Source organism: Microbacterium sp. NPDC089987 (assembly GCF_044748505.1).
Lineage (GTDB): Bacteria > Actinomycetota > Actinomycetes > Actinomycetales > Microbacteriaceae > Microbacterium.
In genome coordinates this window covers 999,809-1,054,959 of the sequence record NZ_JBIVGE010000001.1, presented here as the reverse complement: position 1 = coordinate 1,054,959, position 55,151 = coordinate 999,809, and the positions used below count along the sequence as shown (strand labels likewise).

Genomic DNA, 55,151 nt, shown 5'->3' with positions numbered 1-55,151 from the left:
GGAGAACCGCTCCCTCCGAGATGTCGCCGATGCGCGGGTCGTCGTCGGAGCCGGATGCCATGCCGACAACGGTAGCCTGGAATCATGCTGCGCCGTCTCGCCCTGATCACCGGTGCGGCGGCGATGCTCGCCCTCACCGGCTGCTCGACCACCGTCGCCCTGACACCGGCCGCTGACGCGAACGACCCGGCATGCGCCGAGGTGACCGTGCGCCTCCCGCAGAGCGTGGCCGGGCAGGACCGCCGCTGGACCGATGCGCAGGCCACCGGGGCGTACGGGACGAACGGGAAGACGAGCGTCATCCTGACGTGCGGCGTCGCCGTTCCCGGGCCGACCGCGGATCTGCAGTGCGTGACCCTCGAGGGCATCGACTGGCTGGTCGATGAATCAGAGGCCCCCCGCATGCGCATGACCACCTATGGCCGCAGTCCTGCCGTGCAGGTCTTCGTCGACACCGAGGTCGTCAGCGCCAACGATGTACTCACCAGCCCGGGCATCGTGTCCGGCGTGCGGATGATCGATGCGGAGAGCGCCTGCACGGCCCCTGACGAGCTGACCGACTAGCCCTTCGGCAAGCTCAGGGACCCAGGGGGGCTCAGCGGCGCAGGCCCCCCTCGATCAGCTCGGTGATCAGCTCGCCGTAGCTCAGGCCCGACGCGATCCAGCACTTCGGGAACATCGAGATCGGAGTGAAACCGGGCATGGTGTTCAGCTCGTTCACGACGATCTCGCCATCGGCTGCGAGGAACACGTCCACCCGCGCGAGGCCCTTGCCGTCGACCGCCTCGAATGCGCGCACGCCGATCTGCTGCACGGCCGCGATCTCGGCATCCGACATCTCAGCCGGGCAGACGACGTCGACGCCCTCCCCGCCCAGGTACTTGCCCTCGAAGTCGTAGAAGCCGCGCGAGGTGAGCACGATCTCACCCGGCAACGATGCGCGCACTCCGTCGGCGGTCTCGAGGATCGCCACCTCGATCTCCCGGCCGACGATGCCCGTCTCGACGAGCACCTTCTCGTCCTCTGCGAAGGCCACCTCGAGAGCCGCGTCGAGCTCGCCGAGAGTCTCGACCTTCGACACGCCCACGCTGGAGCCGGCGCGTGCGGGCTTGACGAACAGCGGCAGGCCGAGCTCGGCGATCGCGGCGCGCAGCGGCGCCGAATCCTGCTGCCAGGCGCGCTGGCGAACCGTGACCCACGGCGAGACGGCGATGCCCTCGGATTCGAGTGCGACCTTCATGAAGTGCTTGTCCATGCACATTGCCGAGTCGAGCACTCCGCCGCCGGCGTACGGGATCTCGAGGATGTCGAAGAAGCCCTGAATCGTGCCGTCCTCACCGTGCGTGCCGTGCAGGATCGGCAGCACCACGTCGACGGCAGCGAGTTCGACGAGCGAGCCATCGGGCGCGACGACGCGCAGCACGCGGTCGCCACCGGCCTCCGGCCACCGGATCCGCGTGCCGTTGTCGCGCACCTCCGGCATGTTCGCCGCATCCAGCGCGAACTTCGCGGGGTCATCCTGCTCGAGCACGAACGCGCCCTCGCGGGTGATCCCGACGGGGATCACGTTGTAGCGATCGCGATCAATCGCCGCCAGCACCCCGCTCGCCGTTGCGGAGCTGATCGAGTGCTCGCTGGAACGCCCGCCGAAGAGCACCACCACCGTCTGCTTGTCCATGATTGGTCATCTCCTCCTGCGGAGTGTCGTCGTCGGTGGTCAGGTGCGGCGCGATGTCACGCGGGTCCATCCGCCCGTCGAGCACCATCTTCACCTGCTGCACGATGGGCATGTGCACTTCTGATTCGTGTGCGAGCTGGAGAATGGGAGCGACCGAGGCGAGGCCCTCCGCGGTCTGATTCATCTGCTTCACCACATCGTGGAAGCTGTACCCCTGCCCGAGCAGCCGCCCGGCGGTGTTGTTCCGGCTCAGCGGCGACTGGCACGTCGCGATCAGATCCCCGAGTCCCGCCAGACCCTGCAGCGTCTCGGGGCGGGCTCCGTTCGCCACTGCGAAGTCGGTCATCTCGACCAGACCGCGGGTGATGATCGACGCCTTGGTGTTCTCGCCGTACCCCACGCCGTCGACGATGCCGATGGCGACCGCGATGAGGTTCTTCAGCACGCCGCCGAACTCCGTGCCGATGACATCGGTGTTCACGAACGAGCGGAAGTAGCGGTTGCGGGCGGTGCGCGCCACGGCATCCGCTGTCTCCTGGCTGCGGGACGCGATCACGGCTGCGGTGGGCTGCTCTCGCGCGATCTCGAGCGCGAGGTTGGGTCCGGATGCCACGGCGATCCGGTCCGGATCGCATCCCAGCTCCTGCTCGATCACCTGACTCATCCGCAGACCCGACGAGCGCTCCACGCCCTTCATCAGGCTGATGATCGGGATGTCCTGGCCCGCGAGCAGCGGGCGCAGCGCCTTCAGATTCTCGCGCAGGGTCTGACTCGGCACCGACAGGTACACCTGCTGCGCGCCGTCGAGGGCGTGAGCGAGCTCGTGCGTCGCGTCGATGGTGCGGGGCAGGTTGATGCCGGGCAGGTACTTCGAGTTGCGCTTCGCCTCGGCGATCTCCTGCGCGAGCTCAGGCCGACGCGCCCACATGGTCACCTGGGCGCCGCCATCTGAGAGGATCTTGCCGAAGGTGGTGCCCCAGCTGCCGGCGCCGATCACGGCCGCACGAGTGCCGGAGGGCTGCGGTGTGCGCTTATGAATCAAGGCGGCCCGTCTCCTTCTGACCGTGGTCGCCCGGATTCCAGCGCTTCTCCGGGGCCTTCTCGTCGCGCAGCTCCTCGAGCAGGGCCGTGATGGCGGCCATCAGACGCTCGGTCGCGATGTTCAGCACACCCGGTTCGCCGGCGCGACCGCGCAGGTCGGACAGATCCACCGGATCGCCGATCAGCACGCGCACCGGCTTGCGCAGGGGCCAGAGGCTGAGCCCCTTCTGGTAGCGCCCCATGATCTGCTGGGTGCCCCACTGCGCCATCGGGATCAGCGGGATGTCGCCGGTGAGCGCGAGGCGCACGGCGCCCGACTTGCCGCGCATCGGCCACATCGCGGGATCGCGAGTCAGCGTCCCCTCGGGGTACACGATCACGCCGCGACCGTTCTCGACCAGTTCGCGCGACTGCGTGAGCGTCTGCTTCGCACCGGATGCCGATGATGCCCTGGCGACGGGGATCATCCCCGTCTTCCGCAGGACCCAGCCGAGGACGGGGGCGCGGAACAGGCTGTCCTTCGCCATGAACCGCGGCAGGCGCCCGGCGCGGTACACCGACATCGCCACGATCAGCGGGTCGAATTCGGAGTAGTGGTTCGGCGCCAGCACGAAGGCGCCCGTGCGGGGCAGCTTCTCGGCGCCGGAGACGGTGACCTTGGCCAGCAGCGACACAGGCGGGATCACGATCGCCGCGAGCGGCCAGAAGAGACTGGGGCGGCTGCGTTCTGAGGCGGCCATCAGCTCACCGGACGACGTCGAAGTCAGCGCCCAGCGCGCGGAGCTTGTCGAGGAACTTCTCGTACCCGCGGCTGAGGATGTCGACACCCGAGACCTGCGACTCGCCTTCCGCCGTCAGGGCGGCGATCACGTGGCTGTAGCCGCCGCGCAGGTCGGGAACCACGATGTCAGCCGCGTGCAGCGGCGTGGGGCCGGTGATGACGGCGGCCTGCTCGAGCTCCCGACGCGGCACGCGACGGGGTCCGTCCTGCAATCCGTGCGGGTGCACCTCGATGTCGGCGCCCATCTTCACCAGAGCCTGAGTGAAACCGAAGCGGTTCTCGTAGACGGTCTCGTGCACGATGGAGCGGCCAGGCGCCTGGGTCAGTGCCACGATCAGCGGCTGCTGCCAGTCGGTCATGAAGCCCGGGTGCACGTCGGTCTCGACGACGACGGGCTTGAGCTCGCCGTCGCGACGGAAGAGGATGCCGTCCTCCTGCACGTCGAACCAGCCGCCCGCTTTGCGGAAGACGTTGAGGAAGGTGAGCATCTCCTGCTGCTTGGCGCCGCCGACGAAGATCTCGCCGTCTGTGGCCAGCGCAGCGCACGCCCACGACGCGGCCTCGTTGCGGTCGAAGATGGCGCGGTGGTCGTAGCCTCTCAGGGTCTCGACGCCCTCGATGAGGATGACCCGGTTCGGCTCGTACGAGATGATGGCGCCCATCTTCTGCAGCACAGCGATGAGATCCATGATCTCGGGCTCGATGGCGGCGTTGCGCAGCTCGGTCACGCCCTTGGCGCGCACGGCCGTCAGCAGCACCTGCTCGGTGGCACCGACGCTCGGGTACGGCAGGTGGATGTTCGCGCCCTTGAGACCGTTGGGTGCGGAGAGACGGATGCCGCTCGGCTGCTTCTCGACGACTGCCCCGAACTTCCGCAGCGCGTCGAGGTGGAAGTCGATCGGCCGGTCGCCGATCCGGCATCCACCGAGGTCGGGGATGAACGCCTGACCGAGCCGGTGCAGCAGAGGCCCGCAGAACAGGATCGGGATGCGCGACGCGCCGGCGTGCGCGTCGATCTCCTCGTAGTGGGCCGATTCGACGTCGCTCGGGTCGAGGATCAGCGAACCGGGCTCGTCACCCTCGGTGACGGTCACGCCGTGCACCTCGAGCAGCGACCGGACGACGGCGACGTCGCTGAGGTCGGGGACATCGCGCAGCGTGCTCGCCGTCTCACCGAGCAGGGTCGCGACCATCGCCTTCGTGGCGAGGTTCTTGGCGCCCTTGACATCGACGCGTCCGCGCAGCGGTCTGCCGCCGCGGATCGCGAGGACAGATCCGGCGGGAGCCGGAACCCGGTCGTCTACAGCAACTCGCGGCGATGTCGTCATTCGGGCCTCATCTTCTTCGGGACATCGCGGCGTTCGCCGCGATGTCTGTGTATCTCACGGCGGATGCCGCAGGGCTTGTGGCCCCCGGCCCACGATGTCCCGCCCTATCGGACCGGAAGCGTACGTGGCCGCCACGACTCGCGACGGGCCTCGAACTGCGCGATCTTGTCTTCGTTGCGCAGAGTGAGCCCGATGTCATCGAGCCCTTCGAGGAGCCGCCATCTAGTGTAATCGTCGATCCCGATGGCGGCCTGGAAGACAGGCTCGGAGCCCGGCGTCTCGCCGGGCACGGTCACCGTGCGAGCCTCGAGATCGACCGTGACCGACCTACCCGGTCGCTCGTCGATCAGCTCCCAGATCCGCTCGATCTCGGCCTCCTCGACGGTCGCCGCCAGCAGGCCCTGCTTTCCGGAGTTGCCCCGGAAGATGTCGGCGAAGCGCGACGAGAGCACGACCGAGAATCCGAAGTCGCGCAGTGCCCAGACAGCGTGCTCGCGGCTCGATCCGGTACCGAAGTCGGGCCCGGCGACCAGCACGGATGCGCCCTGGTACGGGGCCTGGTTGAGCACGAACTCCGGATCCTGACGCCAGCCGTGGAACAGGGCATCCTCGAAGCCGGTCTTGGTGACCCGCTTCAGGAACACCGCGGGGATGATCTGGTCGGTGTCGACGTTCGAGCGCTTCAGCGGAGCGGCGATGCCGGTGTGGGTGGTGAACTTCTCCATCAGATGCTCGCTTCCAGGTCTGCGGGGCTCGACAGCGTGCCTCGGATCGCGGTGGCGGCTGCGACCAGAGGCGAGACCAGGTGCGTGCGACCGCCCTTGCCCTGACGTCCCTCGAAGTTGCGGTTCGATGTCGACGCGCATCGCTCACCGGGGGCGAGCTGATCGGGATTCATGCCGAGGCACATCGAGCATCCCGCGAATCGCCATTCGGCTCCGAACGCCTCGACGATCTTGTCGATGCCCTCGGCCTCGGCCTCGAGGCGCACCCGGGCGGATCCGGGAACGACCATGACGCGAACGCCGTCGGCCTTCTTCTTGCCGTCGATGATCGACGCGAAGGCGCGCAGGTCCTCGATGCGGCTGTTCGTGCACGACCCCATGAAGACGGCGTCGACCTGCACCTCCTTCAGCGGGGTGCCGGGAGTGAGATCCATGTACTCGAGCGCACGCTCTGCGGCTGCGCGCTCGTTGGCGTCGGCGATCGCGGCCGGGTCGGGCACGGACGACGACAGCGAGCTTCCCTGGCCGGGGTTGGTGCCCCAGGTGACGAAGGGCTCGAGCTGGTCGGCGTCGATGAACACCTCGGCGTCGAAGGTCGCACCCTCGTCGGTCGGCAGCGTGCGCCAGTAGGCGACCGCGTCGTCCCAGTCCTGCCCCTGCGGAGCATGCGGCTTGTCCTTCACGTACGCGAAGGTCGTCTCGTCGGGGGCGACCATGCCGGCGCGCGCGCCGGCCTCGATCGACATGTTGCAGATCGTCATGCGGCCCTCCATCGAGAGGGCGCGGATGGCGCTGCCGCGGTACTCGAGCACGTAGCCCTGTCCACCGCCGGTGCCGATCTTCGCGATCACGGCGAGGATGATGTCCTTCGCGGTGACCCCCGGCCGCAGCGTGCCCTCGACGTTGATCGCCATGGTCTTGAAGGGCTTCAGAGGCAGCGTCTGGGTCGCCATGACGTGCTCGACCTCGCTGGTCCCGATGCCGAACGCCATCGCGCCGAAAGCGCCGTGCGTGGAGGTGTGCGAGTCGCCGCAGACCACGGTGATGCCGGGCATGGTGAGCCCGAGCTGCGGGCCGACCACGTGCACGATGCCCTGCTCGGCATCGCCCAGCGAGTGCAGGCGCACGCCGAACTCGGCGGCGTTGCGACGCAGCGTCTCGATCTGCGTGCGGCTGGTGAGGTCGGCGATCGGCTTGTCGATGGCGAGGGTCGGGGTGTTGTGGTCCTCGGTCGCGATCGTCAGGTCGAGCCGGCGGAGCGGACGCCCCTCGGCGCGCAGCCCGTCGAATGCCTGCGGACTGGTGACCTCGTGCACGAGGTGCAGGTCGATGTAGATGAGATCCGGTTCGCCGTTCTCGCCCTTGACGACGAGGTGATCGTCCCAGACCTTCTCGGCCAGGGTGCGCGGCGCTGTGCTGCTGGTCATGCGGTGTGTTCCTTAGATGGCTCGAAGAGTCGGCCCATGATGGACTCCGCGACGAGGAAGGCCTTAGATCGAGGTCCCGTCGCGGCTGCTAAGAAGAAGAACCACCCGCCGCATGCCGGTCAGTTTACACGGCGTCGACGGGTGGCCCTTCGGTGTGTTTCGCACAGCGGAACCGGTCGTGCTCAGCTCTCGAGGGCGGCCTTCCTGTCGCGTCGCGAAGCCATCAGGCTGGCGATGGTGGCGACGGCCATCGAGGCGAAGATGACACCGAGCGACACCCAGTTGTTGATGTCGGGAGCCCACTCGATCGGCTGACCGCCGTTGATGAACGCCAGCTCGTTCTCGTGCATGGCGTGCAGGATCAGCTTGACGCCGATGAACGCGAGGATGAACGCCACCCCGTAGTGCAGGTAGCGCAGGCGGTCGAGCAGATCGCCGAGCAGGAAGTAGAGCTGACGCAGACCCATCAGCGCGAACAGGTTCGCTGTGAACACGATGAACGGGTTGGTCGTCACGCCGAAGATGGCGGGGATGGAGTCGACGGCGAACATCAGATCGGTGACGCCGAGCGAGACGAACACGATGAGCATCGGGGTGAAGATCTTCTTGCCGCTGACGACCGTGCGCAGCTTGGGCCCGTCGTACTCGTCGCTGATCGGGATGACCCTGCGGATCTGCCGGACGATGAAGTTCTCGGTCTTCGCGTCGTCCTCCTCCTTCTCAGGCATGGCCTGACGGATCGCCGTGAAGACGAGGAACGCTCCGAAGAGGTAGAAGATCGGGCTGAGATGCTCGACCGCAGCGCCGACGATGAGGATGAAGATCGCGCGCAGCACCAGCGCGATGATGATGCCGACCATCAGCGCCTCCTGCTGATAGCGACGCGGCACCGAGAACTGCGTCATGATCAGCACGAAGACGAAGAGGTTGTCGATCGAGAGGCTGTACTCCATCGCCCACCCGGTGAGGAAGTCGAGCGATGACTTCGTGTCGCCGAAGAAGGCGAGCGTGGCCGCGAAGATCAGCGCCAGAGTGACGTAGAACGCCACCCACAGGCTGGACTCCTTGGTCGAGGGGATATGCGGCCGCTTGAGGATCAGCAGCAGGTCCGCGATGAGGATCACGGTGAGCACGATGAGGGACGTGACTTCGAACCAGATGGGAATCAAAGGACTGGAGCCTTTCGGGGGTGCGGTGAGTACCGAAAGTCTCTCCCCGCATGTGTGACATGCGTCGCGCGGCCGGAGCAGCTTTGATGGTGCTCGTGATGACGATCCGCGCGATGTCGGGATACTCCCCCTCGCTGCATCGATCGTAGCGGATTCTGAGACGGTCTCCTGTTCCGGGACACCTGCATATGAGAGACACTCAGACAGGCGACGGCGAACGGAAGAGGGATGCCGAACAGCACGCAGGACCGCGAGTGGGCCGCTCGAGCCGCATCCGGGGATCAGGATGCGTTCCGGGCGATCTACCGCGCCCATGTGCGCGCGGTCTACTGGATCGCCCACGGGATCCTCGGCTCGCCCTCCGACGCCGAGGATGTGGTGCAGGAGACGTTCGTGGTCGCCTGGCGGAAGCTGCCCGGTCTCGAGCTGCTCGGCGATTCCCTGCTGCCGTGGCTCGCGACCATCTGCCGCTTCCAGTCGGCGAACCGCCTTCGTCGGCTGCGCCGCGACAGCGCGAACACCGCGGATGCCGTGGACGAGATGCTCCCGGGCACGGTGAGCGTCGAGGACCAGGTCATCGCGTCATCGCTCGCCGAGCGGATCACGGCAGAAGTGGAGCGCCTCGGCGACACCGACCGGGAGATCTTCCGGCTGTGCGCGGTGGAGGGGTACGCCTACGAGGCCGCTGCCGCACAGCTCGGGGTGAGCCACGCCGCTGTTCGCAATCGTCTCTCCCGGGTGCGTTCGCGACTTCGCGGCGCGGTGAAGGAAGTGAGAGACGCATGAGCGAGAAGAGCGGACTGCCTCCGCTGAGCGACGAGAGCATCGCGGAGATGGAGCGGACGATCTTCGATCGGATCGCCCACGATGCGCACGGGAGCACGCGCGCGGCGGCTGACGGACGTCGTCGTCGACGCGGGTGGGCCACAGCTCTCGGAGTGGCTGCCGCGTTCGCCGCCGGCGCGCTCATCGCGCCGCCGCTGCTGAACGGACTGGGATCGGCGATGCCGAGCAGCGCGGGCGACTCGGCGGCCGTTGCACCGGCGCGCGATGCCGCGAGCGAGGTCCAGCCTGCTCCCCAGGCCGAATCCGGAGGTGATGCTGACGGCAGCGACACGATCTCGTCGGGTGGGGCGGTCGCCCCGCGTGACGACAGCGGCGACAAGGGCGCAGACGTGCCGTTCGCGACTCTCGACGGCACCAGGGAGATCATCGTGACTGCCGAGATGACACTTCAGGTGAGCGACGCGAAGGACGCTGCCGATGAGATCGCGGCTCTGGCTGCCGAGCACGGCGGCTTCGTCGAGTCCGCTTCGCTCGGTCTCGACCCCGTTGGGGGCGAGCTGCTCCCCCCGCAGCCGCGAGAGCCGGGCACCGGATGGATCAGCATCCGGATCCCCGCCGCTGATCTCGATGAGGTGATGACGGCCGTGGGCGCGGATGCCGAGGTGCTGCGCTCGACGATCTCACGCGACGACGTCACCTCCACCGCCGTCGATCTGCGGGCTCGGATCGCCTCGGCGCGCACCTCGGTCGAGCGGCTGACGGAGCTCATGAGCAAGTCGGGATCGGTGGCCGACCTGATCGCCGCCGAATCGGCGCTCAGCGAGCGCCAGGCGCAGCTCGAGAGCTACGAGCAGCAGCTGAAGAGCCTGGACGAGCAGGTCGCCCTGTCGACGCTCTCCATTCAGCTGACCGAGCAGAGCACTGCTGCCGGGGCGGATCCCGCAGGTTTCAGCGACGGGCTGCTGGCCGGGTGGAACGGGCTGATCGCGAGCATGAACGGCCTCGTGGTCGTCATCGGCTTCCTGCTGCCGTGGCTCGGCATCGCCGCGCTCGTGCTGGTGGTCGTGTGGCTCATCCGCCGACGCCGGCGTCGCAGCGCAACGGCGGACTGAAGCCGGCATCCGGACGACACCCTTCCGCGCGCGCGCTCGCGTCCGGTAGCGTGCCGCCATGACAGTGAAGTCCTTCTCTCCCCGGTACGCGATCGTCACGGCATCCGATTCCGGGATCGGGGCCGCCACCGCTCTCGCGCTCGCTGATGCCGGCATGGATGTCGGCATCACCTGGCACAGCGACGAAGAGGGCGCCGAGCGGACGGCGTCCGGGGTGCGCGAGCGAGGTCGCACGGCGGTCGTCACGCGGTTCGACGCGACCGACCTCGGCAGCGTCGCGGGGGTGGTCGACGATCTCGCGGAACGGCTCGGCGGACTCGACGTCTTCGTGAACAACGCCGGCGCCAGCGTGCCTCGTCCGTTTCTCGAGGTGCCGCTGAGCGAGTGGCGCGACACGGTGGCGCTGAACCTCGATGGGGCCTTCGCCGGGATGCAGGCCGCGGCACGCCGCATGGTCGCCGCCGGCGCAGGTGGCCGGATCATCGCCGTGACCAGCGTGCACGCGCACCAGCCGCGAGTGGGCCTGGCCGCCTACATCGCAGCGAAGCACGGGCTGTCGGGTCTCATCAAGACCATGGCGCAGGAGCTCGGCGAGCACGGCATCACCGCCAACGCCGTGGCGCCGGGTGAGATCGCGACGGCTGCAAGCGGCCGCACGTCGGCCGACGCCGATCGCACCCACCGGCCAGGCGTGCCGCTCGGCCGGCCGGGGAAGGCCGAGGAAGTGGCGGCGGTGATCGCGTTTCTCGCCTCTGCAGAGGCGAGCTACGTGACCGGCGCGGACTGGAGCGTCGACGGCGGGATGCTGCAGATGGGCCCGCAGGCTGGATCGCATCTCACCGACGACTCCTGGCGTGAGGGCTGAACACCCGTCCGGACGCGAAGAAGGCCCTCCGGATTCCGGAGGGCCTTCTTCATGTCCGTGACCCCAGCGGGATTCGAACCCGCGTTACCGCCGTGAGAGGGCGGCGTACTAGGCCGCTATACGATGGGGCCGTCACTGCAACCGTTCAAGTATGCCATGACCGATCCCGGCGCACAAAATCAGCCCTGACCTACGCCTGCAGCTCGGCCGGGTGGCCGGCCGCCGGGTATGCAGAAGGCCCTCCGAGCGATCGGAGGGCCTTCTGTGTCGCTGTGACCCCAGCGGGATTCGAACCCGCGTTACCGCCGTGAGAGGGCGGCGTACTAGGCCGCTATACGATGGGGCCGTCCGGCCCTGAGGACCGATGTGGCAACCGTGCAATTCTGTCACGCCGGGCGCTACCACTCCAAATCGGCAGCGACGGCGCATACATCACGGGCGTGTCGCGTCGACGGGCTTGCCCGAACCGGATCGGGCGAGTTGACTGCGCTCATGCGCATCACGAAGTACGAGCACGCGGCACTGCGAATCGACGAGGGCGGCGAGACCCTCCTGATCGATCCAGGTTCGTTCACCATGCCGCTCGACGACCTCGGCGCAGTCGTGGCCGTCGTCATCACGCACGAGCACCCCGACCACTGGACGGCCGCGCACCTCGACCGCATCCTTCGCGCTGCGCCGGGCATCCCGATCTTCAGCACAGCAGGCGTGGCTGCTGCCGCGTCCGACTACGACATCACTGTCGTGGCGCCGGGCGACGCGGTGACGGTCGGCGCGTTCAGCCTGCGGTTCTTCGGCGGCGAGCACGCGGTCATCCACGAGAGCATGCCCGAGATCGAGAACCTCGGTGTGCTCGTGAACGATGAGCTGTACTACCCCGGCGATTCCTACGCGGTTCCGAACGGCGTCGACGTGAGCACCCTCGCTGCTCCGCTGGGCGCTCCCTGGCTGAAGATCGGCGAGGCGATGGACTTCGTGCTCGCCGTGGCCCCGCGGCGCTGCTTCGGCACGCACGACATGACGCTGTCTACGATCGGGCGCACCATGCATCGCCAACGTCTGCAGTGGGCGACAGAGCAGGGGGGCGGGAAGTTCTTCGAGCTCGACCCGGCCGAGAGCCTCGACGTCTGACGAGAGCCTCGACGTCTCACTCAGGGCCGGACCGCGCTCACAGCCCGGCTTGAGCCGCCCGCACCCGCAGATCGCGTGCGAGATCGTCGCGCGACTCGATCACCAGACGACGCAGCGCACCCGGAGCATCCGCGTTCTGCTCGAGCCACGCGTCCACGGCGTCGGTGCTCTCGGTCGCGGGGAACAGGCCCAGCACGAGTCGCTGTGCGAGCTCGATGCTGCGCTCCGTCCATACGCCGCGGATCCGCTCGAAGTACTGCGCGTCGAAACCGTCGATGAGGTCGCGACGCCCGCCGGCGCGGAAGCCCGAGATGGTCGCGTCGAGGTGGTCGTTGCTCAGACTGTGGTCGTTCCAGGCCGCCTCCCACGCTGCGGCGCGGGTCGAGGCATCCGGCCGGGATGCCAGGGCGCGGATCTCCGCGGTACGGCCGGCGGCCGTGTCATCGGCCGCGCGCGCTGCCGCGATCGCCTCGGCGTCCGCACGTCCCGTGGTGGCCAGCGCGGTGAGCAGCAGCCAGCGCAGGTCGGCATCCATCGGGAGCCCCTGCGGGGCGTCTCCGTCGAGGATCGCACGAACGTCGTCGGCGCGGGAGTCGTCGAACGACGACGCGGCGGCGAAGGCGCGTGCCCACGACAGCTGAGCATCGCTGCCGGGGTCGGCGCTCTGCAGCGCCGCCCAGGTCGAGTCGACCCAGGAACGGCGCTGCTCTGCGCGCTCGTCGTCGACGACGTAGTGCGCGATGGCGAACGCGGCATTCAGCAGCGTCGCGCTCAGCAGTCCGACGTTCGGTTCGGCGGGCGCGTGCGTGCGCACCATCTCGAGATACCGGGTCGCGGCCAGCTCGCCGTCCCTTGTCGCGTTCCACAGCGACGACCAGATGAGGCCGCGGGCCAGGTCATCCGACAGCGACGACAGCGAGGCGGCGACGGTGCTGAGCGAGCGCTCGTCGAGTCGCACCTTGGCGTAGGTGAGGTCGTCATCGTTGAGCAGGATGAGGTCGGCATCCGGGATCTCGACCTCGATGCGCTCCTGGTCGACGGTCAGCTCGATGCGCTCGCGGAGGGCGAGTGCGCCGTCGACGCGGTCGTACAGCCCGACCCGCAGTCGGTGCGGGCGCGGGGCCACGTCGCCGCTGTCCTGCACGATGACGCGTCGTCCCTCGGCATCCGTCTCGAGCCAGAGGGCCGAGACCCCGCTGGTCTCCAGCCACGACCGCGACCAGTCGCGCAGCGGCTGCCCGGAGGCCGCTTCGAGCTCGTCGAGCAGGTCGCCGAGGGTGGTGTTGCCGAACGCGTGCGCGGCGAAGTAGCGGCGCGCGCCCTCGAAGAACGCGTCCTCGCCGACGAATGCGACCAGCTGCTTGAGCACCGAGGCGCCCTTCGCGTACGTGATGCCGTCGAAGTTCAGCTTCGCGGCTTCGAGATCGGGGATGTCGGCGACGATCGGATGAGTGGTCGGCAGCTGGTCCTGCCGGTACGCCCAGGTCTTGCGACTGTTCGCGAATCGCGCCCAGGCATCGGTGAACCGGGTCGCGGCGGCGGAGGCATGCGTGCCCATGTAGTCGGCGAACGACTCCTTGAGCCACAGGTCATCCCACCAGCGCATCGTCACGAGATCCCCGAACCACATGTGGGCCATCTCGTGCAGGATCGTGTTGGCCCGCGCGCCGCGCTGCGCGTCAGTCGCGGCTCCCCTGCTGATGTACGCCTCGGTGAACGTCACGAGGCCAGGGTTCTCCATCGCGCCGAGGTTGTACTCGGGCACGAAGATCTGGTCGTACTTGCCCCACGGGTACGGGTACGCGAACGCGTCGGTGAAGAAGTCGAGACCCTGACGGGTGACCTCGAGGATCTCGTCGGCCTCCAGGTGCTCGGCGAGGGATGCGCGGCACAGCACGCCGAGATCGATTCGCTGGTCGTCGCGCGTCCATTCGCCGTCGATCCTGGCGTACGGTCCGGCGGCGACCGAGGTGATGAAGCTGGAGATGGGCAGGGTGGGGGCGAACTCCACCGTCTGCACGCCGATTCCGGGTGTCACGTGCGCGGGCGACTGATTCGAGAGCACGTGCCAGCCTGCGGGAGCGACAACGTGGAACGTGTACGCGGCCTTCAGATCGGGCTGCTCGAAGCACGCCATGACGCGGCGGGAGTCAGCTGGCTCGTACTGCGTGTACAGATACGTCTCCCCGTCGACGGGGTCGTGGAAGCGGTGCATGCCCTCACCCGAGCGGCTGTACGCTGCGACGCCCTCGACGCGGACCACATGCGAGCCGCCCAGGCCGTCGAGCAGGATGCGGGCGCCGTCCCAGCGGAGCTCGCGCTCGTCACCGTCGACGATGACGCGGTCGACGGACTCCCCGATGAAGTCCAGCCAGGTCTCGGCCTCGGCCGCGTCGAACGTCAGCGTCGTCGCGGTGGGAAAGCCGGTGCGGGCGCGCTCGGGGGCGCCGGCGAGGTCGAGTTCGACCCGCACCTCGCGCAGCGTGATCGACGCTGCGCGACGGGAGGTCTCATCGCGGGACAGATTGGCAGAGCTCATTCGTCCATCGTGTCACGTCGCGACTGCTCACGCAGTGGCCAGCGCCGCGAGCGCAACCCCCTTCCCGTGCGTGACGAGGAAAGCGAGCGTGGCTCACGCACGCCTACGCGAAAAGGAGCTGACATGACCGACGAGAACACCAACGACCAGCTGACCTTCCAGAACCCGGTGGATCGCTTCCCCTCGATCAGCCCGCCCAAGCAGGACCAGCCCGAGCCCGGCCTCGACGAGAAGCTGGAGCCGAAGGCCGACCGCGGCGAGCAGTCATACCGGGGCACCGGGCGGCTCGAGGGGCGCCGAGCCCTCATCACCGGCTCGGACTCCGGAATCGGCTCGGCGGTGGCGATCGCGTTCGCTCGCGAGGGCGCCGATGTCGCCCTGTCGTACCTGCCGGAAGAGGAGGAGGATGCCCAGCACGTGAAGTCCGTGATCGAGGACTGCGGACGACGGGCATTCCTGTTCCCCGGTGACCTGACCGACCGCGACTTCTGCCAGCAGCTCGTCGACCAGGCTGTGCAGGCGCTCGGCGGACTGGACGCTCTGGTGAACAACGCCGGCAAGCAGATCGCGGTCGAGGACATCGCCGACCTGGACGACGACCAGGTGACCGAGACGTTCACGACGAACATCATCGCGATGTTCCGCGTCTCCCGGGCGGCTCTCGCACACATGCCCGCTGGGTCCACGATCGTCAACACCACGTCCATCCAGGCGTACGAGCCCTCGCCGCACCTGCTGGACTACGCCTCGACGAAGGCCGCGATCAACAACTTCACCAAGGGCCTCGCACAGCAGGTCGCGGAGAAGGGCATCCGCGTGAACGCGGTGGCGCCCGGTCCGATCTGGACGCCCCTGCAGGTCTCGGACGGGCAGCCGAAGGATGCTCTGCCCGAGTTCGGCAAGAGCACTCCCCTGGGCCGCGCCGGTCAGCCCACCGAGCTCGCCCCGGCGTACGTCTTCCTCACGTCACCGGAGTCCAGCTACGTCCTCGGAGAGACGCTCAACGTGAACGGCGGCATGCCCACCCCGTGAGACCGCGCGCGATGTCGCCGGTGCGGTTCACGCGGTGGTCCGCACCGGCGCCTTCGCGAGCGCCTGCTCGAGGTCGGCGAGCAGATCGTCGACGTTCTCGAGACCGATCGACAGCCGCACGACATCGGCCCCCGGTCGCGCCTCCGGTGCGACCGGGCGGTGGGTGAGCGCGGCGGGATGCTGGATCAGCGAGTCCACGCCGCCGAGTGAGACGGCATGGGTGAACAGCCGCACCGCTCCGGTCAGCGCCTCGGCTGCGGCGTATCCGCCGGCGAGCCGTACGGCGATCATCGCTCCCCCGCCGCGCATCTGCCGGCCGATCAGGCCGCGCTCGTCACCGAACTCGGGGTAGAGCACCTCGCTGACCGCCGGGTTCTGCTGCAGCGCGAGGGCGAGCGTGCGGGCGGAGTTCTGCTGGGCGTGGATGCGCATCGGCAGAGTGGCGAGACCGCGGTGCAGCAGATATGCGCCGAGCGGGTGCAGCAGAGCGCCCGTGATCGCGCGCACCCTGCGCAGCGCCTCGGCCGTCTGCTCGCTGCAGGAGATGACGCCGGCGATCACATCACCATGACCGCCGATGTACTTCGTCGCGCTGTGCATCGACATCGCCGCTCCCAGATCGAGCGGGTTCTGCAGCAGCGGGGTGGCGAACGTGTTGTCGACGAGCACCGGGATGCCGTCGGACTGCGCCACGACGGCCGCGATGTCGACCAGGTCGAGCGTCGGGTTCGCGGGTGTCTCGAGGACGATCATGCCGGTGTCGGGGCGAACGCAGGCGGACACCTCGTGCTCATGGCAGAAGGTGACCTCCGCGCCGAGCAGCCCGGAGTCCAGCAGGTGATCGGTGCCGCCGTACAGGGGTCGCACGGCGACGATGTGCCGCTTGCCCACGGCGGTCGTGTGCGCGAGTATCGCGGCGGTCATGGCCGCCATCCCGGAGCCGAAGGCGACGGACGCCTCGGAGTGCTCGAGTTCGGACAGTGCCTCCTCGAAGCGTGCGACGGTGGGGTTCCACAGCCGCGCATACACGTTGCCGCCGTCGGGCAGGGGGTGACCGCCGGTGGCCATCGACTCGTACGAGTCGCCGCCGTGCAGGATGTCGGGCAGGGGATTGGTCGATGACAGATCGATCGGGGCGGCGTGGACACCGAGGGCGCCGAAGTCGGCGCGGCCGGCGTGGACGGCGACGGTGTCGGGGTGCAGCGGCATGTCGGACATGTCGTCGATCCTGCTCTTTTCGCTCATCTCAGTCCAGAGTCGTTGTCGAGGCGATCCCCGGGCGGCGCGTAAGTTGTTTCGAGAACAGTTTCACGCGGATCTCGGGAGCAGAAGTTGGCCTCAGCACAGCAGGGTGTCGTCGACGAGCTCGATCTGCGCATACTCGCGGCGCTGATCGACGCTCCGCATGCTCCCATCAAGGATCTCGCGGTGGCGCTGGGCATCCCAGCATCCACCTGCGCCTTCCGGCTGCGCACCCTGCGCAGCCGCGGCGTGATAACGGGCCCACGACTCGAGATCGATCCGGCGAGCGTCGGCGCTCCGGTGCAGGCGATGATCCGCGTGCGGCTGGGCAGTCACAGCAGGGACGGCGTCGAGTCGCTGTTCGACGCTCTCGCCGCGACCAGCGGAGTTCTGCAGGTCTTCCATATCGCCGGAGCCGACGATTTCCTCGTGCACGTCGCGGTGGCCGACGCCGCAGCGCTGCGCGACATCGTGCTCGAGCGCATCACGGTGCACGACATCGTCAGGGCGACCGAGACGCAGCTGGTGTTCGAGTTGCGCGAGGGTGCGGGCGTCGTCCCCCGCCGATGAGACTCAGTGCTCGGCGGACATCTCGTCAGGACGGTCGGCGACGGGCTGTCCGGCGAAGCGCCGCGTGCTGAGCCACAGGACCACGCCCACGGCCAGCAGGATCGCGGCGAAGAGCCACACGACGGGTCGCTGCTGGCTGAGCAGCACGAGGCATGAGATCACTCCGAGCACGGGCACGAAGGTCCACACCCGGAAGTGCTCGTGCTGGACCTTGTCGCGACGCAGCACCAGCACCGACACGTTGGCGCTGATGAAGACCAGCAGAAGCAGGAGCACGACGGTCTCGGCGAGGGTCGCGAGGTCGCCGACGAGGGTCAGCAGCATGGCCACGACTGTCGTCGAGATGATCGCCACCCAGGGCGTCCGCCGGTTCGGCAGCACACGGCCGAGCGCGGAGGGCAGGAGCCCCTGCTCGGCCATGCCGAACGCGAGCCTGCTGGCCATGATCATCGTGAGCAGCGCGCCGTTGGCGACCGCGATGAGGGCGATGAGGCTGAACAGCCACGACGGCACGCTCACGCCGGTGGCCTCGACGACCGCGAGCAGCGGTCCGGTCGACTCCTGCAGCTCGTCGGTCGGCAGTGCGGCTGCGCTGGCCACGCCGACGAGCACGTAGACGACGCCGGCGGTGAGCAGCGCGCCGAACAGCGCGCGCGGGTACACCCGGCTGGGCTTCCTGACCTCTTCGATCACGTTCGCGGAGGTCTCGAACCCGACGAACGAGTAGTAGGCGACGATCGCGCCGCCCAGCACCGCACCGGCGACGCCGACCCCCTCGGGCAGCTCGGTCGCTCGGCCGAGGTCTCCCCCGCCCCCGCCGACGAACATCGCCACCACGACGATCACGATCACGAGCCCGCTGAGCTCGATGGCCGTCATCACCAGGTTGGTGCCCATCGATTCCCGGATGCCCCTCGCGTTGAGCAGTCCGACGAGCACGAGGAACACCATTGCCGCGGGGATCACGGGCACGTCGATGAAGGTGGCCAGGTAGTCGCCCGAGAAGGCGATGGCGAGACCGGCCGCGCTGACGACGCCGGCGGCGAGCATGCTGAACCCGACCAGGAACGACAGCAGGGGGCTGCGGAAGGCGCGCTCGGCGAAGACCGCTGCTCCCCCGGCCCGCGGATACTTCGTCACCAGCTCGGCGTAGGAGCCGGCGGTGAGCAGCGCGAGCAGCAGGGCGACGATCAGCGGCGCCCACAGCATGCCGCCCGCGCTCTCGGACAGCACGCCCATCAGGGCGTAGATCCCGGCGCCGAGAACGTCACCGAGGATGAACGCGAACAGCATCGGCCCGCTGATCGCTCGGCGCAGACGGGGTGGGTTCTCAGCGGTGTCCATGCTCACGAAGGTAGAGGCGGGCGTCGGCCCGCGCACATGCCTTGACACCGGGGCGATGGTGCCGGTAAAAAGCTCGCTCAGGCGGTCGTGCCGGCCTCACGACGCGGCAGCACCCAGTCCGCACGCGGGAAGTGGCAGGTGTACCCGTTGGGGTAGCGCACCAGGTAGTCCTGGTGCTCGGGCTCGGCCTCCCAGAACGGGGCTGCCTGCTCGATGGTGGTGACGGCCGGCGCGGGCCACAGGCCGGACGCGTCGACATCCGCGATGGTCTCGCGCGCGACGCGCTCCTGCTCGTCATCGAGCGGGAAGATCGCCGAGCGGTAGCTCGTGCCGATGTCGTTGCCCTGGCGGTTCAGAGTCGACGGGTCGTGGATCTGGAAGAAGAAGGCGAGGATGTCCCGGTACGTCGTCTGGGCCGGGTCGTAGACGATCTCGAGTGCCTCGGCGTGCCCGGGATGGTTGCGATAGGTCGGGTGATCGTTCTCGCCGCCGGTGTAGCCGACCCGCGTGGCGACGACGCCGGGCTGGCGGCGGACGAGGTCCTCCATGCCCCAGAAGCACCCGCCGGCGAGCACGGCCGTGTCCAGACCTGCGCGGCGGGTGATCTCTCCGGTGTCGCTGGTTCCGCTGGTCATTCTCGTCTCCTCGTGTCTCGTGACAGGGCTCGGGTGCCCCGTCTTCCATTCTGCCTCCGCTCCGCCGAAGGAGGGCCGGTCGCAGCCGCCGACCCGACGGGAATGCGGCGCGCGCGGTCTAAGTTGGTGCTCAGAGCCGCTTCCCGGCCGGTCATCGCATCCGAGGAGATGAGAAATGCGTCCCTATCTCGACAAATCCGCACCTGACGTCTGGAAGGCCGCCGGAGAGTACTCCCGGGCCGTGGCGAGCGAGGCCGAGCGCAGTGGTCTCTCGCTGCAGGAGAGCGAGTTCATCAAGGTGCGGGCGTCGCAGATCAACGCCTGCGCGTTCTGCCTCGATCTGCACACGCGCGAAGCTCGCGGCGCGGGCATCCCCCAGCAGAAGATCGACCTGCTTCCCGCGTGGCGGGAGACGACGCTCTTCACCGAGCGCGAGACCGCCGTGCTGGCCATCGCCGAGGCCGCGACGCGCATGCCCCTGACCGAGGAGTCGAAGGCGGACCTGGCCGGTGCGCGGGCCGTGCTGGGCGACGCCGCATTCGCCGCCGCGGAGTGGGTCGCGCTCACCATCAACATGTTCAACCGGATCTCGATCCTCAGCGAGCACCCGGTGCGCCCGCGCGGTGACGACGGCAAGGTGCTGTCATGACCGCCGAGCGCTTCGCCGTGACCGAGCTGCCGGACGAGTCGCGGTATGTGCTGATCGATCGCGGAGACGACGGTGCACAGTCGACGGAGATCGGCGAGGAGTCGTACGTCGACGTCGGCGATGAACGCGTGCTGTTCCACACCGCCGTCTCCGAGGAGTACAACGGGCAGGGGCTGGCCTCGAAGCTGCTCCGCGCCGTCGTCGATGATGTGATCGCCGCGGGGAAGAGCATCGTGCCGGTCTGCCCGTACGTCGTGGCCTGGCTTCCCAAGCATCCGGAGTACCAGCAGCACGTCGTCGAGCGCCGCGGCGAGCACGTCGCCGCGATCAAGGCTCGACAGGGCTGACCGCGAGGGAAGCCGGCGTCTCACCACCGTCGCATGGGCGGCGCTGGTGCTGACCGGTGGTCCGGTCGCTATGGATGGCACTTCGGATGCCCCGGGGTCAACCCCCTCCCTGTCGGGAGCCGCAGAGCGGACTCTGGGAGAGATCACGTGGGCGTGATCCGCTCCGCCCGCCCGACGTCAGGAGTCGAGATGAGCACATCCAATTCGGATCCTCGTGGCCATGAGCCCGCAGCGGTCTCGGCCGAGCGAGGACCCACACAGCGCGAAGAGGTGCTGGGACGCCAGCAGGAGCGGTTCGGAGGGTTCAAGTGGGGTTCGGCCTTCTTCGGCTGGCTCACTGCGACCGGCACGGCGGTTCTGCTGACGGCGCTGCTGAGCGCGGTCGGTGCCGGTCTCGGCCTCGGTGTCGCGGAAGGCGACGTCGAGGATGCTGCGGATAAGATCGGCGCGAATGCGCAGACAGTCACCATCGTCGGCGCGATCGCGCTGGCCGTCGTGCTGTTCGTCGCCTACTACTGCGGCGGCTATGTGGCCGGCCGGATGGCACGGTTCTCGGGGGTCAAGCAGGGACTGGCCGTGTGGATCTGGGCGATCGTCATCGCGATCGTTGTGGCCATCGTCGCCGCTGTGGCCGGTGCGCAGTTCAACGTCCTCGGTCAGCTGAACAGCTTCCCCCGGATCCCGATCGATGAGGGCGATCTGACGGTCACCGGCATCATCACCGCGATCGTCGTGGCTCTCGTCAGCCTGGGCGGCGCGATTCTCGGTGGCATCGGCGGCATGCGCTACCACCGCCGGGTGGACCGCACAGGACTCGGACGGTGAACCACCGGCGGCAGAGGCCCACCGCCTCTGCCGCCGCCTGACAGGAAGGCAAGCCCATGATCGAATCACACAGGATCAACAGTCTGTTCGACGCCGATGTCGTCGACACCGATGGGTCGAAGATCGGCACGGTGAAGCACGTGTACGTCGATCCGGACGGCGGTCAGCCGCTGTTCGTCGGCGTCACCACCGGCTGGTTCGGCAAGTCGGAGTCGTTCGTGCCGCTGCGTGACGCCGACTTCGATGGAGAGGCACTTCATGTCGAGCACGACAAGGACACGGTCAAGAACGCCCCTCGCATCGATGCCGACGGCATCCTGACCGACGAAGACATCGACCGCATTCAGCACTATTACGAGGGTGGGGACGCCGACGACTCGGACGACGACTCCAGAGTCGACGGCTCCGGCGTGGACGGGTCCCGCGTGGACAGCTCCGACGACGATGCGCGTCGGCGGGCGGACGACCGGGTCACGAGCCGAGAAGACCCTCTGACGGGCGATCCCATCGTGGTGCACGACCAGCGCCCTCCCCGCAAGCGGATCCGCATCCACAGGTACGTGATCGCGGATGAGCGGACAGCAGACCAGTCACGCGATGTCGGAGCTGATCAGCTGCGCCGCGACCAGGAGTGAGCGCCACGGCGCGGGCTGGTTCCGCACCCGCGTCGCCGATCAATCGAGGATGACCTCGCCGGTGTCGGCGTCGACGGTGACCTCCACCTCATCCGACCCCTGCATGAGGTCGAACTGGTACTCCCGGCGTCCGTCGTCCCACTCGAGCTTCCACCCGCGCAGCGGCCCGTCCACCTTCGCGGTGGCCAGATCGAGTGCCTCGTCGTAGCTCATCGGGTCCTCCAGGCTGACTTCCTTCTCCTGGTCATCCGTGGTGTCCTTCTTCTGCGAGACGATCTCGCCGCTGCTCGCATCGATCTCGATCTCGTGGTCGGTGGTGCCGTCGAGGATCTTCACCTCCCACTCCCAGGCCGCGTCGCGTTCGTCGTAGTCGAGTTCGATGCTGTGCATGAATCCGGCGCCGACGGCATCCATCGCGGTCTTCATCGCGTCTTCGGCGCTGATCGGAAGCTGCGTCTCTCGCAGGTCGGTGTCGGCTCCGGCGGCCGCGGTCGCCGATCCGCTCGGAGCAGCGGGCTCTCCGCTGCTCTGGGATGGGGCGCTGGCGGTCGAGCCGGACGGCGACGGCGTGGCACTCTCCGGGGTGCATCCGGCCATGCCGAGTGCGAGAGCGACGGCGCAGACACCGATGCCGGTGCGCGCGAGAGTCGTGCGGGTGCTGAGGTTCGGGGTTGGGCGGAACATCTGGTTCTCCTGTCGTCTGCCGTTCTTGTTCATGCGGTCACTGTCGGTGCCGGCTCAGAGTGAATGCTGCAGCAGATCGACGATCTCCTGCACGCCCTGATGCACCGACACGGCACCGGCGTCGGTGAGCACGCCGCCATCGGTGCCACCCGTCTCGACGCCGACGGCCACGACGCCCGCCTTCGCTGCGGCGATCATGTCCCAGCGCGCGTCTCCGATCGCCACACAGCGCTCAGCCGGCACGCCGGCACGCTCGATCGCGACGGCGAAGACATCCGGTTCGGGCTTGGCGGTCTCCACGTCCTCCGCGGTGGTGATCGCGTCGATCCACTGCTCGGCGTCGAGCACTTCGAGCTGACGGTCGACCTCCTCCTGAGGTGCGGAGGTCGCGAGCACCACCCGCGTGCCGCGCTCATGCAGGAGGCGCAGCAGCTCGCGCGCCCCCGGCAGAAGCGCGAGCTCCTCGGACAGGTCGCTGTAGTGCGCGGAGTGCCTCGAGGAGATCCGGTCGCGCTGCTCGTCATCGGCATGCGGAGCGATGCGATCCAGCAGCTTGGCGGAGTCGAGACCGATGGCCGCGTGGATGGATGCCGCTGGGGCGGCGGTGTTCGCATCGCGCAGCGCGCGCTGCCAGGCGATGACGTGCAGGTAGTTCGAATCGATGAGCGTGCCGTCGACATCGAGCAGATACGCCTCGGCTGTCAGCAGCGGGTTGCCGTGCTCGGACGCGGGCGCTGACGTCGGTGATGTGGCATTCATGTGCTTCTCCCCTGTGGTGTCTCTGAGGCGGCCGGAACCGGCCGCGGTGGCGCGAGGTGCGACTCAGGCGTCGTCGATGTCGGCGAGCAGGTCCTTCAGCGCCTTCTCGATCGACGTGTGGTCGTACTGACCGGCTCTGCTCTCGGCCGAGATCACCGCGCAGCGGTGCAGCCGACGGAAGTCGCCGTAAGGGAAGCTGTATCGGCCCTTCGTGCCCTCGGAGGCGCTGGTGTCCTCGCCCAGGTGCCACAGCGCGAACTGGTCCATGCCGTGCTTGTCGATGAATGCGTTCTCGTCAGCGGTGCTCGGCGCGTGCTCGCTCCAGTCGTCGCGCTCGTCGTGCACGACATCGCCCTTGCGCAGGAGTTCGCGGGCGTGCTCGAGAGCCTTCTTGTTCAGACGGGTGCTCATGCAGTCTTCTCCTCTCGCGTCGAGCCACCAGTGTGCGACGACGGCGCGAGCAGGCGAAGGGCCTGGCGACCGGAGGAGGCGGATGCTAGGAGGTGGCGCGCACGTCGGCCGGAGCGGCCCGCGAAGTCCTGCCCAGCCGCAGGTAGAGCACGATCACAGCGACGGCCGAAGCCGCGGCGAGGATCAGCGCAGCGATCTCGGAATCGACGAACGAACCCGTGAGCGAGAGCCACGCGGGGACAGCGGCCGTCGCAATGCCCTCCCCGAGCGCGACGGCACCCGTGAGGCGCGCCAGGTGATCCTTGCCCAGGCCGAGCAGCAGGAAGAACAGCAGCCAGAGCAGCGCCCAGAGCACCCAGATGACGGCGAAGACCCGGCCGCCGGCAGCCCAGGTCCTCTCGGCGAATCCGATCGCAGCCACGGCGACGAACAGCGAGAACCAGCCGAGACCCGTCGCCGGCAGATCCGCCAGAGCGTTGATGCCCACCCACAGATACGTGAAGCCGAAGAGGTACAGGCCGCTCGCGGCGAAGATCACCGCAGGGTCACCGTCCGCGGTCATGACCAGGAAGGTCGGTGTGATGACCTGCATGGCGCCGACGAAGAGGTTGAGCGGAGCAGCGGCTCGGGCGGTCATCGCGCCGAGCAGCATGATGCCGTTGATGATCAGCACGGCGCCGACGTAGAAGAGCCCGATGTCAGCCATCCGGTCGCTCCTTCGAGAAAGGCGGTGGCCGGCACTGTGCACACGGACCATCGCGGGTGGGAGGGCATCGGCCCGACGATGGCTTCGACATCCATCTCGTACGGCGCGACCGCGATGATCGTGCAGCCTGATCGGAGTGTAGTCGAAACCGCCTCACCGCTCTGAGACAGCCACGGCACATCCGATCCGATTCGGTGCCGCCTCCGAATCACTCAGCAAGCGGCCATCGGGCCGGTGCGAGGATCGGGGAGCAATGTCGAAACAGAATCGACGCGGGGCGTTCATCGTGTTCGCCGCAGTCGCAGGCGTGATCAGCGGTGTGGTGTTCCTTGCCGCTGCGGAGCTGTCGGCTCTGCTGGTGGCGCGGGATGCGAGCCCGCTGCTGGCGGTCGGCTCGTTCGTCATCGACATCGTTCCGCAGCCCCTCAAGGAGTTCGCCATCTCGACGTTCGGTGAGTTCGACAAGGTCGCGCTGCTGATCGGACTCGGTCTGGCCGTCGTGATCGCGTCGGCGGCGGCCGGAATCCTGCAGCTGCTGTGGCCGCCGGTCGGAATGATCGTGCTCGGCATCGCCGGGGCGGCATCGGTGGCCGCCACCACGACGCGCGCCGGTGTCACCCCCCTCGCGTTCCTTCCGTCGGTGATCGGCGCGATCGCCGGAATCGCGGCTCTCGTCTTCCTCAGCCGGCGGCTTCGCGCTTGGCAGCGTTCGGCCACCGAGCCCGCAGCCGATGGCGACTCCGGCGACAGCACCCATGGTGCCGGCAGCGCCGTGGCCGTCGACCGACGCCGGTTCTTCGCGCTCGCCGGCATCGCCGGCGCATCCGCGCTGATCGTCGGCGTCACTTCTCGCGTCGTCAGCGCGACGGCCTCATCCGTTGCGGCGATCCGCAAGGGGCTTCGCCTGCCCGCAGCTCGAACGTCGGTGACGATCCCGGACGGCGCCGAGCTCGACGTCCCCGGCATCTCCCCGCTGTTCACCCCCAACGCCGACTTCTACCGGGTGGACACAGCCCTCACCGTGCCGACCGTGGACCCCGCGAGCTGGCGGCTGGTGATCGACGGGATGGTCGACCAGCGGATCGAGCTCACCTTCGACGAGCTGGTGGAGATGGGACTGGACGAGTACGCAATCACGCTGACCTGCGTCTCCAACGTCGTCGGCGGCGACCTGGTGGGCAACGCGATGTGGCTCGGCGTGCCGATCCGGGATGTCCTGCGGCTGGCGTCCCCGCACGCCGACGCCGACATGGTGCTGTCCCGCAGCGTTGACGGCTACACCGCCAGCACTCCCCTGTCGGCGCTCACCGATGATGGGCTCGACGCGATCCTCGCCGTCGGCATGAACGGCCAGCCGCTCCCCCTCGAGCACGGATTCCCGGTCCGCATGGTGGTGCCTGGCCTGTACGGGTACGTGTCGGCCACGAAGTGGGTGACCGAGCTGAAGGTCACCACGTTCGAGAAGGACGAGGCATACTGGACGCCGCGCGGCTACAGCGCCGAGGCGCCCATCAAGTTCTCATCCCGCATCGACACCCCGAAGATCGGCAAGAGCGTCGCTGCCGGCCGTATCCCGATCGCGGGCGTGGCATGGGCGCAGACGGTGGGCATCGAAGCCGTGGAAGTGAGCATCGACAACGGCGACTGGCAGCGTGCGACCCTGTCCACTCCCATCAACACCGACACCTGGGTGCAGTGGTTCCTGGAATGGGACGCCGAACCCGGCAATCACTACGTCGCCGTGCGAGCGATCAACAAGAACGGCGAGATGCAGATCGAGGAAGCCGCCCCCATCGCACCAGATGGATCCGCGGGGTGGCAGCGCTCACTGATCGCCGTGAGCTGACCCACCGGGTTGAGAACCAGAAAACCCCCGCCTGAACGGGGGTTCTTCTCTGCTGGGGTACCTGGACTCGAACCAAGAACAACTGAACCAGAATCAGCCGTGTTGCCAATTACACCATACCCCAAGGGCGAAACCGGAGCCTCGCACCGAGAGTCAAGCTTACCCGAGCGGCGTGCAGATGGCGAATCGACACCGGATGCCCGGGCGTGGCGAAACCGCCAAGCTCACAGCTCCCCCATCCGCGCCGGCTTCGTCCACCGGAGGAACACCGTCGACCGAGTGATCCGTGCGAGATCCGCCAGCAGAGCACCGACCTTCGTGCCGATGCACAGGCTGAGGAACATCATGGGTGCCGATGCCAGTGCCTGCGCGTCGAAGCTCGCCAGCGACACGAGACCGATCGTGCCCGGCACGAGCAGCAGGAACGCCGGCTGGAACGATACCGTGGCCGGCACGGCGAGCGTCACCCGCTCGAGTACGCGAGCCGCGACGAACAGCACCGCCGCTGCCATTCCGGTCGCCACGACGCTGCCGACCAGCGGGCTGAACAGCGCGAGCACCGCGTAGGTGCCCGTCATCACCACGATGCAGACGACCGTCAGGCGGAAGCCGGATCCGAACGCGAGGCCGATGCCGATGGCGAGCACGACCACCGCGAACCATGCCGTCCACAGCGGCGGCAGCGCCTCCCACCCCGCGCTCTCGTTCGATAGGTGCACGGCCTCACCGACCAGCGCCGCCGACGCCGAGTCGACCCGGAGCCCCGTGAGGTAGGCACCCGAGTACAGTCCGGCGGCCATGAACGCGAGCATGATCAGCCCGTACATCAGCCGCGAAGCGCCGGTGACGATATCGGTCGAGGTCAGCTCCAGCAGAGCGTTGGTGATCAACGCGCCCGGCACCAGGATCGCCACCGGTGCGCACACGGCGAACAACGGCACAGGTCCGAGATCCCACGCGTTCGCCACCACGCCGACCAGCAGGGTCGACGCGAACGCCGACACGAACGGAGCGACCGCCGCTGCGGCCCGCACCCGCATCATCAGCATCATCAGTCCGCCGACGAGCAAGCCGACCACCAGCGCGACGATGGCCGCCCACCATGGGCAGCGGAACAGCACGGCCAGCGACACGGAGAGCAGACCACAGCCGATGACGCTCTGCAGACCGGGCATCCGGCGCGGGGTCGCGCGGATCGCCGCCATCCGCTCTGGCGCGGATGCCAATGGCACGGCGCCCATCTCCAGATCGCGCACCAGCCTGCTAGCGCGCGCCGACTGGCGGAAGGTCAGCGCCTCGCCCTTGCCGATCACCGTGGTCGTCGCCGACGCCGACCCTGGCCGGCTCACCATCACCATCTCCGGCAGGATCGCGAACTCGAGGGTCGTCCCGGGCGCCGCTCTGCGGCTCACCTGCTCGAGAGATCCGCGCACGTCGGTCACCGACGTGCCGCACTCGAGCAGCAGCACACCCAGATCGCCGAGGATGACATCCGTCTCGGCTGCCGGCATCACGGCATCCGGCGCCGGACAGCTCACGCCAGGAAGTCAGCGAGCATGCGCAGTCGCCGCAGCGACTCGTCCTTGCCCAGCAGCTCCATCGACTCGAACAGCGGCGGTGAGACGCGCCGGCCCGTCAGGGCGACGCGCGGCGGACCGTACGCGACACGCGGCTTGAGCCCGAGCTCGTCGACGAGCTTGGCCGAGAGCGCCGACTGGATGGCATCCGGGGTGAACTCCTCGATCGGCTCGAGAGCCACCGCACACGCCGCGAGCACCTCGGCGGCGTTCGCCGGCAGGCCCTTCAGCGCGTCGGCCTCGTACGAGACGTTGTCCGTGAAGAGGAAGCCGAGCATGCCGGCCGACTCGCCGAGCAGCTGCATGCGCTCCTGCACGAGCGGCGCCGCGCGGAACGCCAGCACGATCTGCTCGTGCGTCGGCTCGCCGCCGAACACGTCCGCGGCGGCCAGGTAGGGCAGCATCCGCTCCGCGAAGTCCTTCTCATCCAGCATCCGGATGTGGTCGCCGTTGATCGACTCGGCCTTCTTCTGGTCGAAGCGCGCCGGGTTCGGGTTGACGTCGGCGATGTCGAACGCGGCGATGAACTCGTCGAGCGAGAACACATCACGGTCCGCGGCGATCGACCAGCCCAGCAGCGCGAGGTAGTTCAGCAGGCCCTCGTGGATGAAGCCTCGCTCGCGGTGCAGGAACAGGTCGGCCTGCGGGTCGCGCTTGGACAGCTTCTTGTTTCCGGTCTCACCGAGCACGAGCGGCATGTGCGCGAAGCGCGGCACGAAGGTGGTGACGCCCGCCTGGATCAGCGCGTCATACAGCGCGAGCTGGCGTGCGGTCGACGGCATGAGGTCCTCGCCGCGAAGCACGTGCGTGATGCCCATCAGCGCGTCGTCGACCGGGTTCACGAAGGTGTACAGCGGCACACCGTTCGGGCGCACGACCACGAAGTCGGGGAAGGAGCCCGCCGGGAAGGTCACCTCGCCGCGGATCATGTCGACGTAGGTCAGGTCCTCATCCGGCACCCGCAGACGCAGCGCGGGCTGACGGCCCTCGGCGCGGAACGCGGCCTTCTGCTCGTCGGTGAGGTCGCGGTCGAAGTTGTCGTAGCCGAGCTGCTTCGCCCGGCCGTTCGCCTCGTTGCGGGCGTCGATCTCCTCCGCCGTCGAGTAGCTCTCGTACAGCGCACCGGTCGCCAGCAGCTTCTCGATCACACCGCGGTAGATGTCGTGCCGCTCGGACTGGCGGTACGGCGCGTGCGGGCCGCCGACCTCGACACCCTCGTCCCAGTCGATCTTCATCCAGGTAAGCGCGTCGACGAGCTGACGGAAGCTCTCCTCGCTGTCACGCGCGGCATCGGTGTCTTCGATGCGGAAGATCAGCTTGCCGCCGTTGTGGCGGGCGTACGCCCAGTTGTACAGCGCCGTGCGCACCATGCCGACGTGCGGCAGGCCGGTCGGCGAGGGGCAGAAGCGCACTCGGACGTCAGATCCGGTGGCGGTGGTGGTGAGGGGATGCACGGTAGCCATATCCCCTCGATTCTATCCGGGGCGGATGCCCTGACCCGGCCGGCTCGGCTGCGCTCAGCCGACACGCTCGACGGCGATCGCGGCGGTCTGCGTCATCGGCATCCGCCCACCCTCGCCGCGCTCGTCGACGAGCTCCTCGAACGCGGCGCGGAAGCGGGCGCGATGGGCATCCGAGAGCGTCGCGTAGTACGCGCCGGCGCCGGCCACTCCCCCGGCGACGGATCGCCAGAGCGCGTCGGGTTCTGCGTCCCAGGTCCAAGTCAGCTCGGCCACCTCGGGATTCCAACCGGCGTCGATCAGCATGGCTGCGAGTCCGTCGGCGGTGCGCTCGAAGTCCTTCTCGGCAGGAAGACGGGTGCCGGATGCCGGAGTCAGTCCCGCACGCTCGATCACGTCGCCCCACAGGGCCGTCGGAGAGGCCGACCAGGTCGTCACGATCACCAGTTCCCGCGCGACCCGGCGCAGCTCGGCAGCGGCGGCTCGCGGGTCGGGCACATGGTTGAGGACGAAGTTCGCCGTCAGAACATCGAATGCCCGGTCGCCGAACGAGAGATGCGGCAGAGCCTCGTCGACGAGCCTGAACCCGGGATGCCTGGCACGGGCAGCCTCGCGCATGCTGGGCTCGGGCTCGGCTGCGGTGACCCGCCAGCCGGCATCCATCCACGCCACCGCGAGCGTGCCGTCCCCTGCGCCGACGTCGAGCAGCGTGCGACTGTGGGCGGGGCCCGCGATCTCGCGCAGCCGCTCGCCCGTGCCCGTGCCCGCGCACAGCGCGGCGTAGGAGGCGGCGAACGCCTCACCGGTGCCTGTCCAGCTCATGCGGTTCGTTCCCCGCTCATGCCGTTTCGCGGATGCGGCCGAACGGCGAGAGGGCGGTGATGGCGATCACGAGCACGAGCGCGACGGTGGCGAGCCCGCCGTAGCCGAACTGCGTGAGCACGATCCCCGCTCCTGCGGCGCCGACCGCCGCGGTGAGGCTCATGAGCGAGTCGCTGATGCCCTGACGTCGCGGGCGCATGAGCACGGTCGACGATTCCGTCAGCAGTGCCGCCCCGGCCACCGTAGCCGCGCTCCAGCCGAGGCCGAGCAGGATCAGTGCGACCATCACACCCGCCGGATGCTCTCCCGCGAAGATGGCGGTGAGCAGCGAAGCGGTGAGCACCGCCTGGCCGAGCAGCACCACCCGGATGCGCCCCCACCGGTCGGCGAGGATCCCGAACAGCGGTGACAGGCCGTACATGCCGGCGACGTGCAGAGCGATCGTGACTCCGACCAGCAGCGTCACCTCCTGGGTCGTGCCGTGCCCGCCGCCGTGCGCCATGTGCTTCAGATGGATCGGCGTCATCGCCATGACCGACGCCATCACGGCGTGCGACCCCGACACGGCGAAGATCGCGTAGCGCGCGACGACCGGGCGGTCGACATCGGCCCCGAGCACCGCGCCCCGGGCGGATGATCTGGCCAGGCTCAAGGCCGTCAGCAGCGGGTCCGGGCGCAGCGCGATGACATACAGCACGAGCGCGGCCGCCTGAGCGACGAGCGAGAAGAGATAGGAACCGGTGAGCGGAGGCATCCCGATCAGTGCGCCGACCTCTTCGCCGAGCGGCAGCAGCAGGGGTCCGGTCACCCCGCCGACGGTGGTCGACCACACGACGATCGACAGGTCGCGACCGCGGTGCGCGGGCTGGGCGAGGTCCGTGGCGGCGAAACGCGACTGCAGGTTGCCGGCGTTGCCCATGCCGATCATGATGATGCCCACCAGGAGCAGCGGGAAGAAGCGCAGCGCGGCCGACGTGATGACGATGCCGATCCCGATGAGGGCGAGCAGGTTGCCCGCGGTCAGCGACATCCGGCGTCCGCGGCGTGCGGCGAAGCGCGCCAGCGGGATCGCGAAAGCGGCAGCGCCCAGGGTGACGGACGCGGTCGCCAGACCCGACAGGGCGTCATCACCCGAGAGGTCGGCGGCGAGCAGGGCGCCGAGCGAGACGGTCGCACCGAATGCGATGCCGCCGAGCACCTGCCCGGCGGCGAGCACGCCGACGGTGCGGCGCTGAATGGCGCGGAGGTCTTCGATCGGCGGGGTGCTCACCGCGCTCACGCGCTGGGGGCGGCGTCGCGCACGGGATTGCGCAGCACGCCGATCCCGCTGATCTCGATCTCGACGCTGTCGCCTGCGACGATCTCGCCCACGCCCGCAGGGGTGCCGGTCATGATCACATCTCCCGGCAGCAGAGTGAAGACGGCGGAGGCGTACGCGATGATGTCCGCGACGGAGTGGACCATGTCGGTGAGCGGCGCCTGCTGGCGCGTCTCGCCGTTCACCCGGGTCTCGAGTCGTGCGGTGGCCGCATCGAACTCGGTCTCGATGACCGGGCCGAGCGGGCAGAAGGTGTCGAAGCCCTTGCCGCGGGTCCACTGCCCGTCTTTGCGCTGCAGGTCGCGCGCGGTCACGTCGTTGCCGACCGTGTAGCCGAAGACGTAGTCGAGGGCGTTCTCGGCGCTGACGTTCTTGGCGATGCGGCCGATGACCGCGACCAGCTCGCCCTCGAACTCGGTGCGCTCTGAGATCGTCGGTCGCACGATGGTGTCGCCGGGGCCGACCACGGAGGTGTTGGGCTTGAGGAAGAGCAGCGGCTCCTCCGGTGCGACGTTGCCGAACTCTGCCGCGTGGTCGTGGTAGTTGCGACCGACGCAGACGACCTTCGACCGCGGGATCACCGGGGCGAGCAGCGCGACGTCGGCGACGGGCACGCGCTCCCCCGTCGGCTCGTAGCCGGCGAACATCGGATCGCCGTCGAGCACGACGATCTCGTCGCCGTCGAGGATGCCGTACCGGATGCCGTCGTTGTGACTGAAACGCGCGATCTTCACTCCGTCAGCCTAACCCCGCGCTGTTACCTCCCTCTCTCCCCTCCCTCTCGCCCCTCCCTCTCCGCCCGGTACGCCGACACCCCCACTTCCCGCCGACACCCCCATGTAGGAGCGTCCGCACGTGGGGGTGTCGGCGCGAAGTGGGGGTGTCGGCGCAGGGGAAGGGCGAGGGCGCGGAGGGAGAGGGCGCGGCGGACATGCGCGGGTCAGCCCGGCGGACGGATGCCGAAGGCAGCGAGGCGCGTACCGAAGGCGTCAGGTGTGCGGATGTGCTCATATCCCCAACGGGCGAAGCCCCACCCGGTGACACCTCGTATGTCATCTTCTCTGCGCTTCTCCGCCACCGCTTCATCCGATGACGCCGCCGTGCGAAGATCGGGATCGAGGTACTTGCCCTTCCCGTCGAACTCGCCGAACCGTCGCGCCCGCAGGAACGCGAAGTCCACCCAGTACCGATCGCCCTGTGCGCCGGTGACCGGAACCTGGAGCTCGTACTTCGAGAAGCCCAGCTGATGCAGCCGCACGCGGCTGACGCTTTCACCCGGCAGCTGCGACCGTCCGTCGGCGAAGTCGAGCACCTCGCGGGCTTGACGCACGCCCCGCAAGCCAGGACGCGCGAGTCGCAGCGCTTCTGCGCGCCACAGGGCATCCGCCTCGGCATCCACCACCTGCCCACTCACCGCGCGCTGGCGCAGGGCCGCGTCGGTGCAGCTCACCGCGGTGTCGAACGCCGCTGTGCGCGCGACATCGAAAGTCGTGCGGATCAGCGACGTGACACGGAAGCCTTCGATCTCGGTGATATCCCCGTCGTCGAGGCGCATGTCGCGGCGCACAACGCCGGCGATCACCCGGCTGTGGCGTGTCCCGTCGACGACGATCTGCACCGGCTGATCGCCCATCCGGTACATCGGCAGGCCCCAGAGCACGGCCGCCGACGCGTGAGTGAACAGCGGCCCTTTCCCCTGGCTCGCCGCCTTCACAGCCAGCACCTTCAGCAGGTGCTGCCCCTCCCACCAGAGCGATGTCCAGTCCTTCGCGCGCACGTATGATCCGCGATGCACCCTCCGCAGGCTCTGCGCGCGCAGGGCATCGCGCAGCTGCCGCTCGGTGACACCGTTGTTCCGGAGGTGTTCGCGGGTGAGCAGCATCCGACCTGCCTCAGCGATGTCGATTCGTCGACGCATCGCTCCATGATGCGGACGTCCGACTGCCCGGATGCCGCCCTCCACAGCGCGATCCGCGCGAGCCGCCCTGTGCAGGACGAATCATTCCCGCCGAGACCCCCACTAGACGCCGACACCCCCACGTACGGACGTCCACACGTGGGGGTGTCGGCGCGAAGTGGGGGTGTCGGCGAAAGAAAGAGAGGGGGAAGAAGAGTCAGTCGACGCGGACGAGCCAGCCGTGCTTGTCTTCGCGACGGCCGTACTGGATGTCGGTCAGCTCCTCGCGCAGCGACATGGCGAGCTCGCCGAGAGGCTGCTGGTCTTCGAAGTCGTCCGACACGAGGGCGCCGATCGGGGTGACCACGGCGGCGGTGCCGCAGGCGAACACCTCGACGATGTCGCCGGATGCCACCCCCTGGCGCCACTCGTCGAGCGAGACCGCACGGCGCTCCACCGTGAGCCCGCGGTCCTCCGCGAGCTGCAGCAGCGAGTCGCGCGTGATTCCCTCGAGGATGGTGTCGGACTGCGGGGTGACGATGCGACCGTCCTTGTAGACGAACATCACGTTCATGCCGCCCAGCTCTTCGACGTTGCCGTCCTGGTCGAGGAAGACGACCTGGTCGCAGCCCTGGCCCGAAGCCTCGGACTGAGGCAGCAGGCTCGACGCGTAGTTGCCCCCGGTCTTGGCCGCTCCCGTGCCGCCCTTGCCTGCGCGCGCATAGTTCTTCGACAGCCAGATGCGCACCGGCTTCACGCCGCCGGTGAAGTACGCGCCGGCTGGCGAGGCGATCAGGTAGTAGGCCACCTTCTTCGCCGGTCGCACGCCGAGGAACGCCTCCTTGGCGAACATGAACGGGCGCAGATACAGGCTCTGGTCGGCGCCGGAGGGGACCCAGCCGCCGTCGACCGCGATCAGCTCGCGGATCGACTGCACGAAGTGCTCGGTGGGCAGCTCGGGCAGGGCCATGCGACGGGCGCTGCGGCGCAGACGCTCGGCGTTGCGGTCGGGGCGGAAGGTGTGCACCGAGCCGTCGGCGTGCCGGTACGCCTTGATGCCCTCGAAGATCTCCTGCCCGTAGTGCAGCACGGCGGCTGCCGGATCGAGCGAGATCGGTCCGTACGGCTGCACGCGCGGGCGGTGCCAGCCGCCCTTCTCAGACCAGCAGATGTCGACCATGTGGTCGGTGAAGTTCGTGCCGAAGCCCGGGTTCTGCAGGATCTCCTCGCGCTGAGCGGGGCTCTTGGCGGCGAGGTTCTTCGTCACGGCGAACGTGAGCTCAGCGGTGTCGGAGCTGGCCGTGGTGGCGGTGTCGGTCATGTCTGTCCTCTGTCGGATGCGGCGTCGATGCGCGCGGGTTCTCAGATTACGCCTGCAGACGGGCGATGATCGCGTCGCCCGTCTCGACTGTGGTGCGAGCGCCGTCGCGGCTCGCGATGTCGGCTTCGACCGCCTGCTGCACACGCGCGGATTCTTCACGCAGGCCGAGGTGGTCGAGCAGCAGGGCGACCGACAGGATCGCTGCGGTCGGGTCGGCCTTCTGCTGTCCCGCGATGTCGGGCGCCGAGCCGTGCACGGGCTCGAACATCGAAGGGAAAGCGCCGTCGGGGTTGATGTTGCCAGAGGCGGCGAGACCGATGCCGCCGGTGACGGCACCGGCGAGGTCGGTGAGGATGTCGCCGAAGAGGTTGTCGGTGACGATCACGTCGAATCGTGCCGGGTCGGTCACGAGGAAGATCGTGGCGGCGTCGACGTGCAGGTAGTCGACGGAGACGGCCGGATGCTCGGATGCCACCTGATCGACGATCCGCTTCCAGATCGCCCCGGCGTGCACGAGCACATTGGTCTTGTGCACGAGGGTGAGCTTGCTGCGGCGCCGCTCGGCGAGGTCGAAGGCGTAGCGGACGACGCGCTCGACGCCGAAGGCGGTGTTCACGCTGGTCTCGTTGGCGACCTCGTGCGGGGTGCCCTTGCGGATGGCGCCGCCGTTGCCGACGTACGGTCCCTCAGTTCCCTCTCGGACGACGACGAAGTCGATCTCACCGGGATCCGCCAGTGGGCCCGATGCGCCGGGGAAGAGCTTGGAAGGGCGCAAATTCACGTAGTGATCGAGCTCGAAGCGCAGCTTCAGCAGCAGACCGCGCTCGATGTTGGCATCCTTCAGCCGCTCGTCGCCCGGCGTTCCGCCGACGGCGCCGAGCAGGATCGCGTCGTGCGAGCGGATAGCGTTCAGGTCCTCGTCGGTGAGCGTGTCGCCGGTCGCGAGATAGCGGTCGGCCCCGAGCGAGAACGGCGTCTTCTCGAACGTCACGTCGCCACCGGCGGTGACCGCGTCGAGCACCCGCTCAGCCTCGGCGATGACCTCTCGTCCGATGCCGTCACCGGGGATGACGGCCAGCTTCACGACGCGCGACATGGGTCTCCTTGAGCGCTGCTCGTCCGCGACGCGGGTCGCCGCGGACACTGCCTCCAGCGTACCGGCGCCCACGCGGGCGTCACGCCGGATGTCAGCGCGTCGGCCGCAGCGCGGTGGCGGCGATGACGATCGCGGATGCCACCAGCAGAGCGCCGATGAGCGAGGTCGTGACGATGCCGGAGTCGAACGCGTGCCCCGCGGCCTGCCACAAGGCATCCGCCTGCGGCGTCGGCAGGTCCTGGGCGGCTGCGTAGGCGCCGGCCAGCGTCTCGCGAGCCTGGGCTGCGGATGCCTCGGGCACGCCACCCGGGATGATCAGCGCGCCGCGGTAGAAGGCCGTGATGATCCCGCCCAGCACCGCGGTGCCGAGCACCGCCCCGAGCTCGTAAGCGGTCTCGGAGACGGCGCTGGCGGCGCCCGCCTTCTCGACCGGCGCATGCGCGAGGATCAGCTCGTTCGAGATGGTCTCGGCCGCGCCGATCCCGATTCCCAGCACGACGAAGGCCACGATCAGCCAGGCGACGCTGTTCCACTGCGCGGTGAACGCGACGATCAGGTATCCGCCGACCGACAGCAGGAGGCCGACGGGCACGACGATATGCGGCGGCACCCTGCGCGAGATCGGCACGACTCCGAGTCCCGCGACGATCATGGCCGCCATACCGGGTACCAGCGCCAGACCGGCGATCATCGGCGAGAGCCCGAGGACGAGCTGCAGCTGCTGCGGCACGAAGTAGAGGAACCCCACGAGTGCGATCACGCTCAGCAGATTGACCAGGATCGCGCCACTGAAGCCACCGCGACGGAACAGGCTCATGTCGAGCATGGGTGTCTCGGCACGCAGCTGGCGACGCACGAACAGCCAGCCCATCACGACGCCGATGATCACGAGCATCACAGCGGTGAGCGTCGGTCCGTCGACCGCGAACGACTTGATGGCGTAGACGACAGGGATCATCGCCGCCATCGACAGCAGGATGCCGATCGGGTCGATGCGCCCGGGGTTCGGGTCACGACTTTCCGGCAGCAGCCAGTACCCGCCGATGAGCAGCGGCACGAGCATGGGCACGGCGATGAGGAACACCGATCCCCATGCGAAGTGCTCGAGCAGGAATCCCCCGACGACCGGCCCGAGCGCAGACCCCGCCGAGAATCCGGACGCCCAGATCGCGATTGCGAGCCGGCGCTGGTCGCGATTGGGGAAGAGCGATCGCAGCAGAGACAGCGTCGACGGCATCAGCATCGCGCCGAAGAAGCCGAGCGCCGCGCGTGCGGCGATGAGCAGCCCGGCGGTCGGCGCGAACGCCGCCAGCGCCGAGACGACCGCGAATCCGGTGGCGCCGATGAAGAGCATCCGGCGTCGACCGAACCGGTCCCCCATCACGCCCATCGTGACGAGCAGGCCCGCGAGCACGAGGGAGTAGACGTCGATGACCCAGAGCTGCTCGGCGCCGGAGGGACGCAGGGCGAGCGAGATCTCGGGCAGGGCGAAGCTGAGCACAGTGTTGTCGACCGAGACCAGCAGCACGGGCAGCATCAGCACGGCCAGCGCCGCCCACCCTCTCGCGCCGACGCGTGCGCCGTCTTCGTGGGTCAGCCGGATCGGGGCTGTGACGGACATGCCTGCACCTCTTCTGTGTCTGGAGCGGTCGGGTTTCTAAACCGTCCGGCTGGTACAGTAACACGACAGCCCGATCGTCTGGAGTATCGATGTCCCGTCCCCCGCTTGCCCGCGAGCGCGTGCTCGACGCCTATCAGAGCATCCTCATCGCCGACGGCGAGCGGGCCGCCACGCTCGAGGCGGTCGCCCGCGAAGCCGGGGTGTCGAAGGGCGGGCTGCTCTACCACTTCGCGTCGAAGGACGACCTGACCCGTGGTCTCGTCGCCCGCTTGGCGGCGCTGACGGACGACGACCTCGAGCGGATGACGACTGCCGAAGACGGCGCGATCGCGTACTACGTGCGCACCTCCGTCATGGAGGACGACGCCCTCGATCGCGCGCTGATCGCAACGACACGCCTCGCGCAGGGCGGGTCCGCCGCGGCATCCGGAGCACTGCGCGAGGTGCGGATGCGGTGGGCCGGTGCCATTCGACCGCACGTGCGCGACGAGACCGCGCTCGACCTCGTCATGCTGCTCAGCGACGGCCTCTACTTCAACAACTCGCTCGCCGAGCCCGGCGACGAGCAGAGCGCGCTGAGCGAGTTCGTGCCGACCGGCGCCGTCCTCGATCAGCTGATCGCCCTGGTCGTGGAAGCGACGACGCGGGCTCCGCAGTGAATCGGAGCCCGCGTCAGCACAGCAGAGGGATCAGACCTCGGCGATCTCGATCTGGCGGAACAGGTCCGCGTCGATCGCCGCGCTGACGTCTTCGAGCAGCTCGTCGGAGACGGGCGAGTCGAGGGTCAGCACGCTGAGCGCCTGAGCGCCGGCAGCCTCTCGTGCGATCTGCATGCCGGCGATGTTGATGCCGGCGTCGCCGAACTTCTGGCCGTAGACCGCGACGATGCCGGGACGGTCGGTGTAGAGCATCACGACGTGGTGCTTCTCGATCGGCAGCTCGATCGCGTGCTCGTTGATCGACACGAGCTTCTCGATCTGCTTCGGACCGGTGAGCGTGCCCGAGACTGCGAGCTGCGACCCGTCGGAGAGAGCGCCGCGCAGCGTGATCACGTTGCGGTACTCCTCGCTGATCTCGTCCTGCAGGAGGCGCACGGCGATACCGCGCTGCTCCGCGAGCAGCGGTGCGTTCACATACGACACCGTCTCGCTGACGATGTTGGTGAAGACACCCTTGAGCGCGGCGAGGCGCAGCACGCTGACGTCGTAGTTGTTGAGCTCGCCGTGCACCTCGACGTCGAGGCTGGTGATCGGCGACTGCGCGAGCGCCGAGAAGATCTGGCCGAGCTTCTCGACCAGCGGGATGCCCGGGCGCACGTACGGGTCGATGACGCCACCCGCCACGTTGACCGCATCGGGCACGAGGTCGCCGCCGAGGGCCAGCCGCACCGACCGTGCGACGGACACACCGGCCTTCTCCTGCGCCTCGTCGGTGCTCGCTCCGAGGTGCGGGGTGACGACGACGTTGGGCAGGCCGAGCAGCGCCTGGGCGGTGCTGCCCTCGGCCGGCGGCTCGGAGGTGAAGACGTCGAGGCCGGCACCGGCGATTTCGCCGGCGACGAGTGCTTCGTGCAGGTCCGCCTCGTCGATCAGACCGCCGCGCGCGACGTTGACCACGAATGCGGTCGGCTTCATGGCGGCGAACTGCTCGGCCGCGATCATGCCGGTCGTCTCGGGTGTCTTCGGCATGTGGATGGTGACGAAGTCCGACTCGGCCACGAGCTCGTCGAGCGTGACGAGCTGCACGCCCAGCTGCTGGGCGCGCGCGCTGGTGACGTACGGGTCGTACGCGATGACCCGCATGTCGAATGCGTTGAGCCGCGCGGCGACGAGAGCGCCGATCCGGCCGAGGCCGATGATGCCGACGGTCTTCTCGAAGAGCTCGGCCCCGGTGAACGAGCTGCGCTTCCAGGCGCCGCCGGAGAGCGAGCCGTGAGCGGCAGGGATACGACGGGAGAGGCTGAGGATGTGCCCGACCGTCAGCTCGGCGGCCGAGACGATGTTCGACGTGGGTGCGTTCACGACCATGACGCCTGCGGCGGTGGCCGCCTTGATGTCGACGTTGTCGAGTCCGACGCCGGCGCGGGCGACGACCTTCAGTTTCGGGGCGTGAGCGAGCGCCTCCGCATCGATGCGCGTGGCGGAGCGGACCAGCACGGCGTGGGCGTCGGCGAGAGCCGCGAACAGCGCCTCACGATCGGTTCCATCGACCTCGCGGACGTCGAAGTCGGGCCCGAGCGCCTCGATCGTCGCGGGCGAGAGCACCTCTGCGAGCAGGACGACGGGCTTGGTGGCGGTGTTGTTCGGCACAGATATCCTTCGGGGCAGGACGAGCGATGGTCAGCCGATGCGCCGCACGCCGTCGGGGCGCAATCGCGACACACTTTACCGCAGGGCCGGCAGCCGCCCCGACCGTGTGACGGCTTGAGTCGAGCAGCAGATGCCGCCGGTCAGCTCAGCAGCGATGCGCCGTTGCGCAGCGCGTAGCTGAGCGTGTCGACCCAGAACACCGCGCTCAGGCCGAGCCCCGCGAGCATCACGACGATGAACACGCCGAGTGCGCGACGGCGGGTGAGCATCAGCGCAACCGTGAACACGATCATCGGAACGATGACGGGCATGACCAGCACGGTCCATCCGTATCCGCTGATGCCAGCCTGTGCCATCTCGATCAGATAGAAGGTGGCGTTCCAGATGATGAACGCGTAGGCGAGCCCGAGGATGCCGGTGGCGAATCCGCGCACCAGGCTGACAAGACGCGATGCCGTGGGCGCAGCGGTCGGTGAGGTCTCGCTCACAGCGCTCCTCCTCCCCCGGCCACGACGAAGGGCCACGGCACGAGCAGAGCAGCCCCGACGACCAGAGCGCTGATGCGCACCCAATCCCTGCCCCCACGGGTCAGCATGAGCGTGGCTGTGAACCACAGCGCAGGAGCGAGCACGGCGATCCACATGCTCGCGAGGTACAGCGGTGCCGGCAGCATGAACATCGCCTTCGCCTGCATCCCCACTCCCCCGATCGCCCAGCCGATCGTGTACAGCAGGTACACGCCGCCGAAGATGCCGAGCAGCACGAGCGTCGCGGTGCCGATCCCCTGCGGCTCGTCGTCGATGTCCGTGTCCCGTGCGGGATCGGCTGTCCCGGGTACGATCCCGGCTACGACCTCGCCGTCTGCGGGTCGCTGCGTCGCTGAGCGTTCGTGCGCGACGTCTGGCGCCTGCTCGCGGCGGGGTCCGGGACGGCGCGCCTCGAGCGCGTCGTCGCCCTCCCAGCTGAGAGCGTCATCCTCGGGGTCGGAGTTCATCCCTCCAGCGTACCCAGCCGAGAGAGGCGAGAAGGGAGGCACCCGGCGAACCGGATGCCTCCCTTTCACGAACGGGATCAGCGCGCGGCGCTGCCCTCGACGTAGTCCTCGTCCTGCGACTTCCATGCGAACAGCGAGCGCAGCTCCTTGCCGGTCGCCTCGATCGGGTGACCCTGCTCCTTCTCGCGAAGGGCGAGGAACTCCTCGGCGCCGTTGTCCTGGTCCTCGATGAAGCGCTTCGCGAACGCGCCCGACTGGATGTCGGCGAGCACGCCCTGCATGCGCTCCTTGACACCGGCGTCGATCACGCGCGGGCCCGAGACGTAGTCGCCGAACTCGGCCGTGTCGGAGATCGACCAGCGCTGCTTGGCGATGCCGCCCTCCCACATCAGGTCCACGATGAGCTTGAGCTCGTGCAGCACCTCGAAGTACGCGATCTGCGGCTGGTATCCCGCCTCGACGAGCGTCTCGAAGCCGGCCTGCACGAGGTGGCTCATGCCACCGCAGAGCACGGCCTGCTCGCCGAACAGGTCGGTCTCCGTCTCTTCGGTGAACGTCGTCTTGATGACGCCGGCGCGGGTGCCGCCGATCGCCTTCGCGTACGACAGGGCAAGGTCCCAGGCCTTGCCCGACGCGTCACGCTCGACGGCGATGATGTCCGGGATGCCACGGCCGGCGACGAACTCACGACGCACGGTGTGGCCGGGGGCCTTCGGGGCGATGAGGATCACGTCGACGCCCTCGGGGGCGTCGATGTAGCCGAAGCGGATGTTGAAGCCGTGCGCGAAGGCGAGGGCCTTGCCCGCGGTCAGCTTGTCCTTGATCGACTCGTTGTAGATCGTGCGCTGGTGCTGGTCCGGCGCGAGGATCATGATGACGTCTGCCCACTCGGCGGCGTCGGCCACGTTCTTGACGGGGAAGCCCGCCTCCTCCGCCTTGGCGATCGACTTCGAGCCGTCCTTGAGTGCGATGGTGACCTCGACGCCGGAGTCGCGAAGGTTCATGGCGTGGGCGTGGCCCTGCGAGCCGTAGCCCACGATCGCGACCTTCTTGCCCTGGATGATCGAGAGGTCGGCGTCTGCGTCGTAGAAGATCTCGGTGCTCACGGTGTTGTTTCTCCTTGCTAGTGGTTCGTAAGTTCTGTCAGCCGCGCAGGACGCGCTCGGTGATGCTCTTGCCGCCGCGGCCGATGGCGAGCAGGCCCGACTGGGCGAGCTCCTTGATGCCGAAGGGCTCGAGCGCCCGCATCAGCGCCTGCACCTTGCCCTGGTCGCCGGTCACCTCGACGACCACGGCATCCGGTGCGTAGTCGACGATCGACGCTCGGAACAGGTTCACGATCTCGAGCACGTTCGAGCGGGTGTTGTTGTCTGTGCGCACCTTGATGAGCATGTGCTCGCGCTGCACGGAGTTCGACGCCTCGAGCTCGACGACCTTGATCACGTTGATCAGCTTGTTCAGCTGCTTGGTGACCTGCTCGAGCGGCAGGGCGTCGACGTCGACGACGACCGTGATCCGGGAGATCCCCGACACCTCGGTCACGCCGACGGCGAGGGAGTGGATGTTGAAGCCGCGGCGGGCGAACAGTCCGGCGACGCGGGTCAGGATGCCGGGGGTGTCCTCGACGAGAAGGCTCAGCACGTGTGTGGACATGGCTCAGATCTCCTCATCGAATGCCGGGGCGTGCTCACGCGCGTACTGGATGTAGCTGTTGCTGACGCCCTGCGGCACCATCGGCCACACCATGGCATCGGCGCTCACGACGAAGTCGATCACGACCGGCCGGTCGTTGGTCTCGAGCGCGGTCTGAATGGCAGCATCCACATCCTCCTCCTTCTCCACTCGCAGACCGAGGCAGCCGTATGCCTCCGCGAGCTTGACGAAGTCGGGGATGCGCACCGTGCCGTGACCGGTGTTCAGGTCGGTGTTCGAGTGACGTCCGTCGTAGAACAGCGTCTGCCACTGGCGCACCATGCCGAGCGAGGAGTTGTTGATGATCGCGACCTTGATCGGGATGTTGTTGATGACGCAGGTCGCGAGCTCCTGGTTGGTCATCTGGAAGCATCCGTCACCGTCGATCGCCCAGACCACGCGATCCGGCTCGGCGACCTTGGCCCCCATGGCGGCCGGAACGGAGTAGCCCATGGTGCCGGCGCCACCCGAGTTCAACCAGGAGTTCGGACGCTCGTACTTGATGAACTGCGCCGCCCACATCTGGTGCTGTCCGACGCCGGAGGCATAGACCGCCTCGGGACCGGTGAGCTCGCCGATGCGCTGGATGACGTACTGCGGCGACATCAGTCCGTCATCCGGCTGTGCGTACCCGAGCGGGAACTCGGACTTCAGCCCGTCGAGGTACGACCACCACTCCTCGGTGTCCGGCTTGCCGCCGCCGATCGTGCCGCGGAACGCGGTGTCGAGGTCGACGAGCACATCGCGCACGTCGCCGACGATCGGCACGTCGGCCGTGCGGATCTTCGAGATCTCCGCCGGATCGATGTCCACGTGCACGACCTTGGCGTTCGGGGCGAAGAGCGCCGCCTTGCCGGTGACGCGGTCGTCGAAGCGCGCGCCGAGAGAGACGATGAGGTCGGACTCCTGCAGGGCGAGCACCGCAGGGACAGTGCCGTGCATCCCGGGCATCCCGAGGTGCTGCGGATGGGAGTCGGGGAAAGCGCCGCGTGCCATCAGGGTGGTGACCACGGGCGCGCCGGTGGACTCGGCGAGCGTCAGCAGCTCGGCCGAGGCGTGCGCGCGGATCACGCCGCCGCCGACGTACAGCACGGGCTTCTTCGCCTCGGCGAGCAGGGTCGCAGCGGCCTGGATCTGCTTGCCGTGCGCCTTCGTCACCGGCCGGTACCCGGGCAGGTCGATCCGCGGCGGCCACACGAACGGCGCGACCTGCTGCTGGGCGTCCTTCGTGATGTCGACGAGCACCGGGCCGGGCCGGCCTGTCGAGGCGACCTCGAACGCGGCGGCGAGGGCACCCGGGATGTCCTCTGCCGTCTTCACCAGGAAGGAGTGCTTGGTCACCGGCATGGTGATGCCGACGATGTCGGCCTCCTGGAACGCGTCGGTCCCCATCAGGGTTGAGAACACCTGACCGGTGATGGCCACCATCGGCACCGAGTCCATGTACGCATCGGCGATCGCGGTGACGAGGTTCGTCGCACCGGGGCCGGAGGTGGCGATGCACACGCCGACCTTGCCGGTCGCGGCGGCGTAGCCCTCGGCGGCGTGGCCGGCGCCCTGCTCGTGACGCACGAGGACGTGGCGCAGACCCGAGGCGTCCATGAGCGGGTCGTAGACCGGCATGATCGCGCCACCGGGAATCCCGAAGACATCGGTGACGCCGAGGTTCTCGAGCGAGCGGACGACGGCCTCCGCGCCGGAGATCTCCGGGGTGGCGGACGGGCGTGCAGGCGGCCGCGGCACGGCGGGCGCGGATTCAGGAGTCATTTCGCATCCTTGGTGTCTCATACGCTCTGGGCGTTGGGTCCCTGAGCCTGTCGAAGGGTCAGCCAGTCACCGCGCCCTGCGCGGCAGAGCGCACGAGACGGGAGTACTTGGCGAGGACGCCACGGGTATAGCGCGGGGGAAGCGGCTCCCAGCCTTCCCGGCGGGAGCTCAGCTCAGCCTCCTCGACGAGTAGCTCGAGGGAGCGAGCCGCGATATCGACCCGTATCAGATCACCATCGCGCACGAAGGCGATGGGACCAGCGTCCACCGCTTCGGGTGCTATGTGGCCGATGCACAGGCCGGTTGTGCCGCCTGAGAATCGTCCGTCTGTCAAGAGTAGTACATCTTTTCCGAGGCCCGCGCCCTTGATGGCCGCGGTGATGGCGAGCATCTCCCGCATGCCGGGCCCGCCCTTGGGACCCTCGTAGCGGATGACGATGACATCACCGGGGTTGATCTCCCCGGCGGCCAGAGCGTCCATCGCGCCGCGTTCCCGCTCGAACACCCGGGCCGGTCCCTCGAACACGTCGGCGTCGAAGCCGGCCGACTTCACCACAGCGCCCTCGGGGGCGAGTGAGCCGTGCAGGATCGTGATGCCGCCGGATGCGTGGATGGGGTTGTCGAAGGTGTGGATGACGTCGCCGTCGACGGGGTCGGGGTTCAGGTCGCGCAGGTTCTCGGCCACCGTCTTGCCGGTCACCGTGAGGGCGTCGCCGTGGATCAGGCCCTCGTCGAGCATCGCCTTCATGATGACGGGGATGCCACCGTGCCGGTCGACGTCGTTCATGACGTACTTGCCGAACGGCTTCATGTCGGCCACGTGCGGGGTGCGGCTGCCGATGCGGTTGAAGTCGTGCAGCGACAGCTCGATGCCCGCCTCGTTGGCGATCGCGAGCAGGTGCAGCACGACGTTCGTCGACCCGCCGAGCGCCATGGCCAGTGCGATGGCGTTCTCGAACGACTCCTTGGTGAGGATGTCCTTCGTCGTGATGCCCTGACGCAGCAGGTTCACGACGGCCTCGCCCGATCGGTGCGCGAAGTAGTCGCGGCGGCGGTCGGCGGCGGGCGGGGCGGCCGAGCCCGGCAGGCTCAGGCCGAGCGCCTCGGCGACGGATGCCATGGTGTTGGCGGTGTACATCCCGCCGCACGCACCCTCACCGGGCGCGAACGCGCATTCGATGCGCTTGAGGTCCTCTTCCGACATCCGGCCCGCGCGACACGCGCCGACGCCCTCGAAGGAGTCGATGATCGTGATGTCCTTCTCGGTGCCGTCCGAGAGCTTCACCCAGCCGGGAGCGATGGATCCGGCGTACAGGAACACGCTCGACAGGCCCAGCCGGGCGCTGGCCATCAGCATGCCGGGGATGGACTTGTCGCAGCCGGCGAGCAGCACGGTGCCGTCGAGGCGCTCGGCCATGATCACCGTCTCGACGGAGTCTGCGATGACCTCGCGCGACACGAGCGAGAAGTGCATGCCCTCGTGGCCCATCGAGATGCCGTCGGAGACCGAGATGGTGCCGAACTGCAGCGGGTACCCGCCGCCCGAGTGCACGCCCTCCTTGGCGCCCTGCGCGAGCCGGTCGAGGCTCAGGTTGCACGGCGTGATCTCGTTCCAGCTCGAGGCGATGCCGATCTGCGGCTTGTCCCAGTCGGCGTCGCCCATGCCCACGGCGCGGAGCATGCCGCGGGATGTGGTCGCCTCGATGCCGTCGGTGACGACGCGGCTGCGGGGCTTGATGTCGATGTCTGGCTGGGCGCCCGACATGCCGGGCTGAGAATCGCGGGTGGACATGACGGAAGTCTATGCGGGTCGGGTGGCCCGTTCCGACGCGATGACTTCCAGAAGTTCGGCGATCTGCTGTGGGGATTCGACACGCAGCGTGGCAGCGGTCTCCCCCGGCCCGACGCGCACGCCGAGGTCGTCGGCGGTGAGCACGCGCAGCGCATCCTCGTCCGTGACGTCGTCACCGGCGAACAGGATGCCGGTCGCGCCGGTGTGCTCGCGCAGCACGGCGATCGCGGTGTCCTTGCCCTCGTCGCGGGAGGAGTACTCGAGGATGCGGTCGCCGGTGCGGCGGCGCCAGTGCCGCGCGCGGCGCGCGAACACCTCGTCGACCGCGGTGAAGGCCTCGCGCTCCACCTCGGCGCTCGCGGGGCGTCCGTGGATGCCGATCCCGAACGTCTTGCTCTCGAGCTCGACGCCCGGGTAGTTCGTCAGCAGCGGCGCGAGCTCGTCGAGCAGCGCGTCGCGCAGCATCCGGTCGGGGTCGCCGGCCTCGGCATCCGCTTCGCTCTCCCCCGGATACCAGTACTGCGCCCCGTGGGAGCCGGCCAGCACGATCGGCGAGTCGTCGTGGTGCTCGGCGATCTCACGCAGGTGCACGAGGCTGCGCCCGGAGATGAAGGCGACCGTCGTGTGCGGCAGGGCTGCGAGTTCGGCGAGCGCCTTCTTCACCTCGGGGATCGCCCGCGCCGCCATGGGGTCGGCGACGAGCTCGGATGCCGTGCCGTCGAAGTCGAGGGCGACCAGGAGCGTCTCGGTGCGAGCGATCGCCGACACCGACGGGTCGGATGCGCCGGGGCGCCAATCGCGAGTCATCCGTGTCCCTCGTGTCGACGGTGGCGGTTGCGCCCGGCCTGCTCCAGGGCGCGGAGGAACGACTGCGACCAGGCGGCCACATCGTTCTCGAGCACGCGCTTGCGCAGCGCGCGCATCCGCTTGCTCTGCTCAGCGCGCGGCATCTCGATCGCACCGACGATGGCGTCCTTGAGTCCCTCGATGTCGTGCGGATTGACCCGCAGCGCCTGCCGCAGTTCGTCGGCGGCCCCGGTGAACTCGCTGAGCACGAGCACGCCGCGGTTGTCGGCGCGGGTGGCCACGTACTCCTTGGCGACCAGGTTCATCCCGTCGCGCAGAGCGGTCACGAGCATCACGTCTGCGGCGAGGTACATCGCGACCATCTCCTCGCGCGGGAACCCCTGGTGCAGGTAGCGGATGGCGGTGTGTCCGAGCGTGTCGTGGTCGCCGTTGATGCGCCCGATCGCCAGCTCCACCTCGTCGCGCAGGTGCATGTAGGCGTCCACCCGCTCACGACTCGGACTCGCGACCTGGATGAAGGCGACATCCTCCACCGAGATGCGCCCCTGGTCGAGCAGCTCGCCGTACGCCTTGATGCGGTGCCCGATGCCCTTCGTGTAGTCGAGCCGGTCGACGCCGAGCAGGATGTGCTTCGGGTTGCCCAGGCCCTCGCGGATCTCGAGCGCTCTCGCGCGGATGTCCGGGCGCTGGGCCAGCTCGCGATACGGCGTCGTGTCGATCGAGATCGGGAACGCCTTCACCAGCGGCATCCGCCCGTCGGGCAGGGTGATGCTGGATGCCTTCGTGTCGTGACCCAGGCGGCGCTTCGCCGCCGCGAGGAAGTTCGCCGCGTCCTGCGTCCGCTGGAACCCGATCACATCGGCGCCCAGCAGACCGCGCAGCACCTGATCACGCCAGGGAAGCTGGGCGTAGAGGCCGTACGAGGGGAACGGGATGTGATGGAAGTACCCGATCGTGACGTCGGGACGCAGCCCTCGCACCATCTCCGGCACGAGCTGCAGCTGATAGTCGTGCACCCAGACCGTCCCGCCCTCGGCTACGGCATTCGCTGCCGCCTCGGCGAAGCGCAGGTTGACGGCGACGTACGCCTCCCACCACTCGCGGTGATACTGCGGGGGCGAGATGACGTCGTGGTAGAGGGGCCAGATCGTGTCGTTCGAGAAGCCTTCGTAGTAGTCCTGGATCTCCTGCTCACTGAGGGTCACCGGAAGCAGCCGGATGCCGTCGGCCTCGAACGTGTCGAGCTCGAGGTCGGCCTGCCCTGCCCAGCCGACCCACGCGCCGTCGACGCTGCGCATCATCGGCTCGACAGCCGCCACCAGCCCACCGGGAGAGGTGCGCCAGACTTCTTCGCCATCGGGTGTGATGATCCGATCCACGGGAAGGCGGTTGGCGACGACCACGAACTCTGCGGCGACCATGGAACTCCTCTGCTCGGTTACCCCAGGCTACCCACGACCGCAGCGAGGGTTACGGGGGTTGACGCGTCGACGTCAGCGCTGCACGGGGCTGATCAGGCGATTGACGACGCCGGCGAGCAGCACGATCGACGCGGCGACCAGCGGCAGGACGAGCGCGAGCTGCGTCCCGGCGCTCTCGGCGATCGCACCGGTGCCGGCGGCCGCAGCCGCCTGCCCGACGACGATGCCCGAGCCGAGCATCGTCATCACGGTCGCCGAGCGCCCGAGCGGACTCCGCGCGGCGCCGAGACTGTACTGCGTGACGATGGTCGGCCCGACGCCGATGCCCACCAGCGCGAGAGCGATGATCATCGCCGTCACCGATTCTGCCGTCGCGAAGAGCACGGAGCCCGCCACGAGGATCGTCGCGAACACGATCCAGCGGGCGTGCAGCGTGAACCGCGGCGGCAGCCACGCGACGGCGAGCGCGAGCACCGCTGATCCGACGCCCATCACCCCGTACAGGAGCCCCGCCTGCTCGGCGGCGCCACGGTCGGCCATGAATGAGGTCAGCGCGGTGAGGGCAGCACCGAAGAACAGCCCGATGCCGAAGATCCCGATCACCACGACGAGCAGGGCGGGCCGGAACAGCTCCCGCACCGACGACGGCGCACGGCCGTGGGAGTCGCGCTCGACGGAGACGTGGCGTCCGGTGGGGTGCAGGGCGAAGGCACCGACGAAGAGCAGCGTCAGCGCCGACGCGATCGCGATGGGCGCCCAGGGGGCGATGAACGAGGCGAGGATGCCGACGAGGAAGGGACCGAACACGAACACGGTCTCGTCGGCCGCCGACTCGTACGACATGGTCGCCGAGGTCGTACGGGCGCGCTGCATCTCGGGCATCCGCTCGGCGATGATCGTGACGAGCCGGGAACGCGACATCGGCGAGACCTGCGGTGCGGTCGCGCCGATGGTGAAGGCCGATGCCAGCACGATGACGTCAGCCGCCGGGGCGTAGACGATCAGAGCGAAGACGGCGAGCATGGCCGCGTTCAGGACGCCGCAGAGCAGCAGCACGGGTCGCTGACCCCACCGGTCGGCCGCGGCGCCGAGGAAGGGACCGACCAGTGCGGTGCCCAGTCCGACCGCTGCGGAGGTGAGCCCGCCGAGGCTCAGCGATCCGCGCACGGTCACGACCATGGTCAGCACGCCGACGACCATCATGGCGAACGGCAGTCGCGCGATGAACGCGATCACGAAATACGGGATGCCGGTCAGGCGCAGCAGGCTCGGCGAAGAGGCGGTGATCTGTGTCATGTGGCTCTCACGCGTCAGGGGACGCGGGTCAGGTGCCGCCGTTGTCCGCCGGGATGCCGGCGGCCGGTAGATACACAGCAGGATCTGCTGTCAACCCTACCCGAGCACCCGGTGCCCTCGGATAGCGTGGGGGCATGCGCTATCTCCTTCGCACCGGACTCTTCAGCGCCATCTCCACGGGGTGGACCCTGCTGCGCGGTTCGCGCGGTCAGAAGTTCACGTGGCGGGCGATCCTCGCCTGGGCGAGCTGGGCGATCACGTTCTCACTCGCTATCGGCGCGGTGAAGGACATGCGCCGCCTCGACAAGGGACTCCCCGTCTCAGCCGACTCGCCGTTCGCGCCCAAGCCCGACAAGAAGGAGCTGCGCGAGAAGCGCCGCGACGAGGTCAAGCGCCTCTCGAAGCAGCGCTGATCCCGTCGCGGCGACGCCTGCTCAGCGGGTGAGGATCAGCGCCTCGCCCTGACCGCCTCCGCCGCACAGTGCGGCGACGGCGGTCCCTGATCTGCGCTTGGCGAGCTCATGCGCCAGGTGCACGACCAGGCGCGTTCCGCTCGCACCGATCGGATGCCCGATGGCGATGCCGCCGCCGTGCACGTTGACGATGTCGCTCGACAGTCCGAGCTCCTGCTGCGAGCGCGCGACGACCGCACCGAATGCCTCGTTGATCTCGACGATGTCGAGCTGCTCGGCGGTGATGCCCTGCTTCTCGAGCGCCCGCTCGATCGCACGCGCCGGCTGCGCCTGCAGCGAGTTGTCGGGCCCTGCTGTCTGCCCGTTCGCTCCGATGACGGCGAGCACCGGCCACCCCTGGGCGTCGGCGTTCTCGCGGGTCGTCACGATGACGGCCGAGGCCCCGTCGGAGATCTGCGACGCGTTGCCCGCGGTGATGGTGCCGCCCTCGGCGAAGGCAGGCCGCAGCCCCGCGAGCGACTCGACGGTCGTGTCGGGGCGGACGCCCTCGTCCTTGGCCAGTACAACCGGTCCCTGAGCCTGTCGAGCGGCGCCCTTGCGCTGCGGCACCGTCACCTCGACGATCTCTGCGTCGAAGACACCGGCGGCCTGGGCGGCCGCCGCGCGCTGGTGAGACAGCGCGGCGACGGTGTCCTGGATCTCTCGGGTCAGCTCGAAGCGGGGGTTGTGCCGCTCGGTCGACGCGCCCATGCTCTCGCGGTCGTAGGCGTCGGTGAGGCCGTCATGGGCCATGTGATCGAGCACCTCGACGCTGCCGTAGGTCCATCCGTCCCGTGAGCCCATCAGCAGATGCGGCGCGCGCGTCATCGACTCCATGCCTCCGGCGACGACAGTGGTCGCGTCCCCGGTGCGGATCATGCGCGCGGCGTCGATGATGGCCGTGAGGCCCGAGAGGCAGACCTTGTTGACCGAGCTCGCCGGCACGTCCCAGCCGATGCCGGCGCCGATCGCCGCCTGGCGGGCGGCGTTCTGACCGGATCCTGCGGCGAGCACCTGTCCCATGATGACCGCGTCGATGGCATCCGGTGCGACAGAGGCCTGCTCGAGGGCGCCGCGGATCGCGAGCGCGCCCAGCTGCGGTGCGGTGAACGCCGCCAGCTGCCCCTTCAGTCGTCCCTGCGGGGTGCGGGCGGCGGCGACGATGACGATGTCGCTCATGAGTTCTCCTTCAGGTTCTCTGCGATGTTCAGTTCGGGTTCGGTGGCGTCGATGACGTCCTGCACGCTCACGCCCGGTGCGGTCTCGACGAGCACGAGCCCGTCGTCGGTGACGTCGATGACCGCGAGGTCGGTGATGATCCGGTCGACCACTCCCCTGCCGGTGAGCGGCAGGGAGCAGTCGTTCACGATCTTCGCCGAGCCGTCCTTCGCGACGTGCTCCATGAGCACGATGACGCGACGAGCGCCGTGCACGAGGTCCATCGCGCCGCCGGGGCCCTTGACCATCTTGCCCGGGATCATCCAGTTCGCCAGGTCGCCGGTGGCCGACACCTGCATCGCACCGAGGATGGCGGCGTCGATCTTGCCGCCGCGGATCATGCCGAAGCTCGTGGACGAGTCGAAGAAAGCCGCCCCGGGCAGCAGCGTGACCGTCTCCTTGCCGGCGTTGATGAGGTCCGGGTCGACGTTCTCCTCAGTGGGGTACGGCCCCACGCCGAGGATGCCGTTCTCGGACTGCAGCACGACCGTCACGCCGCTCGGAACGTGGTTGGGAACCAGGGTGGGCAGGCCGATGCCGAGGTTGACGTACTCGCCGTCGGCGAGCTCCTGCGCGGCGCGGGCCGCCATCTGGTCGCGGGTGAGCGCCATGATCATCTCTTCCCTTCCTGGGTTCCTGAGCCTGTCGGTTCCTGGGTCCCTGAGCCTGTCGGTTCCTGGGTCCCTGACCTTGTCGGTTCCTGGGTCCCTGAGCCTGTCGAAGGGCGGACGGTGCGGCGCTCGATGCGCTTCTCGATGTCGCTGCCCACCTCGACCACGCGGTGCACGTACACGCCGGGCAGGTGGATGCCGTCGGGGTCGAGCTCTCCCGGCTCGACGAGCTCCTCGACCTGCGCGATGCACACCCGCCCCGCCATCGCGGCGAGCGGGTTGAAGTTGCGCGCGGCCTTGTTGAAGATCAGGTTGCCGTGCCGGTCTCCCTTGAGCGCGTGCACGAGGGCGAAATCGGTCGTGATCGCCTCCTCGAGCACGAAGTCGCGCTGCTCGCCGTGGAAGTCGAAGCTGCGCACGTCCTTCACGGGTGACGCCACGGCGATCGAGCCATCGGCGTTGTACCGCCGCGGCAGCCCTCCCTCGGCGACCTGCGTGCCGACGCCGGTCTGCGTGAAGAAGGCGGCGATCCCCGACCCGCCGGCGCGCAGCTTCTCGGCGAGGGTTCCCTGCGGCGTCAGCTCGAGTTCGAGGTCGCCCTCGAGGAACTGCCGCTCGAACTCCTTGTTCTCGCCGACGTAGGAAGAGGTCATCTTGCGGATCCGCCTCGAGGCGAGCAGGATGCCCAGCCCCCAGTCATCGACGCCGCAGTTGTTGCTGACGACGCTGAGTTCACCGGTGCCCTGCGCGTGCAGCGCCTCGATGAGATTCATGGGGTTGCCGGAGAGACCGAAGCCGCCGACGGCGAGCGACGCACCGTCGGGGATGTCAGCGACGGCTTCGGCCGCGGATGCGAATTGCTTGTCGATCAAGACCACTCCTTCGTGTGCGGTGCTCCCAGCATCCGCCCGCCCGGCGCGACCGGGCAAGGCGATGCTTGCGATGTGGTCGCAGGGCGGACTAGCGTCCACATTGTGGAACCTCAGGGCAATTCGCGTCGCACCGTGCCGGGTGCCCAGTCCGTCGCGCGGGCAGCAGCTCTGCTGCGCCTGGTCTCGGCATCGGCCGACGGTGCGCCGCTCCAGTCGCTGGCCCGCCATGCCGATCTCAGTCGCTCGACGGCGCACCGCCTGCTCACCGCACTGCGCGCCGAGGGGCTCGTCGATCAGGATCCCGCGACCGCCCGCTGGATGCCCGGACCGGAGCTGTATCTGATGGGAACCGTGGCAGCCGCGCGGTACGACATCACCGAGCTGTCTCGCGACATCGTGCGCTCCCTCGCCGTGAAGACGGAGGAGAGCGCCTTCCTGTCCACCCGGCGCGCCGATGAGACCGTGTGCCTCGTTCGGGAAGAGGGATCGTTCCCCATCCGCTCGTTCGTGCTGAGCGAGGGCGTGCGCTTTCCCCTCGGTGTCGCGAGCGCAGGGCTCGCCATCCTCGCCTTCCTTCCCGACCACGATGTGGATGCCTATCTCGAACGGCATCCGGAGCTCGAGGACCGGTGGGGCACGGTGCACGGCGACGCGCCGCTGCGGCGCCGGCTGCACGAGACGAAGGCCCGCGGCTATTCGGTCAATCCCGGCCTGATCGTCGAGGGATCGTGGGGCATGGCCGCCGCGGTGTTCGACCGCGAGGGCCGGCCGGAATGGGCGCTCAGCATCACCGGTGTCGAGTTCCGCTTCGCGCCGGACCGGCTTCCGCAGCTCGGTCGCACCCTGCTCGCACACGCTCATCAGCTCTCATCGCGGGTCGCAGGCAGTCGACACAGAACCGGTTAGATACCAGCGGGTATATACTTGCAGGTATGCATGAGTCCGAAGCGATCACCGCGATCGTGCTCGCCGCGCACGCGCTGGCCCGGATCGCGGCGCATGACGCCGGGAACGAGGCCCCGTCCGCGCAGTGGCGTGCCCTCAGCATCCTCGACCAGCGGGGCGCAATGCGCCTCGGCGCCCTGGCATCCGCCGCCCGCACCACTCAGCCGGGCATGACTCGGCTGGTCGGCACTCTCGAGCACGCCGGCCTCGTCGAGCGCACCACCGACCCCACTGACTCCCGAGCCACGGTCGTGGACGCGACGGCGGCCGGCATCCGCGCCCTCGACGAATGGCGCACCGAGCTGGGCACCACTCTCGCCCCGCGCTTCGACCGCCTCAGCGATGACGACTGGCGTGCGATCGAACGCACCGCTGCCATCCTCGGCGAGCGCGCACAGAGCACATCAGACGACACGACAGGAGCACACGAATGAGCGGATCACCACAGGGATCGATCTGGCGGCAGCCGGCACAGGTGTGGGCGGTCGCGTTCGCCTGCGTCGTCGCGTTCATGGGCATCGGCCTGGTCGATCCGATCCTTCCCGCCATCGCCGAGTCCCTCGAGGCCTCTCCCGTCGAGACCGAGCTGCTGTTCACCAGCTACCTGCTGGTCACCGGCCTCGCCATGCTCATCACCAGCTGGATCTCCAGCCGCATCGGTGCCAAGGCGACTCTGCTGGTCGGCCTCGGCCTCATCGTGGCGTTCGCACTGCTGTGTGCGGTGAGCGGCAGCGTCGACTGGGTGATCGGGTTCCGTGCCGGCTGGGGTCTGGGCAACGCCCTCTTCATCTCCACCGCCCTGGCGACCATCGTCGGTGCGGCTGCCGGAGGCAGCGGCTCGGCCATCGTGCTCTACGAGGCCGCGCTCGGCCTCGGCATCGCCGTCGGCCCGCTGCTCGGCGGATTGCTGGGCGAGCTCAGCTGGCGTGGCCCTTTCTTCGGCGTCGTCGCACTGATGGCGATCGGCTTCATCGCCGTGCTCACACTCGTGCGCACCGACGGCGAGCGCCGCGAGCCGATGCCGTTCTCCGCGCCGTTCCGCGCTCTTCGCCGGCCCGCACTCGCCGTGCTCGCCGTCACCGCCCTGTTCTACAACATCGGCTTCTTCGTGCTGCTGGCGTTCTCGCCCTTCCCGCTCGGCTTCGGAGCCATGGGCATCGGACTGACCTTCTTCGGGTGGGGTCTCGCCCTCGCCGTGACGAGCGTCTGGGTTGCACCCGCTCTGATGCGCCGCACCTCGCGCACATCGATCATCCTCGCCACGCTGCCCCTGCTCGCCGTCGATCTCATCGCGGCCGGACTGGTCGTCGCCGATCCTGCCGCTCTGGTGGTGTGCATCGTCGTGGGCGGCCTGCTGCTGGGTGTGATGAACACCGTCCTCACCGAGGCCGTGATGGAGGCCACCGACCTGCCCCGCTCCGTCGCCTCGTCGGCCTACTCAGCGGTTCGCTTCCTCGGCGGCGCGATGGCACCGCCGGTGGCCGCCGCTCTGGCCAACGCGTACGGCGACACGGTGCCCTACCTGTTCGCCGCAGGCGCGGTGCTGCTCGCCGCTCTGACGGTGCTTCTCGGTCGTCGCGCTCTTGCCCACATCGA

General features: G+C 68.7%; 55 protein-coding genes and 3 tRNA genes (2 of these 58 running past the window's edge). 17 read left to right on the top strand and 41 right to left on the bottom strand.

All coding sequences use genetic code 11. The features are described from left to right. Positions 1-61, bottom strand: partial view of a thiamine-phosphate kinase gene (thiL, locus tag ACIPV2_RS04905; RefSeq protein ID WP_400839017.1) — the 5' portion only. 944 nt of this gene lie to the left of the window's left edge; only the first 61 of its 1,005 coding nucleotides appear in the window; the start codon lies at positions 59-61; its stop codon lies beyond the left edge, outside the window. 23 nt (positions 62-84) lie between these two features. Here thiL and ACIPV2_RS04900 point away from each other — a divergent pair, with 23 nt between their 5' ends. Next, on the top strand, positions 85-564 hold the full coding sequence (locus tag ACIPV2_RS04900) for a DUF3515 family protein (protein WP_101186463.1): 480 nt from the start codon (positions 85-87) through the stop codon (positions 562-564). A gap of 31 nt (positions 565-595) precedes the next feature. Here the strand turns inward: ACIPV2_RS04900 and ACIPV2_RS04895 are convergent, their stop codons facing one another. The 7 genes from ACIPV2_RS04895 to ACIPV2_RS04865 form a co-directional block, all read right to left on the bottom strand. Beyond that, a complete protein-coding gene (locus ACIPV2_RS04895) occupies positions 596-1,678 on the bottom strand; it encodes a D-alanine--D-alanine ligase family protein (protein WP_400839014.1) in 1,083 nt (360 codons plus the stop codon). Then, positions 1,584-2,720 (bottom strand): NAD(P)H-dependent glycerol-3-phosphate dehydrogenase, encoded by a 1,137-nt coding sequence (locus ACIPV2_RS04890; protein WP_400839012.1) that lies wholly within the window; start codon positions 2,718-2,720, stop codon positions 1,584-1,586. The genes ACIPV2_RS04895 and ACIPV2_RS04890 overlap by 95 nt, the downstream gene beginning before the upstream one ends. Next, the gene (locus tag ACIPV2_RS04885; RefSeq protein WP_400839010.1) at positions 2,710-3,459 is read right to left on the bottom strand and encodes a lysophospholipid acyltransferase family protein; all 750 of its coding nucleotides are present in this window, start codon (positions 3,457-3,459) and stop codon (positions 2,710-2,712) included. The genes ACIPV2_RS04890 and ACIPV2_RS04885 overlap by 11 nt, the downstream gene beginning before the upstream one ends. A 4-nt stretch (positions 3,460-3,463) precedes the next feature. Further along, positions 3,464-4,828: a UDP-N-acetylglucosamine 1-carboxyvinyltransferase gene (gene murA / locus ACIPV2_RS04880; protein ID WP_101186459.1), complete on the bottom strand. Its 1,365-nt coding sequence runs from the start codon at positions 4,826-4,828 to the stop codon at positions 3,464-3,466. 104 nt (positions 4,829-4,932) lie between these two features. Beyond that, positions 4,933-5,553 carry a 3-isopropylmalate dehydratase small subunit gene (gene leuD, locus ACIPV2_RS04875; RefSeq protein WP_400839008.1) on the bottom strand — a complete coding sequence of 207 codons (621 nt, stop codon included), beginning with the start codon at positions 5,551-5,553 and terminating at the stop codon, positions 4,933-4,935. Continuing rightward, entirely contained in the window at positions 5,553-6,980 is a 1,428-nt protein-coding gene (gene leuC / locus ACIPV2_RS04870; protein ID WP_101186457.1) for a 3-isopropylmalate dehydratase large subunit, read from the bottom strand. The genes leuD and leuC overlap by 1 nt, the downstream gene beginning before the upstream one ends. Before the next feature lie 182 nt (positions 6,981-7,162). Then, positions 7,163-8,149: a TerC/Alx family metal homeostasis membrane protein gene (locus ACIPV2_RS04865; RefSeq protein WP_400839006.1), complete on the bottom strand. Its 987-nt coding sequence runs from the start codon at positions 8,147-8,149 to the stop codon at positions 7,163-7,165. 228 nt (positions 8,150-8,377) lie between these two features. Between ACIPV2_RS04865 and ACIPV2_RS04860 the strand changes: the two genes are divergently transcribed. From ACIPV2_RS04860 to ACIPV2_RS04850, 3 genes are read left to right on the top strand one after another with little or no spacing between them, the layout of a single operon-like run. Continuing rightward, positions 8,378-8,935 carry an RNA polymerase sigma factor gene (locus ACIPV2_RS04860; protein ID WP_101186947.1) on the top strand — a complete coding sequence of 186 codons (558 nt, stop codon included), beginning with the start codon at positions 8,378-8,380 and terminating at the stop codon, positions 8,933-8,935. Next, on the top strand, positions 8,932-10,047 hold the full coding sequence (locus ACIPV2_RS04855; RefSeq protein WP_400839003.1) for a DUF4349 domain-containing protein: 1,116 nt from the start codon (positions 8,932-8,934) through the stop codon (positions 10,045-10,047). The genes ACIPV2_RS04860 and ACIPV2_RS04855 overlap by 4 nt, the downstream gene beginning before the upstream one ends. Before the next feature lie 58 nt (positions 10,048-10,105). Beyond that, entirely contained in the window at positions 10,106-10,912 is an 807-nt protein-coding gene (locus ACIPV2_RS04850) for an SDR family oxidoreductase (protein ID WP_400839001.1), read from the top strand. Positions 10,913-10,970: 58 nt separating this feature from the next. Here ACIPV2_RS04850 and ACIPV2_RS04845 read toward each other — a convergent pair. Continuing rightward, positions 10,971-11,043 (bottom strand) — tRNA-Glu (locus tag ACIPV2_RS04845). 142 nt (positions 11,044-11,185) lie between these two features. Continuing rightward, positions 11,186-11,258 (bottom strand) — tRNA-Glu (locus tag ACIPV2_RS04840). Positions 11,259-11,404: 146 nt separating this feature from the next. On the opposite strand from ACIPV2_RS04840, the gene ACIPV2_RS04835 reads away from it, so the two are divergent. Beyond that, a complete protein-coding gene (locus ACIPV2_RS04835; protein ID WP_400838999.1) occupies positions 11,405-12,043 on the top strand; it encodes an MBL fold metallo-hydrolase in 639 nt (212 codons plus the stop codon). 37 nt (positions 12,044-12,080) lie between these two features. Here ACIPV2_RS04835 and pepN read toward each other — a convergent pair whose 3' ends face one another. Then, positions 12,081-14,582 carry an aminopeptidase N gene (gene pepN / locus ACIPV2_RS04830; protein ID WP_400838997.1) on the bottom strand — a complete coding sequence of 834 codons (2,502 nt, stop codon included), beginning with the start codon at positions 14,580-14,582 and terminating at the stop codon, positions 12,081-12,083. A gap of 123 nt (positions 14,583-14,705) precedes the next feature. On the opposite strand from pepN, the gene ACIPV2_RS04825 reads away from it, so the two are divergent. Continuing rightward, positions 14,706-15,614 (top strand): SDR family oxidoreductase, encoded by a 909-nt coding sequence (locus ACIPV2_RS04825; RefSeq protein WP_400838995.1) that lies wholly within the window; start codon positions 14,706-14,708, stop codon positions 15,612-15,614. Positions 15,615-15,641: 27 nt separating this feature from the next. On the opposite strand, the gene ACIPV2_RS04820 is transcribed toward ACIPV2_RS04825, so the two are convergent. Next, positions 15,642-16,832, bottom strand: a complete 1,191-nt coding sequence (locus ACIPV2_RS04820) for a trans-sulfuration enzyme family protein (RefSeq protein WP_400838993.1) — start codon at positions 16,830-16,832, stop codon at positions 15,642-15,644. Between the two features lie 114 nt (positions 16,833-16,946). Here ACIPV2_RS04820 and ACIPV2_RS04815 point away from each other — a divergent pair, with 114 nt between their 5' ends. After that, on the top strand, positions 16,947-17,426 hold the full coding sequence (locus ACIPV2_RS04815) for an Lrp/AsnC family transcriptional regulator (RefSeq protein WP_400838991.1): 480 nt from the start codon (positions 16,947-16,949) through the stop codon (positions 17,424-17,426). 3 nt (positions 17,427-17,429) lie between these two features. Here ACIPV2_RS04815 and ACIPV2_RS04810 read toward each other — a convergent pair whose 3' ends face one another. Both ACIPV2_RS04810 and msrA read right to left on the bottom strand, forming a co-directional pair. Further along, positions 17,430-18,770 (bottom strand): APC family permease, encoded by a 1,341-nt coding sequence (locus ACIPV2_RS04810; protein WP_400838989.1) that lies wholly within the window; start codon positions 18,768-18,770, stop codon positions 17,430-17,432. Between the two features lie 77 nt (positions 18,771-18,847). Beyond that, positions 18,848-19,405 carry a peptide-methionine (S)-S-oxide reductase MsrA gene (gene msrA, locus ACIPV2_RS04805; protein WP_400838987.1) on the bottom strand — a complete coding sequence of 186 codons (558 nt, stop codon included), beginning with the start codon at positions 19,403-19,405 and terminating at the stop codon, positions 18,848-18,850. A 175-nt stretch (positions 19,406-19,580) separates the two neighbouring features. Between msrA and ACIPV2_RS04800 the strand changes: the two genes are divergently transcribed. The 4 genes from ACIPV2_RS04800 to ACIPV2_RS04785 all read left to right on the top strand — a co-directional run bounded on the left by ACIPV2_RS04800 (position 19,581) and on the right by ACIPV2_RS04785 (position 21,861). Continuing rightward, complete coding sequence (locus ACIPV2_RS04800; RefSeq protein ID WP_400838985.1) at positions 19,581-20,054, top strand: carboxymuconolactone decarboxylase family protein; 474 nt, start codon at positions 19,581-19,583, stop codon at positions 20,052-20,054. Then, positions 20,051-20,401, top strand: coding sequence for a GNAT family N-acetyltransferase (locus tag ACIPV2_RS04795; protein WP_400838983.1), 351 nt, complete (start codon positions 20,051-20,053; stop codon positions 20,399-20,401). Before ACIPV2_RS04800 ends, ACIPV2_RS04795 begins: the two co-directional genes overlap by 4 nt. Before the next feature lie 189 nt (positions 20,402-20,590). Further along, complete coding sequence (locus tag ACIPV2_RS04790; RefSeq protein ID WP_400838981.1) at positions 20,591-21,226, top strand: hypothetical protein; 636 nt, start codon at positions 20,591-20,593, stop codon at positions 21,224-21,226. 56 nt (positions 21,227-21,282) lie between these two features. After that, positions 21,283-21,861 (top strand): PRC-barrel domain-containing protein, encoded by a 579-nt coding sequence (locus tag ACIPV2_RS04785; RefSeq protein WP_400838979.1) that lies wholly within the window; start codon positions 21,283-21,285, stop codon positions 21,859-21,861. 39 nt (positions 21,862-21,900) lie between these two features. Here ACIPV2_RS04785 and ACIPV2_RS04780 read toward each other — a convergent pair whose 3' ends face one another. The 4 genes from ACIPV2_RS04780 to ACIPV2_RS04765 all read right to left on the bottom strand — a co-directional run bounded on the left by ACIPV2_RS04780 (position 21,901) and on the right by ACIPV2_RS04765 (position 24,421). After that, on the bottom strand, positions 21,901-22,578 hold the full coding sequence (locus ACIPV2_RS04780; RefSeq protein WP_400838977.1) for a PepSY domain-containing protein: 678 nt from the start codon (positions 22,576-22,578) through the stop codon (positions 21,901-21,903). A gap of 21 nt (positions 22,579-22,599) precedes the next feature. Then, positions 22,600-23,304, bottom strand: a complete 705-nt coding sequence (locus tag ACIPV2_RS04775) for an HAD family hydrolase (protein WP_400838975.1) — start codon at positions 23,302-23,304, stop codon at positions 22,600-22,602. A 63-nt stretch (positions 23,305-23,367) separates the two neighbouring features. After that, the gene (locus ACIPV2_RS04770; protein ID WP_400838973.1) at positions 23,368-23,715 is read right to left on the bottom strand and encodes a hypothetical protein; all 348 of its coding nucleotides are present in this window, start codon (positions 23,713-23,715) and stop codon (positions 23,368-23,370) included. 85 nt (positions 23,716-23,800) lie between these two features. Next, positions 23,801-24,421, bottom strand: a complete 621-nt coding sequence (locus ACIPV2_RS04765; protein ID WP_400838971.1) for an AmiS/UreI family transporter — start codon at positions 24,419-24,421, stop codon at positions 23,801-23,803. Between the two features lie 253 nt (positions 24,422-24,674). On the opposite strand from ACIPV2_RS04765, the gene ACIPV2_RS04760 reads away from it, so the two are divergent. Further along, positions 24,675-26,267, top strand: a complete 1,593-nt coding sequence (locus ACIPV2_RS04760) for a molybdopterin-dependent oxidoreductase (protein ID WP_400838969.1) — start codon at positions 24,675-24,677, stop codon at positions 26,265-26,267. 52 nt (positions 26,268-26,319) lie between these two features. Here ACIPV2_RS04760 and ACIPV2_RS04755 read toward each other — a convergent pair. From ACIPV2_RS04755 to ACIPV2_RS04710, 10 genes are all read right to left on the bottom strand, one after another. Beyond that, positions 26,320-26,391: transfer RNA gene (locus tag ACIPV2_RS04755), tRNA-Gln, on the bottom strand. 100 nt (positions 26,392-26,491) lie between these two features. Then, complete coding sequence (locus tag ACIPV2_RS04750; RefSeq protein WP_400838967.1) at positions 26,492-27,805, bottom strand: threonine/serine exporter family protein; 1,314 nt, start codon at positions 27,803-27,805, stop codon at positions 26,492-26,494. After that, positions 27,802-29,307, bottom strand: coding sequence for a glutamate--tRNA ligase (gene gltX, locus ACIPV2_RS04745; protein WP_400838965.1), 1,506 nt, complete (start codon positions 29,305-29,307; stop codon positions 27,802-27,804). Before gltX ends, ACIPV2_RS04750 begins: the two co-directional genes overlap by 4 nt. A 54-nt stretch (positions 29,308-29,361) precedes the next feature. Further along, on the bottom strand, positions 29,362-30,126 hold the full coding sequence (locus ACIPV2_RS04740; RefSeq protein ID WP_400838963.1) for a class I SAM-dependent methyltransferase: 765 nt from the start codon (positions 30,124-30,126) through the stop codon (positions 29,362-29,364). A 16-nt stretch (positions 30,127-30,142) separates the two neighbouring features. Beyond that, positions 30,143-31,396, bottom strand: a complete 1,254-nt coding sequence (locus ACIPV2_RS04735; RefSeq protein WP_400838961.1) for an MFS transporter — start codon at positions 31,394-31,396, stop codon at positions 30,143-30,145. Positions 31,397-31,401: 5 nt separating this feature from the next. Next, positions 31,402-32,178: a fumarylacetoacetate hydrolase family protein gene (locus ACIPV2_RS04730; RefSeq protein WP_400838959.1), complete on the bottom strand. Its 777-nt coding sequence runs from the start codon at positions 32,176-32,178 to the stop codon at positions 31,402-31,404. Positions 32,179-32,384: 206 nt separating this feature from the next. Beyond that, positions 32,385-33,362 carry a hypothetical protein gene (locus ACIPV2_RS04725; protein ID WP_400838957.1) on the bottom strand — a complete coding sequence of 326 codons (978 nt, stop codon included), beginning with the start codon at positions 33,360-33,362 and terminating at the stop codon, positions 32,385-32,387. Between the two features lie 196 nt (positions 33,363-33,558). Beyond that, entirely contained in the window at positions 33,559-34,662 is a 1,104-nt protein-coding gene (locus tag ACIPV2_RS04720) for a branched-chain amino acid aminotransferase (RefSeq protein WP_400838955.1), read from the bottom strand. 46 nt (positions 34,663-34,708) lie between these two features. Beyond that, positions 34,709-35,758 carry a 3-isopropylmalate dehydrogenase gene (locus ACIPV2_RS04715; protein WP_400838953.1) on the bottom strand — a complete coding sequence of 350 codons (1,050 nt, stop codon included), beginning with the start codon at positions 35,756-35,758 and terminating at the stop codon, positions 34,709-34,711. 91 nt (positions 35,759-35,849) lie between these two features. Next, entirely contained in the window at positions 35,850-37,379 is a 1,530-nt protein-coding gene (locus ACIPV2_RS04710; protein WP_400838951.1) for an MFS transporter, read from the bottom strand. Positions 37,380-37,468: 89 nt separating this feature from the next. Here ACIPV2_RS04710 and ACIPV2_RS04705 point away from each other — a divergent pair, with 89 nt between their 5' ends. After that, positions 37,469-38,038 (top strand): TetR/AcrR family transcriptional regulator, encoded by a 570-nt coding sequence (locus tag ACIPV2_RS04705; RefSeq protein ID WP_400838950.1) that lies wholly within the window; start codon positions 37,469-37,471, stop codon positions 38,036-38,038. 30 nt (positions 38,039-38,068) lie between these two features. Here ACIPV2_RS04705 and serA read toward each other — a convergent pair whose 3' ends face one another. The 10 genes from serA to ACIPV2_RS04655 all read right to left on the bottom strand — a co-directional run bounded on the left by serA (position 38,069) and on the right by ACIPV2_RS04655 (position 49,457). Next, positions 38,069-39,688 carry a phosphoglycerate dehydrogenase gene (serA, locus tag ACIPV2_RS04700; RefSeq protein WP_400838949.1) on the bottom strand — a complete coding sequence of 540 codons (1,620 nt, stop codon included), beginning with the start codon at positions 39,686-39,688 and terminating at the stop codon, positions 38,069-38,071. A 140-nt stretch (positions 39,689-39,828) separates the two neighbouring features. Next, positions 39,829-40,176, bottom strand: coding sequence for a hypothetical protein (locus ACIPV2_RS04695; protein WP_400838947.1), 348 nt, complete (start codon positions 40,174-40,176; stop codon positions 39,829-39,831). Then, positions 40,173-40,682, bottom strand: coding sequence for a hypothetical protein (locus ACIPV2_RS04690; RefSeq protein WP_400838946.1), 510 nt, complete (start codon positions 40,680-40,682; stop codon positions 40,173-40,175). The genes ACIPV2_RS04695 and ACIPV2_RS04690 overlap by 4 nt, the downstream gene beginning before the upstream one ends. 77 nt (positions 40,683-40,759) lie before the next feature. Further along, a complete protein-coding gene (gene ilvC / locus ACIPV2_RS04685) occupies positions 40,760-41,788 on the bottom strand; it encodes a ketol-acid reductoisomerase (protein WP_400838944.1) in 1,029 nt (342 codons plus the stop codon). A gap of 37 nt (positions 41,789-41,825) precedes the next feature. Then, complete coding sequence (gene ilvN / locus ACIPV2_RS04680) at positions 41,826-42,335, bottom strand: acetolactate synthase small subunit (protein WP_400838942.1); 510 nt, start codon at positions 42,333-42,335, stop codon at positions 41,826-41,828. A 3-nt stretch (positions 42,336-42,338) separates the two neighbouring features. Next, complete coding sequence (locus ACIPV2_RS04675) at positions 42,339-44,141, bottom strand: acetolactate synthase large subunit (protein ID WP_400838940.1); 1,803 nt, start codon at positions 44,139-44,141, stop codon at positions 42,339-42,341. Positions 44,142-44,199: 58 nt separating this feature from the next. Beyond that, complete coding sequence (gene ilvD / locus ACIPV2_RS04670; protein ID WP_400838938.1) at positions 44,200-45,933, bottom strand: dihydroxy-acid dehydratase; 1,734 nt, start codon at positions 45,931-45,933, stop codon at positions 44,200-44,202. A gap of 9 nt (positions 45,934-45,942) precedes the next feature. Then, the gene (gene otsB, locus ACIPV2_RS04665) at positions 45,943-46,740 is read right to left on the bottom strand and encodes a trehalose-phosphatase (protein ID WP_400838936.1); all 798 of its coding nucleotides are present in this window, start codon (positions 46,738-46,740) and stop codon (positions 45,943-45,945) included. Next, entirely contained in the window at positions 46,737-48,161 is a 1,425-nt protein-coding gene (locus ACIPV2_RS04660; RefSeq protein ID WP_400838934.1) for a trehalose-6-phosphate synthase, read from the bottom strand. Before ACIPV2_RS04660 ends, otsB begins: the two co-directional genes overlap by 4 nt. A gap of 72 nt (positions 48,162-48,233) precedes the next feature. Continuing rightward, on the bottom strand, positions 48,234-49,457 hold the full coding sequence (locus ACIPV2_RS04655) for an MFS transporter (protein WP_400838932.1): 1,224 nt from the start codon (positions 49,455-49,457) through the stop codon (positions 48,234-48,236). A gap of 134 nt (positions 49,458-49,591) precedes the next feature. Between ACIPV2_RS04655 and ACIPV2_RS04650 the strand changes: the two genes are divergently transcribed. Beyond that, positions 49,592-49,870 carry a hypothetical protein gene (locus ACIPV2_RS04650; protein ID WP_400838930.1) on the top strand — a complete coding sequence of 93 codons (279 nt, stop codon included), beginning with the start codon at positions 49,592-49,594 and terminating at the stop codon, positions 49,868-49,870. Positions 49,871-49,891: 21 nt separating this feature from the next. Here the strand turns inward: ACIPV2_RS04650 and ACIPV2_RS04645 are convergent, their stop codons facing one another. The 3 genes from ACIPV2_RS04645 to ACIPV2_RS04635 are packed head-to-tail and all read right to left on the bottom strand — an operon-like array spanning position 49,892 to position 52,610. Further along, entirely contained in the window at positions 49,892-51,088 is a 1,197-nt protein-coding gene (locus ACIPV2_RS04645; RefSeq protein WP_400838928.1) for an acetyl-CoA C-acetyltransferase, read from the bottom strand. Beyond that, positions 51,085-51,738: a CoA transferase subunit B gene (locus ACIPV2_RS04640; RefSeq protein WP_400838926.1), complete on the bottom strand. Its 654-nt coding sequence runs from the start codon at positions 51,736-51,738 to the stop codon at positions 51,085-51,087. Before ACIPV2_RS04640 ends, ACIPV2_RS04645 begins: the two co-directional genes overlap by 4 nt. A 2-nt stretch (positions 51,739-51,740) precedes the next feature. After that, entirely contained in the window at positions 51,741-52,610 is an 870-nt protein-coding gene (locus ACIPV2_RS04635) for a CoA transferase subunit A (RefSeq protein ID WP_400838925.1), read from the bottom strand. A gap of 102 nt (positions 52,611-52,712) precedes the next feature. On the opposite strand from ACIPV2_RS04635, the gene ACIPV2_RS04630 reads away from it, so the two are divergent. The 3 genes in view from ACIPV2_RS04630 to ACIPV2_RS04620 are tightly spaced (at most 26 nt apart) and all read left to right on the top strand, a layout consistent with a single transcriptional unit that may run on beyond the window. Beyond that, entirely contained in the window at positions 52,713-53,516 is an 804-nt protein-coding gene (locus ACIPV2_RS04630; RefSeq protein ID WP_400838923.1) for an IclR family transcriptional regulator, read from the top strand. Between the two features lie 26 nt (positions 53,517-53,542). Next, positions 53,543-53,989 carry a MarR family winged helix-turn-helix transcriptional regulator gene (locus ACIPV2_RS04625; protein WP_400838922.1) on the top strand — a complete coding sequence of 149 codons (447 nt, stop codon included), beginning with the start codon at positions 53,543-53,545 and terminating at the stop codon, positions 53,987-53,989. Continuing rightward, on the top strand, positions 53,986-55,151 hold the 5' portion of the coding sequence (locus tag ACIPV2_RS04620) for an MFS transporter (protein WP_400838920.1). The gene runs 61 nt beyond the window's last position; 1,166 of the gene's 1,227 nt are visible here — the first part of the coding sequence; its start codon is at positions 53,986-53,988; its stop codon lies off the right edge, out of view. Before ACIPV2_RS04625 ends, ACIPV2_RS04620 begins: the two co-directional genes overlap by 4 nt.

What these genes read in the sequence shown, in the direction of transcription:
- ACIPV2_RS04900 (WP_101186463.1), top strand. Translation starts at nt 85, where the DNA reads ATGCTGCGCCGTCTCGCCCTGATCACCGGTGCGGCGGCGATGCTCGCC.
- ACIPV2_RS04895 (WP_400839014.1), bottom strand. Translation starts at nt 1,678, where the DNA reads ATGGACAAGCAGACGGTGGTGGTGCTCTTCGGCGGGCGTTCCAGCGAG.
- ACIPV2_RS04885 (WP_400839010.1), bottom strand. Translation starts at nt 3,459, where the DNA reads ATGGCCGCCTCAGAACGCAGCCGCCCCAGTCTCTTCTGGCCGCTCGCG.
- murA (WP_101186459.1), bottom strand. Translation starts at nt 4,828, where the DNA reads ATGACGACATCGCCGCGAGTTGCTGTAGACGACCGGGTTCCGGCTCCC.
- leuD (WP_400839008.1), bottom strand. Translation starts at nt 5,553, where the DNA reads ATGGAGAAGTTCACCACCCACACCGGCATCGCCGCTCCGCTGAAGCGC.
- leuC (WP_101186457.1), bottom strand. Translation starts at nt 6,980, where the DNA reads ATGACCAGCAGCACAGCGCCGCGCACCCTGGCCGAGAAGGTCTGGGAC.
- ACIPV2_RS04860 (WP_101186947.1), top strand. Translation starts at nt 8,378, where the DNA reads ATGCCGAACAGCACGCAGGACCGCGAGTGGGCCGCTCGAGCCGCATCC.
- ACIPV2_RS04855 (WP_400839003.1), top strand. Translation starts at nt 8,932, where the DNA reads ATGAGCGAGAAGAGCGGACTGCCTCCGCTGAGCGACGAGAGCATCGCG.
- ACIPV2_RS04850 (WP_400839001.1), top strand. Translation starts at nt 10,106, where the DNA reads ATGACAGTGAAGTCCTTCTCTCCCCGGTACGCGATCGTCACGGCATCC.
- ACIPV2_RS04835 (WP_400838999.1), top strand. Translation starts at nt 11,405, where the DNA reads ATGCGCATCACGAAGTACGAGCACGCGGCACTGCGAATCGACGAGGGC.
- pepN (WP_400838997.1), bottom strand. Translation starts at nt 14,582, where the DNA reads ATGAGCTCTGCCAATCTGTCCCGCGATGAGACCTCCCGTCGCGCAGCG.
- ACIPV2_RS04825 (WP_400838995.1), top strand. Translation starts at nt 14,706, where the DNA reads ATGACCGACGAGAACACCAACGACCAGCTGACCTTCCAGAACCCGGTG.
- ACIPV2_RS04820 (WP_400838993.1), bottom strand. Translation starts at nt 16,832, where the DNA reads ATGTCCGACATGCCGCTGCACCCCGACACCGTCGCCGTCCACGCCGGC.
- ACIPV2_RS04810 (WP_400838989.1), bottom strand. Translation starts at nt 18,770, where the DNA reads ATGGACACCGCTGAGAACCCACCCCGTCTGCGCCGAGCGATCAGCGGG.
- msrA (WP_400838987.1), bottom strand. Translation starts at nt 19,405, where the DNA reads ATGACCAGCGGAACCAGCGACACCGGAGAGATCACCCGCCGCGCAGGT.
- ACIPV2_RS04800 (WP_400838985.1), top strand. Translation starts at nt 19,581, where the DNA reads ATGCGTCCCTATCTCGACAAATCCGCACCTGACGTCTGGAAGGCCGCC.
- ACIPV2_RS04795 (WP_400838983.1), top strand. Translation starts at nt 20,051, where the DNA reads ATGACCGCCGAGCGCTTCGCCGTGACCGAGCTGCCGGACGAGTCGCGG.
- ACIPV2_RS04790 (WP_400838981.1), top strand. Translation starts at nt 20,591, where the DNA reads ATGAGCACATCCAATTCGGATCCTCGTGGCCATGAGCCCGCAGCGGTC.
- ACIPV2_RS04785 (WP_400838979.1), top strand. Translation starts at nt 21,283, where the DNA reads ATGATCGAATCACACAGGATCAACAGTCTGTTCGACGCCGATGTCGTC.
- ACIPV2_RS04780 (WP_400838977.1), bottom strand. Translation starts at nt 22,578, where the DNA reads ATGAACAAGAACGGCAGACGACAGGAGAACCAGATGTTCCGCCCAACC.
- ACIPV2_RS04775 (WP_400838975.1), bottom strand. Translation starts at nt 23,304, where the DNA reads ATGAATGCCACATCACCGACGTCAGCGCCCGCGTCCGAGCACGGCAAC.
- ACIPV2_RS04770 (WP_400838973.1), bottom strand. Translation starts at nt 23,715, where the DNA reads ATGAGCACCCGTCTGAACAAGAAGGCTCTCGAGCACGCCCGCGAACTC.
- ACIPV2_RS04765 (WP_400838971.1), bottom strand. Translation starts at nt 24,421, where the DNA reads ATGGCTGACATCGGGCTCTTCTACGTCGGCGCCGTGCTGATCATCAAC.
- ACIPV2_RS04760 (WP_400838969.1), top strand. Translation starts at nt 24,675, where the DNA reads ATGTCGAAACAGAATCGACGCGGGGCGTTCATCGTGTTCGCCGCAGTC.
- gltX (WP_400838965.1), bottom strand. Translation starts at nt 29,307, where the DNA reads ATGGCTACCGTGCATCCCCTCACCACCACCGCCACCGGATCTGACGTC.
- ACIPV2_RS04740 (WP_400838963.1), bottom strand. Translation starts at nt 30,126, where the DNA reads ATGAGCTGGACAGGCACCGGTGAGGCGTTCGCCGCCTCCTACGCCGCG.
- ACIPV2_RS04725 (WP_400838957.1), bottom strand. Translation starts at nt 33,362, where the DNA reads ATGCGTCGACGAATCGACATCGCTGAGGCAGGTCGGATGCTGCTCACC.
- ACIPV2_RS04720 (WP_400838955.1), bottom strand. Translation starts at nt 34,662, where the DNA reads ATGACCGACACCGCCACCACGGCCAGCTCCGACACCGCTGAGCTCACG.
- ACIPV2_RS04715 (WP_400838953.1), bottom strand. Translation starts at nt 35,758, where the DNA reads ATGTCGCGCGTCGTGAAGCTGGCCGTCATCCCCGGTGACGGCATCGGA.
- ACIPV2_RS04710 (WP_400838951.1), bottom strand. Translation starts at nt 37,379, where the DNA reads ATGTCCGTCACAGCCCCGATCCGGCTGACCCACGAAGACGGCGCACGC.
- ACIPV2_RS04705 (WP_400838950.1), top strand. Translation starts at nt 37,469, where the DNA reads ATGTCCCGTCCCCCGCTTGCCCGCGAGCGCGTGCTCGACGCCTATCAG.
- ACIPV2_RS04690 (WP_400838946.1), bottom strand. Translation starts at nt 40,682, where the DNA reads ATGAACTCCGACCCCGAGGATGACGCTCTCAGCTGGGAGGGCGACGAC.
- ilvN (WP_400838942.1), bottom strand. Translation starts at nt 42,335, where the DNA reads ATGTCCACACACGTGCTGAGCCTTCTCGTCGAGGACACCCCCGGCATC.
- ACIPV2_RS04675 (WP_400838940.1), bottom strand. Translation starts at nt 44,141, where the DNA reads ATGACTCCTGAATCCGCGCCCGCCGTGCCGCGGCCGCCTGCACGCCCG.
- ilvD (WP_400838938.1), bottom strand. Translation starts at nt 45,933, where the DNA reads ATGTCCACCCGCGATTCTCAGCCCGGCATGTCGGGCGCCCAGCCAGAC.
- otsB (WP_400838936.1), bottom strand. Translation starts at nt 46,740, where the DNA reads ATGACTCGCGATTGGCGCCCCGGCGCATCCGACCCGTCGGTGTCGGCG.
- ACIPV2_RS04660 (WP_400838934.1), bottom strand. Translation starts at nt 48,161, where the DNA reads ATGGTCGCCGCAGAGTTCGTGGTCGTCGCCAACCGCCTTCCCGTGGAT.
- ACIPV2_RS04655 (WP_400838932.1), bottom strand. Translation starts at nt 49,457, where the DNA reads ATGACACAGATCACCGCCTCTTCGCCGAGCCTGCTGCGCCTGACCGGC.
- ACIPV2_RS04650 (WP_400838930.1), top strand. Translation starts at nt 49,592, where the DNA reads ATGCGCTATCTCCTTCGCACCGGACTCTTCAGCGCCATCTCCACGGGG.
- ACIPV2_RS04645 (WP_400838928.1), bottom strand. Translation starts at nt 51,088, where the DNA reads ATGAGCGACATCGTCATCGTCGCCGCCGCCCGCACCCCGCAGGGACGA.
- ACIPV2_RS04640 (WP_400838926.1), bottom strand. Translation starts at nt 51,738, where the DNA reads ATGGCGCTCACCCGCGACCAGATGGCGGCCCGCGCCGCGCAGGAGCTC.
- ACIPV2_RS04625 (WP_400838922.1), top strand. Translation starts at nt 53,543, where the DNA reads ATGCATGAGTCCGAAGCGATCACCGCGATCGTGCTCGCCGCGCACGCG.